58 protein-coding genes and 1 riboswitch (2 of these 59 running past the window's edge) are annotated in these 57,671 nt (G+C 43.4%); of the genes, 47 read left to right on the top strand and 11 right to left on the bottom strand.

The features are described 5' to 3' along the window. The 4 genes from AC0YNT_RS16380 to AC0YNT_RS16365 all read left to right on the top strand — a co-directional run. Positions 1-56: the final stretch of a hypothetical protein gene (locus tag AC0YNT_RS16380; protein ID WP_475805584.1), read on the top strand. 367 nt of this gene lie to the left of the window's left edge; the window shows 56 of its 423 coding nt (coding positions 368-423); its start codon lies off the left edge, out of view; its stop codon occupies positions 54-56. A gap of 277 nt (positions 57-333) precedes the next feature. Then, entirely contained in the window at positions 334-1,155 is an 822-nt protein-coding gene (locus AC0YNT_RS16375) for a hypothetical protein (protein WP_475805583.1), read from the top strand. Positions 1,156-1,293: 138 nt separating this feature from the next. Further along, positions 1,294-1,665 (top strand): DUF402 domain-containing protein, encoded by a 372-nt coding sequence (locus AC0YNT_RS16370; protein ID WP_475805582.1) that lies wholly within the window; start codon positions 1,294-1,296, stop codon positions 1,663-1,665. A gap of 177 nt (positions 1,666-1,842) precedes the next feature. Continuing rightward, complete coding sequence (locus tag AC0YNT_RS16365) at positions 1,843-2,313, top strand: N-acetyltransferase family protein (protein WP_475805581.1); 471 nt, start codon at positions 1,843-1,845, stop codon at positions 2,311-2,313. 317 nt (positions 2,314-2,630) lie between these two features. Here AC0YNT_RS16365 and AC0YNT_RS16360 read toward each other — a convergent pair whose 3' ends face one another. Next, positions 2,631-2,825 carry a hypothetical protein gene (locus AC0YNT_RS16360; protein ID WP_475805580.1) on the bottom strand — a complete coding sequence of 65 codons (195 nt, stop codon included), beginning with the start codon at positions 2,823-2,825 and terminating at the stop codon, positions 2,631-2,633. Positions 2,826-3,090: 265 nt separating this feature from the next. Between AC0YNT_RS16360 and AC0YNT_RS16355 the strand changes: the two genes are divergently transcribed. The 3 genes from AC0YNT_RS16355 (at position 3,091) to AC0YNT_RS16345 (ending at position 5,500) form a co-directional block, all read left to right on the top strand. After that, positions 3,091-3,666 (top strand): GNAT family N-acetyltransferase, encoded by a 576-nt coding sequence (locus AC0YNT_RS16355; RefSeq protein ID WP_475805579.1) that lies wholly within the window; start codon positions 3,091-3,093, stop codon positions 3,664-3,666. Positions 3,667-3,818: 152 nt separating this feature from the next. Beyond that, on the top strand, positions 3,819-4,952 hold the full coding sequence (locus AC0YNT_RS16350; protein ID WP_475805578.1) for a hypothetical protein: 1,134 nt from the start codon (positions 3,819-3,821) through the stop codon (positions 4,950-4,952). 32 nt (positions 4,953-4,984) lie between these two features. Continuing rightward, positions 4,985-5,500 carry a GNAT family N-acetyltransferase gene (locus AC0YNT_RS16345; protein ID WP_475805577.1) on the top strand — a complete coding sequence of 172 codons (516 nt, stop codon included), beginning with the start codon at positions 4,985-4,987 and terminating at the stop codon, positions 5,498-5,500. Between the two features lie 406 nt (positions 5,501-5,906). Here the strand turns inward: AC0YNT_RS16345 and AC0YNT_RS16340 are convergent, their stop codons facing one another. Continuing rightward, positions 5,907-6,359 (bottom strand): hypothetical protein, encoded by a 453-nt coding sequence (locus AC0YNT_RS16340; protein WP_475805576.1) that lies wholly within the window; start codon positions 6,357-6,359, stop codon positions 5,907-5,909. Positions 6,360-6,623: 264 nt separating this feature from the next. Between AC0YNT_RS16340 and AC0YNT_RS16335 the strand changes: the two genes are divergently transcribed. From AC0YNT_RS16335 to AC0YNT_RS16285, 11 genes are all read left to right on the top strand, one after another. Continuing rightward, positions 6,624-6,950 carry a hypothetical protein gene (locus AC0YNT_RS16335; protein WP_475805575.1) on the top strand — a complete coding sequence of 109 codons (327 nt, stop codon included), beginning with the start codon at positions 6,624-6,626 and terminating at the stop codon, positions 6,948-6,950. Between the two features lie 21 nt (positions 6,951-6,971). Next, entirely contained in the window at positions 6,972-7,481 is a 510-nt protein-coding gene (locus tag AC0YNT_RS16330; RefSeq protein WP_475805574.1) for a DinB family protein, read from the top strand. A 41-nt stretch (positions 7,482-7,522) separates the two neighbouring features. Beyond that, positions 7,523-7,777 carry a hypothetical protein gene (locus AC0YNT_RS16325; RefSeq protein WP_475805573.1) on the top strand — a complete coding sequence of 85 codons (255 nt, stop codon included), beginning with the start codon at positions 7,523-7,525 and terminating at the stop codon, positions 7,775-7,777. Positions 7,778-7,877: 100 nt separating this feature from the next. Continuing rightward, a complete protein-coding gene (locus AC0YNT_RS16320) occupies positions 7,878-8,306 on the top strand; it encodes an NUDIX hydrolase (protein WP_475805572.1) in 429 nt (142 codons plus the stop codon). A 117-nt stretch (positions 8,307-8,423) separates the two neighbouring features. After that, entirely contained in the window at positions 8,424-8,921 is a 498-nt protein-coding gene (locus AC0YNT_RS16315; RefSeq protein WP_475805571.1) for an RNA polymerase sigma factor, read from the top strand. Further along, positions 8,908-9,903: an anti sigma factor C-terminal domain-containing protein gene (locus AC0YNT_RS16310; protein ID WP_475805570.1), complete on the top strand. Its 996-nt coding sequence runs from the start codon at positions 8,908-8,910 to the stop codon at positions 9,901-9,903. The genes AC0YNT_RS16315 and AC0YNT_RS16310 overlap by 14 nt, the downstream gene beginning before the upstream one ends. Positions 9,904-10,021: 118 nt before the next feature. After that, entirely contained in the window at positions 10,022-10,486 is a 465-nt protein-coding gene (locus AC0YNT_RS16305; protein WP_475805569.1) for a GNAT family N-acetyltransferase, read from the top strand. 60 nt (positions 10,487-10,546) lie between these two features. After that, entirely contained in the window at positions 10,547-11,506 is a 960-nt protein-coding gene (locus AC0YNT_RS16300) for a copper amine oxidase N-terminal domain-containing protein (protein WP_475805568.1), read from the top strand. 93 nt (positions 11,507-11,599) lie between these two features. After that, on the top strand, positions 11,600-11,959 hold the full coding sequence (locus AC0YNT_RS16295; RefSeq protein ID WP_475805567.1) for an MmcQ/YjbR family DNA-binding protein: 360 nt from the start codon (positions 11,600-11,602) through the stop codon (positions 11,957-11,959). A gap of 239 nt (positions 11,960-12,198) precedes the next feature. After that, complete coding sequence (locus AC0YNT_RS16290; RefSeq protein ID WP_475805566.1) at positions 12,199-13,218, top strand: potassium channel family protein; 1,020 nt, start codon at positions 12,199-12,201, stop codon at positions 13,216-13,218. Between the two features lie 24 nt (positions 13,219-13,242). Continuing rightward, the gene (locus tag AC0YNT_RS16285) at positions 13,243-14,361 is read left to right on the top strand and encodes an NAD(P)/FAD-dependent oxidoreductase (protein WP_475805565.1); all 1,119 of its coding nucleotides are present in this window, start codon (positions 13,243-13,245) and stop codon (positions 14,359-14,361) included. A 35-nt stretch (positions 14,362-14,396) separates the two neighbouring features. Here AC0YNT_RS16285 and AC0YNT_RS16280 read toward each other — a convergent pair whose 3' ends face one another. Further along, positions 14,397-15,176, bottom strand: a complete 780-nt coding sequence (locus AC0YNT_RS16280) for a phytanoyl-CoA dioxygenase family protein (protein ID WP_475805564.1) — start codon at positions 15,174-15,176, stop codon at positions 14,397-14,399. 130 nt (positions 15,177-15,306) lie between these two features. Here AC0YNT_RS16280 and AC0YNT_RS16275 point away from each other — a divergent pair, with 130 nt between their 5' ends. The 4 genes from AC0YNT_RS16275 (at position 15,307) to AC0YNT_RS16260 (ending at position 18,598) form a co-directional block, all read left to right on the top strand. Next, positions 15,307-16,194 (top strand): helix-turn-helix domain-containing protein, encoded by an 888-nt coding sequence (locus AC0YNT_RS16275; RefSeq protein WP_475805563.1) that lies wholly within the window; start codon positions 15,307-15,309, stop codon positions 16,192-16,194. A 109-nt stretch (positions 16,195-16,303) separates the two neighbouring features. Beyond that, positions 16,304-17,281, top strand: coding sequence for a glycoside hydrolase family 43 protein (locus AC0YNT_RS16270; RefSeq protein WP_475805562.1), 978 nt, complete (start codon positions 16,304-16,306; stop codon positions 17,279-17,281). A 208-nt stretch (positions 17,282-17,489) separates the two neighbouring features. Continuing rightward, on the top strand, positions 17,490-17,693 hold the full coding sequence (locus AC0YNT_RS16265; protein ID WP_475805561.1) for a DUF5316 family protein: 204 nt from the start codon (positions 17,490-17,492) through the stop codon (positions 17,691-17,693). Positions 17,694-17,806: 113 nt separating this feature from the next. Beyond that, positions 17,807-18,598, top strand: a complete 792-nt coding sequence (locus AC0YNT_RS16260; protein ID WP_475805560.1) for a class I SAM-dependent methyltransferase — start codon at positions 17,807-17,809, stop codon at positions 18,596-18,598. On the opposite strand, the gene AC0YNT_RS16255 is transcribed toward AC0YNT_RS16260, so the two are convergent. Further along, on the bottom strand, positions 18,595-19,470 hold the full coding sequence (locus AC0YNT_RS16255) for a helix-turn-helix domain-containing protein (RefSeq protein ID WP_475805559.1): 876 nt from the start codon (positions 19,468-19,470) through the stop codon (positions 18,595-18,597). The genes AC0YNT_RS16260 and AC0YNT_RS16255 overlap by 4 nt on opposite strands. 189 nt (positions 19,471-19,659) lie before the next feature. Here AC0YNT_RS16255 and AC0YNT_RS16250 point away from each other — a divergent pair, with 189 nt between their 5' ends. After that, on the top strand, positions 19,660-22,350 hold the full coding sequence (locus AC0YNT_RS16250) for an alpha-L-rhamnosidase (protein WP_475805558.1): 2,691 nt from the start codon (positions 19,660-19,662) through the stop codon (positions 22,348-22,350). Between the two features lie 48 nt (positions 22,351-22,398). On the opposite strand, the gene AC0YNT_RS16245 is transcribed toward AC0YNT_RS16250, so the two are convergent. Next, positions 22,399-23,823 (bottom strand): catalase, encoded by a 1,425-nt coding sequence (locus tag AC0YNT_RS16245; protein WP_475805557.1) that lies wholly within the window; start codon positions 23,821-23,823, stop codon positions 22,399-22,401. A 145-nt stretch (positions 23,824-23,968) separates the two neighbouring features. Between AC0YNT_RS16245 and AC0YNT_RS16240 the strand changes: the two genes are divergently transcribed. From AC0YNT_RS16240 to dgoD, 5 genes are all read left to right on the top strand, one after another. After that, positions 23,969-25,177 carry a glycosyltransferase family 4 protein gene (locus AC0YNT_RS16240; protein ID WP_475805556.1) on the top strand — a complete coding sequence of 403 codons (1,209 nt, stop codon included), beginning with the start codon at positions 23,969-23,971 and terminating at the stop codon, positions 25,175-25,177. A gap of 56 nt (positions 25,178-25,233) precedes the next feature. Beyond that, a complete protein-coding gene (locus AC0YNT_RS16235) occupies positions 25,234-26,139 on the top strand; it encodes a LysR family transcriptional regulator (RefSeq protein ID WP_475805555.1) in 906 nt (301 codons plus the stop codon). 161 nt (positions 26,140-26,300) lie between these two features. After that, on the top strand, positions 26,301-27,500 hold the full coding sequence (locus AC0YNT_RS16230) for a M20 family metallopeptidase (protein WP_475805554.1): 1,200 nt from the start codon (positions 26,301-26,303) through the stop codon (positions 27,498-27,500). Positions 27,501-27,504: 4 nt separating this feature from the next. After that, entirely contained in the window at positions 27,505-28,914 is a 1,410-nt protein-coding gene (locus AC0YNT_RS16225; RefSeq protein ID WP_475805553.1) for a YfcC family protein, read from the top strand. Positions 28,915-29,073: 159 nt separating this feature from the next. Further along, the gene (dgoD, locus tag AC0YNT_RS16220) at positions 29,074-30,222 is read left to right on the top strand and encodes a galactonate dehydratase (protein WP_475805552.1); all 1,149 of its coding nucleotides are present in this window, start codon (positions 29,074-29,076) and stop codon (positions 30,220-30,222) included. A 74-nt stretch (positions 30,223-30,296) separates the two neighbouring features. Here the strand turns inward: dgoD and AC0YNT_RS16215 are convergent, their stop codons facing one another. The 3 genes from AC0YNT_RS16215 to AC0YNT_RS16205 are packed head-to-tail and all read right to left on the bottom strand — an operon-like array spanning position 30,297 to position 32,162. Then, the gene (locus AC0YNT_RS16215; RefSeq protein WP_475805551.1) at positions 30,297-30,662 is read right to left on the bottom strand and encodes a GntR family transcriptional regulator; all 366 of its coding nucleotides are present in this window, start codon (positions 30,660-30,662) and stop codon (positions 30,297-30,299) included. Beyond that, positions 30,662-31,315 carry an ABC-2 transporter permease gene (locus AC0YNT_RS16210; protein WP_475805550.1) on the bottom strand — a complete coding sequence of 218 codons (654 nt, stop codon included), beginning with the start codon at positions 31,313-31,315 and terminating at the stop codon, positions 30,662-30,664. The genes AC0YNT_RS16215 and AC0YNT_RS16210 overlap by 1 nt, the downstream gene beginning before the upstream one ends. Beyond that, the gene (locus AC0YNT_RS16205) at positions 31,308-32,162 is read right to left on the bottom strand and encodes an ABC transporter ATP-binding protein (RefSeq protein ID WP_475805549.1); all 855 of its coding nucleotides are present in this window, start codon (positions 32,160-32,162) and stop codon (positions 31,308-31,310) included. Before AC0YNT_RS16205 ends, AC0YNT_RS16210 begins: the two co-directional genes overlap by 8 nt. Positions 32,163-32,386: 224 nt before the next feature. Here AC0YNT_RS16205 and AC0YNT_RS16200 point away from each other — a divergent pair, with 224 nt between their 5' ends. From AC0YNT_RS16200 to AC0YNT_RS16125, 16 genes are all read left to right on the top strand, one after another. Beyond that, complete coding sequence (locus tag AC0YNT_RS16200) at positions 32,387-32,608, top strand: hypothetical protein (RefSeq protein WP_475805548.1); 222 nt, start codon at positions 32,387-32,389, stop codon at positions 32,606-32,608. Beyond that, positions 32,608-33,369 (top strand): (S)-benzoin forming benzil reductase, encoded by a 762-nt coding sequence (locus tag AC0YNT_RS16195; RefSeq protein ID WP_475805547.1) that lies wholly within the window; start codon positions 32,608-32,610, stop codon positions 33,367-33,369. The genes AC0YNT_RS16200 and AC0YNT_RS16195 overlap by 1 nt, the downstream gene beginning before the upstream one ends. Before the next feature lie 61 nt (positions 33,370-33,430). Beyond that, positions 33,431-33,510, top strand: a riboswitch (ZMP/ZTP riboswitch). 59 nt (positions 33,511-33,569) lie between these two features. Further along, positions 33,570-34,415, top strand: a complete 846-nt coding sequence (locus AC0YNT_RS16190; protein ID WP_475805546.1) for a bifunctional 5,10-methylenetetrahydrofolate dehydrogenase/5,10-methenyltetrahydrofolate cyclohydrolase — start codon at positions 33,570-33,572, stop codon at positions 34,413-34,415. Positions 34,416-34,741: 326 nt separating this feature from the next. Then, the gene (locus AC0YNT_RS16185; protein WP_475805545.1) at positions 34,742-35,467 is read left to right on the top strand and encodes a hypothetical protein; all 726 of its coding nucleotides are present in this window, start codon (positions 34,742-34,744) and stop codon (positions 35,465-35,467) included. A 32-nt stretch (positions 35,468-35,499) separates the two neighbouring features. Further along, a complete protein-coding gene (locus AC0YNT_RS16180; RefSeq protein ID WP_475805544.1) occupies positions 35,500-35,961 on the top strand; it encodes a DinB family protein in 462 nt (153 codons plus the stop codon). A gap of 232 nt (positions 35,962-36,193) precedes the next feature. Next, positions 36,194-37,294: a BMP family ABC transporter substrate-binding protein gene (locus AC0YNT_RS16175; protein ID WP_475805543.1), complete on the top strand. Its 1,101-nt coding sequence runs from the start codon at positions 36,194-36,196 to the stop codon at positions 37,292-37,294. Between the two features lie 61 nt (positions 37,295-37,355). Next, positions 37,356-38,333: an aromatic ring-hydroxylating dioxygenase subunit alpha gene (locus AC0YNT_RS16170; protein ID WP_475805542.1), complete on the top strand. Its 978-nt coding sequence runs from the start codon at positions 37,356-37,358 to the stop codon at positions 38,331-38,333. 122 nt (positions 38,334-38,455) lie between these two features. Next, entirely contained in the window at positions 38,456-39,466 is a 1,011-nt protein-coding gene (locus tag AC0YNT_RS16165) for an ROK family protein (protein ID WP_475805541.1), read from the top strand. A 75-nt stretch (positions 39,467-39,541) separates the two neighbouring features. Next, on the top strand, positions 39,542-40,744 hold the full coding sequence (locus AC0YNT_RS16160; protein WP_475805720.1) for an MFS transporter: 1,203 nt from the start codon (positions 39,542-39,544) through the stop codon (positions 40,742-40,744). A gap of 187 nt (positions 40,745-40,931) precedes the next feature. After that, positions 40,932-42,194: a metal-dependent hydrolase gene (locus tag AC0YNT_RS16155; protein WP_475805540.1), complete on the top strand. Its 1,263-nt coding sequence runs from the start codon at positions 40,932-40,934 to the stop codon at positions 42,192-42,194. 145 nt (positions 42,195-42,339) lie between these two features. Further along, positions 42,340-42,903: a hypothetical protein gene (locus tag AC0YNT_RS16150; protein ID WP_475805539.1), complete on the top strand. Its 564-nt coding sequence runs from the start codon at positions 42,340-42,342 to the stop codon at positions 42,901-42,903. Positions 42,904-43,101: 198 nt separating this feature from the next. Further along, complete coding sequence (locus tag AC0YNT_RS16145; RefSeq protein WP_475805538.1) at positions 43,102-44,550, top strand: SWIM zinc finger family protein; 1,449 nt, start codon at positions 43,102-43,104, stop codon at positions 44,548-44,550. 13 nt (positions 44,551-44,563) lie between these two features. Continuing rightward, positions 44,564-46,375, top strand: coding sequence for a hypothetical protein (locus AC0YNT_RS16140; RefSeq protein ID WP_475805537.1), 1,812 nt, complete (start codon positions 44,564-44,566; stop codon positions 46,373-46,375). Then, entirely contained in the window at positions 46,351-47,445 is a 1,095-nt protein-coding gene (locus AC0YNT_RS16135; protein WP_475805536.1) for an ATP-binding protein, read from the top strand. The genes AC0YNT_RS16140 and AC0YNT_RS16135 overlap by 25 nt, the downstream gene beginning before the upstream one ends. After that, complete coding sequence (locus tag AC0YNT_RS16130) at positions 47,403-49,745, top strand: DUF5682 family protein (RefSeq protein WP_475805535.1); 2,343 nt, start codon at positions 47,403-47,405, stop codon at positions 49,743-49,745. Before AC0YNT_RS16135 ends, AC0YNT_RS16130 begins: the two co-directional genes overlap by 43 nt. Before the next feature lie 3 nt (positions 49,746-49,748). Then, positions 49,749-50,984, top strand: coding sequence for a VWA domain-containing protein (locus tag AC0YNT_RS16125; RefSeq protein WP_475805534.1), 1,236 nt, complete (start codon positions 49,749-49,751; stop codon positions 50,982-50,984). An 88-nt stretch (positions 50,985-51,072) separates the two neighbouring features. On the opposite strand, the gene spoVB is transcribed toward AC0YNT_RS16125, so the two are convergent. Further along, positions 51,073-52,620, bottom strand: coding sequence for a stage V sporulation protein B (gene spoVB / locus AC0YNT_RS16120; protein WP_475805533.1), 1,548 nt, complete (start codon positions 52,618-52,620; stop codon positions 51,073-51,075). A gap of 166 nt (positions 52,621-52,786) precedes the next feature. Between spoVB and AC0YNT_RS16115 the strand changes: the two genes are divergently transcribed. Continuing rightward, a complete protein-coding gene (locus AC0YNT_RS16115; protein ID WP_475805532.1) occupies positions 52,787-54,139 on the top strand; it encodes a PepSY domain-containing protein in 1,353 nt (450 codons plus the stop codon). 65 nt (positions 54,140-54,204) lie between these two features. Here AC0YNT_RS16115 and AC0YNT_RS16110 read toward each other — a convergent pair whose 3' ends face one another. Further along, positions 54,205-55,122: an AraC family transcriptional regulator gene (locus AC0YNT_RS16110; protein WP_475805531.1), complete on the bottom strand. Its 918-nt coding sequence runs from the start codon at positions 55,120-55,122 to the stop codon at positions 54,205-54,207. 174 nt (positions 55,123-55,296) lie between these two features. Here AC0YNT_RS16110 and AC0YNT_RS16105 point away from each other — a divergent pair, with 174 nt between their 5' ends. Together AC0YNT_RS16105 and AC0YNT_RS16100 are read left to right on the top strand one after the other, a co-directional pair. Next, a complete protein-coding gene (locus tag AC0YNT_RS16105; protein WP_475805530.1) occupies positions 55,297-56,487 on the top strand; it encodes a sugar efflux transporter in 1,191 nt (396 codons plus the stop codon). Positions 56,488-56,566: 79 nt separating this feature from the next. Continuing rightward, entirely contained in the window at positions 56,567-57,547 is a 981-nt protein-coding gene (locus AC0YNT_RS16100; RefSeq protein WP_475805529.1) for an aldo/keto reductase, read from the top strand. A 49-nt stretch (positions 57,548-57,596) separates the two neighbouring features. On the opposite strand, the gene AC0YNT_RS16095 is transcribed toward AC0YNT_RS16100, so the two are convergent. Beyond that, positions 57,597-57,671: the 3' end of a glycoside hydrolase gene (locus tag AC0YNT_RS16095; protein WP_475805528.1), read on the bottom strand. 2,280 nt of this gene lie beyond the right edge of the window; the window shows 75 of its 2,355 coding nt (coding positions 2,281-2,355); its start codon lies beyond the right edge, outside the window; the stop codon is at positions 57,597-57,599.

Genomic DNA, 57,671 nt, shown 5'->3' with positions numbered 1-57,671 from the left:
TTCAAATCCTAGATCGCTTAACTGAACCTGAATGGAAAGATAAGTATTTACTGTAATCGCTTTTGCTTTCGTAATAGTAATCTTAATAATAATTTGGAGAATTAAAGGAAGGTTCAAGAAGATCCATTAAGCTAAAGAGGAACGATAGCTCCCAATACAACTACGACAGAAGCTGCCGGCATTATCGGCAGCTTTATCACGTTAACGGGCAGATTAATGCAACATTTGTTCATTCTTAGCGTTATAATATTTGTTATTATTTTACAAGTGTCTAGGGCAACTATGTTTCCAGTTTAAAACTCTAGAAATTTGGGATATAGGGGAGTGGTAAAATTGATTCGCTTGGGCTTCATTGTGGGTCTGCTGATGTTGATATTAACTGCCTGTATGAATCAAAGAAGCGATGGCTTGGAAACAAATACTCATGATGTCACTGAAGGAAGAAACAATACAGTGACGTCAACAGGAATAGAACAAAACGTCGTACAAGAATTGCAAACTCCCTTTTCGACCCATGAGAATATCAGCACTGATGAAGAGAATGCGACAAAAGCAGCCCAGCTGCTCCTAGAAATTATTAAAGAAAAAGATGCAGATAAATTATTGCATTTACTCAATTCCTCCGCATCTTCTCCACTAGATCTTGAAGAAGTAAATACAATAATTGAAGGTTTCGATTTAAATTTTGACCTAGATACATTATCTGTACAAATCAATGATACTGGACTTGCAATGTATCCTGAAGGTGGGCAGTATGAATTCGTTTTGGTGGATAAGAATTTTAAGGAGTATTATGATAAAAATTCGTTAGTTATTCTTTATCAAAACGGAGGTATTGTCTACAGCAATCCTTATTTACGGTATTTTCCTTATGCAGAGAAAATGGTCCTTAAATATATTAACCTTATTAATAAAGAGAATACAATCGAATTGGCTGGTTTTCTAAACCCCGACGATCTTGTTGTCCCAGATTGGGTAGCTGATGAGGTAATACGAAATTATAAGAATTTATTTGATTCGGGTAACATGTCAGTCCGTTATACAAATCATTTTACTTTCGTGATAGAGAACAGCGAGGGTAAAGAGCATGAAATAGAAGTGATTTATGGAGATGGATTAATGAGTATAAGAGATAATTTTATACCTGATTTCTAAATTAGCTGGTGAAGTTACGTTCTTCAATCAACGGGAGGTTAGATCACTAGGTCGTTGCCGGATAAGTGAAAAAGGGGAATGTAAATATTTGACGAATATATTTTAATCTTACAAGTGATAAACGAGAGGGATTTAAAAGTGAAGAGAAAATATGGTGATCTATCTCATTGGAGAGGAATACTACAGAAAACTTACAGACATATGCATATCGATGAAGTGGATTTTACTGGACATGTAACACTTGTTGTTTTTATTAATGATCTGACAAAAGAGGGAGTACCTTTTTTTGTTGACCTTTTCCTCGATGTTGTAGTGTTACCTAACAAAGAGATATTTGTGCTGGATGAAGATGAATTATTAAATGCATTAAATAACGAAAAAATAACTAATGACGATTATCGATTGGCAAAAGCGGAGCTAGATAAATTACTTACAACTTTAACAGCTGATAACAATGATTTACTAAAGCGATGGGATGCTGATTTTAAAACATTACATGCTGTAATTTAAATTCCTGTTTTTGTGACTGATTTCATTGTTTTATTGAACTGACTGGGAACGATAGTTCTTCAACAATCGAAGGAGCAGTATTCCCGTGGCAGCTGCTCCATTTTTCATTAAGCGTTACAGGGAAATTGAGCGAATGTATGTAATTTGTTATCAAAGAAAACGAGGTGGGGACAGCTTTTGAACATAAGGCATATTGAACCAGAGGACTGCAAAACAATTTTAGCGGTAGCCTCAAATTGGTGGGGTAGCAATTATTCGAGTGACATGTTTTCAAAATGGTATATCCATCACTTTCGGGATACTTGCCATTTAGCTGAAGAAAACGGGAAAATGATAGGATTTATTATTGGATTCTTGTCACAATCTGAATCAGATGAGTCTTATATTCGAATTGTAATGGTTGATCCAGCATTGCGAGGGAAAGGTGTTGGACGAGCGCTATACGAAGAGTTTTTTAAGAGCGTCGAATTGCTGGGGAGAAATGTAATTCGATGTGTTACAGCTCCTAGAAAGAAGGATTCTATAGCATTCCATACGCGTATGGGATTTGTAATTGAACCACAGAAACAAGAAATTGACGGTTTGCCAGTAAGTCTTGATTATGATGGTCGCAATGGTATCAGGGTAGTCTTTAAGAAGGTGCTATGATCCTTAGTTGATAACAACCAAATGGCAACTAGTCGAGATCCCTGTGGGATTAATTATTCTCATTACAGACTTGATAATAATTAATTGATAGCATTGGAGCCAAGAACTGAGTATAACAATGTATTCGCACTTAAGACAAAGTTTATTACGCTAAGGGGAACGTTAGTTCAGCCAAAAAGGAGCAGTTTGTCAAACCGGCAACTGCTCCTTTTTATTAGCAATATAGCGGAACAAATAGTATACCAAGTTTTTATGGGTATTTATTGACGCATTGGTAAAATGAAAGACTGCCCCATAGGAGCAGCCTCTAATTTGAGTTATTTTTTAATTAATTTCATAATTTCCAATGCTTTATTATAAACAAATCTTTCCCATCTTGATAGTAAACTATTTCCATTCTCGCCGTTTGCGAGTTGAGCAGCGTGACGTTTGTGAAACTCTGCTACTCGTTGATTATGCTTGTTATGAGCTGTGTTAAAACGTTGGTGGCGAAGGTTTGTTTTTGCGTTCATTGTTTATCCCTTCTTCCATTTTTTTAAATTATACCATACTGGATAATTCATCTACAACAAGGAGGTCGTTGCGCTAACGGGAAAATTGAGGGCGTTGGATTATGTTAACTTCAATTAAAATCAAATTATCCATTGTATCTTAGCTGGATAACAGATTATGCTAATAGATAAAATGCGTGGAAAGTGAGGAGTGGGTATGCCATATTTCGAACTATAGTTTTTTGATGAATAATATTTAACATTTACATACAAGAGGAGAAACAATATGCAAACCGAATTATCTACGATGCGCTTGGAAACAGAGCGTTTAATCATTCGCCCTTATATTGAAAGTGATTTGATGGAATCATTTGAGCTGATGCAAAATCCAGAATTGTTCACTTATATGAATATGGGAGTTTTATCGCTCGAAGAATATAAAGGACTATTCACGTGGCTGATCGACAGTTACAACACGCCCGTCACTATGCCATTTAAATACTCATTTGCTATTCGTAGCAAAGCAACAGACGCGTTCATCGGCTGGTGTGGTGTTGGTGTACTCGATTTTAGTGCGCCTGATAAAGAACTGTATTATTTGATTGGCCGGGACTATTGGGGGAATGGTTATGCAACTGAAGCGGCTACCGCGTTGGCATCCTATGCCTTCGAAGTCATTGGATTAGACAGATTGTACGCTAAGGCCAATTCTCAGAATACTGCATCATTAGGAGTCTTTAAAAAACTAGGCTTTATCTTTGATCGCGAACTAATGGGTTTAACAGGTGATTACGAGGAGTGTAACGGTGAGTTATTGCATATTCTTACAAAAGAACAATTAGTACTGTTGAATAAGTTGTAAAAGTAACTTTATATTCGCTTCTCTACAAAGCTGCCAGCATGATCGGTGGCTTTTTTACGTTAATGGAAGTTTGATGAAATTGTCAGGAAGGAATCAGTGGCTTTTTCACGTATTCTAAATAGGTGCTTATTTCCAAGAATTGAGGTCAAATAATGATGATAACCCCAAACATAGGAGAAGAATTTTACATTGATCCTGCTTACTTGCAATCACTTTTACAGCGAATTCTACCTTCTACAAGTTTACAGATTATATCCTGGACTTGCAGCCCACTAGGAAAAAACAAGAGGGAGAGTGCAGTTTATAGGGTATCCTGTACAATTCTAGACAACGATAGAGAGCAAAATTATGCACTTATACTCAAAATATTAAAACCCGATCCTATACGAGATCAAGTTGATCACTACTACTACTGGAAACGAGAAGCTTTGGTTTATCGTTCAGGGATACTCAGTCAATTACCACTTGGTACTAAAGCCCCTATTTGCCATCTTGTAGAAGAACATCTCGATGGAAGTGTCTGGATGTGGCTCGAGGATATAGCAATCGAATCTATTCAAAGGGACTGGTCATTCGCGCACATGTGTAACATATCCTACTTACTCGGAAAATACAATGGAGCTTACATGACTGGTACACCTCTTCCTACTGAGTCTTTTTTATGCCAAACTTGGTTGCGTTCTTGGGTAGATGTTTGTATTTCTTATGCTAAATCTATCGAGGAGCAAAAACTGATTTGGGATTCTTTTCTGGAGGATTTTAATGGTAATAGCTCTATATGGGGGCTTTATCTAAACAATAGAAGACGAGTAAGTAGCTTACTGGATTCTATAGAAGTATTGCCCCGTGTTTTTGCCCATCAAGACGCGCACTGGGATAACATTTTTATAGAGCAATTGAATGGTAACGATTCGTTAATAGCGATCGATTGGCAGTTTGCAAGTATCTCTGGTGTAGGAGAAGAGCTCGGTCGAATGTTTGGATATGCGCTAATAAAGAATAAAATTCCAATTGAAATGGTAGAAGAGTATAAGGAAGAGTTAATTTTAAATTATATTCAAGGACTTAGAGATCAAGGGTGGGAGGGGAATCTCAAACTTGCTCGATTCGGGTTTACTGCTAGTGCATCACTTAGGTTTATCATGGTTATTGATAAGTTAATCAGTAACGTAGAAGAAGATGGTGAAAGAAGCCAGAAAGATAAATTAAGACATTTATTGTTAGTCGCTCAAGCTCTGCTTAATTTGGCAGAAGAGTCTTGGAAACTTAGAAGTGAAATAAGTTAATGGTAAAATTAACTGAGCAGAGGAGAAGTCAAATGAGAATTGAAATAGTGCTGGTTCCGTATGAAGATAAAACAGTTCTTTACAATCTTATTCAGCTATACCGTTATGACAGTAGTGAGTTTGATGGACATGTCCTAAATAATCACGGTTCATATTTATACAAATACTTCGACCATCAGTGGACAGACGAGTACCGGCGTCCGTTTATAGTAGAGGTTGATGGGGAGATTGCTGGCTTTGTTTTAGTAAGCCTAGATGTGCCTAAGGAATATATGAAATTGAGTACAGCAGAAAAAACAAACGTAATTAGTGAGTTTTTTATTATGAGAAAGTACCGGCGTAATGGGGTAGGCAGTCATGTTGCGAATTTACTCTTTGTACGGTTCACTGGTGCTTGGGAAGTAAGGCAGACAGCAGCAAACCAGCCTGCTTATACCTTTTGGAAGCATGTAATTTCTAAATATAAAAACAATGTATATCAAGAGAAATTTCTGCAAAATGAGAAATGGAATGGTCCTGTCTTCGTTTTTGAGTCAGGTACTGTCTGAATTAATGGGGGATATAATGATTGATTTCCTATACCACAATTATGAAGAATCTACTGGAGCTTTTCGAAATTTATCTGATTTAGAACCCGAATAAGCTGAATTAGTTTCCCCTGGCTTTTAGAATGGTATGAAAAAAGTAGAGAACTTCGTTTCCCTATTACTAATTTCAATCCGGATACAATCAGTTTTACTTATGGGGACTTGTTTCCAACGATGCGATACCAAGATGGGAAGATATACAGAAACCAGGTCTATACCTAAAACGAGATAGAAGCACTAATAAAAGAGTTCGGACTACCACAAGAATGGAATCAATTAGGTAATAATGGACCTGAAAGTCAATAGTTCCAAATCAAACACGACAGCGGCCGACAAGTAATCGGTTGCTGTCGTGTTTGGTAATAATTTATAGAGCGTTTTTTGTATTCGCTAATTTAACCGACAACTCACCAGTCAGGGCTGCACTATTCTTAGTTGAGATTGCAACGTAGAAAATTCCAGTTGACCATGATTTATCTGCGGTGACATATCTTTGAGTACCAGGTGCCACTTTAAATAACATCTTCTGAGTTCCTGTAAGACTGCCTCGAGTAACTCGGACTGTCATGGCCGACTTCGTTTTATTTTTAACTCGGACTTTGACCCAACCGTAGTTTACTGGGATAGTGAAAAATTGCTCTACTCCATCTTTAAGGGCATTATTGAAAATCACGTCTTGTGTATTATTAGTATTTATTTCAACTTGAGTCCTCTTGCTTGGAGTAGAACTTGATAAAGGAGAAGCTTTGTCGGTAGTCAATGCACACGATACGCTAACCAATAAAGTAGCAGCTGTTACTGCAGATGTTGTAAATTTCATTATTCTGTTCACTTTTTAAAATAATCCTTTCTATAAAACATGATTAGACACTTTCGTTTTCCATACTTTTCCGAATTGAAATATATCACATGCGACAGATTTTTCAAACCCATCGATAGTCCCTTACCTCAAAAAGTGATCCCATAATAAGATTATGCAGTGTCAACATTAAACTAAATTGGTTATTAAATGAAACTTTTCACTTAGTATTGTAGTCTAATAAATCGGGAACTTTGACCGGCTGCTTTTTTAGGAGGTTTGTTAGTGAAAAGGTGGAGAATATGGCTTTCAGTAGTTTCACTCGTTCTTGTGGTCGCTTTATTTTATGTTCTAAATACTAGAGTTTGGGTAGATATGTACGAAATTAGAGGTGACACAATAGTATTTGAGAAAAATCATTATGTATATGAGAATTCCGACTCAGATAAACTCGGCAAGACAATCGGTATTGCTTTTTTTGAAGGAAGAAAAAGGGGAATAACCGATTACATTTGGCCAGAATGGGTGTATGGGTATAAAGGCGATAAAGATCATAAGCGTATCTTTGTAAGAGGGTTAATGGATTTAGGAGATACTTATATTAAGCAGTAAATACTACTAGGAGGGTCTCGTATGGAAATAGCTTTAGAGCTTATTGAAAGCATGTTAGTTAAGTTTAGGTCAGAAAAGAAGTGGACCCTTCAAGCGATTGAACAATTATCTGAGGAGGACATTACTTCGAGTCCGACATCGGAAAGTAACAGTATTGCTAACTTAATTGCTCATATTAGAGGTGCTGTACATTCACGAATTGAAACTATTCTCTTAGATATTCCCGACACAAGAGATAGAGACAAGGAATTTGAAAAAGGATTAAAGATGTCTAAAGAGCAAGCAATGATAGATACTAGAGATTCGTTTGACATCCTTATACAATATCTTGAACATCTGAAATCCTCACCAAAGCTATTAATGTCACAACCATTCCTAAACCGGCCACCTCTTACATATAGCCAGGTAAATAACGAGACGACTGCATTGAATCTAATGATGGCCATGTTTAGGGAGGTCCATTACCATACGGGACAAATGATTTACGCTGCCAAAATAAGAAAAGGTCAGCTGATTTGGAATTATGAATAACAAATACTAAACGGAACACTTACGAGGGGATAGTATAAAAAATGAACAACAATAGCAAAAGAATTCCATTAGTGTTGATTATTATAGGAGCTTTACTGATAGGATATATTTTAGGAGTCACTGTTAATAAATCTAACTCAACTAATGAAGAGCAATATCGCTACCAATTAATTAATGCTAACGATAGTAATCTAATTTTCTTCGACCAGAAAACAGGCGAGTATTGGAGAAAGTTCATTCCAATTAATGAAGGCCCTACTGAATGGGAAAAAGAGAAATCACCAATAGAGAAATAATCTTTCATGCTGCCATTGTATTTGGTAGACAAAATAATAAGACTCAACAACACGATAAGGAAAATGATAAATAATCCCATTATTTTCAAGGAGTAATTCAATGAGTACACCAAAACATATCGTTTCTGCAGCAGCAATTGTTGTGAATGAAAAGAATGAATTATTACTTATAAAGGGACCAAGGAGAGGCTGGGAGATGCCTGGTGGTCAAGTAGAAGAAGGGGAATCCTTAAGTCAGGCTGCAATAAGAGAAACAAAAGAAGAGTCCGGGATAGACATTGAAATTATCAAATTCTGCGGGATATTCCAAAACGTAGAAAATTCAATCTGTAACACCTTATTCCTAGCGAAGCCAATAGGTGGAGAATTAATCCAATCCTCTGAAGAAAGTTTGGAGACGGGATACTTTCCTATTAATGAAGCACTAAATAAAGTGCAATGGAAAGATTTTAGACAAAGAATAGAGTACTGTTTAAGACCTGAAATCCAACCTTTTTGTATTGAGTTTCATGATGAGAAAAATATTTGAATAGAGTTTTATATCAAAGGAGCAGATTGCTGTGCAGCTGCTTCTTATTTTTTTGTGTTCGAAAACTGTATACATATTGCTCACCAAGACGTTGTATAGCTTGGAGGGAGGTTAGAAGTGGACGAGCAGATGTTACAGCTACTGCAGGAAAAAATGAAGCATATTCAGAGGTACTTGATACGCCTGGGGGCAAGCCATGCAGACGCTGAAGATATTGTCCAGGATACGGTATATAAAGGACTTCTTTATCTGGATTCCATTGTACCTGATAAATTTTCTGCATGGTTGTATCGGGTCGCGCTTAATCGGTATTACGACTTGCTTCGGAAGAAAAAACGAATACAGTGGTCTATCGATGAGGACGTTGTGGGAGGCAGTGAGATCCCAGAAGAGATCTTGCTGCGAAACGAGCAAAGAGAAGAGATTGAGCACGTGATGGAATCGTTATCTCCTATTTTCAAGCAGTTAATCATTTTGAAATACGAGCTGGACTTTAGTTATCGTGAAATCTCAGATCTATTAGGGATTCGCGAGGAAACGGTGAAGACTTATCTATATCGGGCACGCAAGCAATTTCAGAGAAACTATGGAGGACGATACGATGAACGATCATGAAGGGATTTTTGAAAATAGAGAAAAACTGTCGGCACTAATAAAAAAAGCACGGCGTAGAACAATTTCGAGAAACGCGGGTATCTCATTGGGCATTACTCTAATTATTCTCGTAGGGGGTTGGTTTGCCAATCAGCAGTTGCAGAATAGAAGCTCGGAAAAAGCACAGCGCGACATTGAGATGCTAAAGGAAATCAGCGGTCCCAATCAATATTTATTTAGCTCCACAATTAACTATGGATTTTTGCATGGTACGCTCGAATACCGGATTTACAAAATGATAGAAGGGATTCCAGTTATTTGGGATGAGGAGAATTACAAGTTTAGTTCGTGGGGAAGTTTTTCTCGCTCTAGCAACAATTCTGCTCTGTCTATATCGGATCCAGGCATGCAAGCGGAAGGTTTTCATTACTTACGTGGTTTCAATCCTTACAATGGAGAACGAGAAATGGAGTTCTACCTTCCAAATGTGAAGTATGCAAATTATATGAATGAAATTACTAACCTTACTGATATAGATGGGAAAAAGCTGGTTGAGATGGGTATATCCTTTGACACTAATTACACCGTGGAGCAGATCAAAGCAATGCTGCCGCAAAATGTGCATGCGGTTTGGTACTGGGTGGATACTTATTCAGATATGAAACGATATCTTGCCCATAAAATGCCCGATGGTACTTCTGTAGATCCTTTTCCAGATTCAGAGCGCAGTGTTTATGGTTTCGGAGTTGGTTCGGAGGATAGTGATGTCTCGGAAAAAAAATTCCTTGATAGGCTGGAAGTTGGGCTGCATGCAAATAGGAAGTATAAGCAGGAATATGAACGTATTTATAATTATTTACGTAAGGATAAGGAAAAGCCCAATATAAGTGACGTGCGTATAATTGGCGTCGTTGTGACAGGAACGGCTGACAGCCTAAAGGCGCTCCAGGGACAAAAGTATGTAAAAGCAGCTATGCTTGGTGCCGTAGTTGATAAGTACTGAAACCAACTTTTATGATACAACTGTGTTGAAGCATTCAGAAGTAAATAGAGTTTAGCGTAACTTTTCAACTGATTACGCGTCATTAATCTAAATGGTAAGCAGTTCAGAGGGGGATCGTATGACACTCATTCGTTTGGCCACGTATAAAGATGTACCGCAGCTTGTTCAAATGCGCTGGGACTTCTCGGAAGGGGAATGTACAGATAATAAAGTTACATATGAGGAGTTTAACCAGGTTTGTAGTGAGTTTTTGGTAAAAGCAATCAAAAGCGGAGATTGGTATATTTGGGTTGCAGAAATTAATGAACGTATCGTCTCGCATATGTATCTGCAATTAATACATAAAGTCCCGCGACCAGGGAAATCCCAAGATCCTTATTACGGATACGTTACCAATGTTTATACATGCCCTAATTATAGAAACCAAGGTATCGGATCAAAGATACATCACGCTATGGAAAAATGGTCAAAAGAGAATGAGGTTGAGTTTCTTATTCTATGGCCAAGTAGCGATAGCGTGAATTTTTATGCGAGAAATGGCTTTTCTCGTTGTGAAGAAGCTATGGAAAAGCACTGGAATTAGCAGGGAAAGTTTGCAACAATCAACGTTGTAGTAATCACAACATAAAGGAAGTTAAATAAAATGAAAAAGTTCATCATTGCGTGCGCTGTAGTTGGTATGATTTGTTTCAATTCGACTGCTCTAGCAGCACAAAATATCAGTATTAAAGTAAAGAATAAGTTAGTACAAACTGACAGTGCACCTGTTATCGTTCAGGGCAGGGTGTTGGTTCCTCTTCGTACGGTTTCAGAATCGCTTGGAGCCTCAGTCGAGTGGAGGCAGCAACAGAAGATGGCTATCGTGTCCAAGTGGTCAAAGAAGGCTTCGTTGACTGTTGGGAAAAAGACAGCTTGGGTTGAGAATAGTGCCGCTAGTGAGATGAACGGTTATTTTCCGTTAGATGTTACGGTCAGAATCATTCATAATCGCGTTTATGTACCTTTGCGGTTTATTTCACAGCAGCTTGGTTATGAGGTAAGCTACCAAAACAATACCGTATCCATCGAATCACCGTATGCAGGTAAGTACAATGAGAATTACTACGCTCAGATCCTCTCGGGTGACTTAGGGAGAAGCAGAAACATTTTGATAGGTAATATGGGTGCATATGGATTACGCAATTATGAACATACCCCAATAAAAACAGTTCAACCTGCTTCCAGCATGGCATTCCTGTTTCCAGAAGGAGAGGCGCTACGATTTTTCTTGATCGAAAATAACCAAACGATTACTTATTTTGAGTATAAGGATGATTTTTTTGTGGCCACTTGGCAGGCTCACGTCGAACAAATAGAAGGTAATGCCATTGAACAATTATTTGCGGATAAACTTAAGGATCGCACAGGAGCGACACCTAAAATCAACAAGCCTTTTCTCTACCACTACATAGAACCTTACGGGAATGGGGTCCATCGGTCAGGGCGCATCGATATCGATGGAATGTATACCGAAACGGGATACAAAAATGAGAGCGAATCATTTGGGACGATTTCGAATGTGCTTCCAAACGAGGTTCGAAATGAAGTCATAGCAATAAATTGAAAATTGATACGGTAGCCGGGCAGAAGTTCGGCTACCGTTTTTACTGAAAATACGTAAAGTAATATATAGTCATCGATAAGGAGGAGATCCAAATTGAAGAATACAATCATTGAATACTGTTTAAAGAAGAAAGGCGCAACTAAGGAATATCCTTTTGGATTCGACCCAATAGTGATCAAGGTCGCAGGGAAAATGTTCGCCCTTATTTTTGAAGACAAAGGTCAAAATTTTTACATAAACTTGAAGTGCGACCCATTGATTGCGGATAATTTGAGAGAGCAGCATGATTATGTTAGTCCAGGATACCACATGAACAAAAAGCACTGGAATACAATTACAATCGGATCAACCTTGCTAGAGTCAGATGTCTTTGCTATGATTGACCATTCTTATGATTTAGTTGTTCAAAAACTTCCTAAGCGTTTAAAAGAATCACTATTGGAAATGAAATAATTTAATAATTTATGAACACGTTAAACAGTAGACAGGCAGACATATAAAGGGATATATCCCCAGTTGGTAGAATTAATATATCTTCTCCAGCATGCGCGCAAAGAAACTTATAAATTAGGATACAACAACCTGTATCTTTGTACTGATCTGGAAGGTTATTATGAAAAGTTTGGCTGGACTCACATAACGAGCGGCTACCTATTTAATGGTCGTTAATTGAATTAAAGGAGGACTATTTCTTGCCTTTTTTTATGAGGACAATGCTGAAGGTCTTGCGAGTACCAAATACGACAATCCTAATTGTTGTATTCGCATTCGTGTTCGGCAGCGCCACCATCGCTTATGCACTTGAACCATCCACTTTTCATAACTGGTTTAATGCCCTTTACTGGGTGATGACGACTATGGCGACCGTTGGCTACGGAGATTTCTTTGCAAAGACCTATATTGGTAAAGCATTCACGATATTTATTTATGTGTTTGGCATTGGTCTTCTCAGCTTGATTATTGGTAAAGTCATAGATATGTTTGCAACTATCTACAAACATTGGGAGGCAGGAAAATTGAACTTTCATGGGAAAGATCACATCATTATTATTAACTGGAGTAAAAAAGCCCAGTACGCTATCGAGGAAATCCTGTCCTTCTCTCCATCATCGCATATCGTCATAATAGATGAATCGGATAAGCATCCCATTCTGGACCGTCATGAGATTCACTTTATAAGCGGCGATCCGTCCTCGGAAGAGATCCTTGAGAAAGCAATGATTAGGGAAGCGAAGGCTGTCATTATTTTCGCAGATACTCGTATTGATGAGCCTGCGCTTACTGACGGCAAGACACTGTTAATTGCATCTAGCATTGAACGTCTCCACCCGAACGTTCACACGACAGTTGAGATTACTCAGGATAAGAATACGAAAAACTTCCGCCATGTAAAAGTGAATGATTTTGTACTGTCGTATGATGCCGTATCTCGTCTTGCTGTTCGAGCTGCTTTACAGCAAGGGAGTTCAGAGATTATTAACCAACTGATCAGCCGAGAAGTTGGCGATGATATATATGAGATTCCGGTGAAGCGGGAATGGAAAACTTACAAAGATGCTTTTCTAGGGACATTGGAATACGGGGCAACTCTTCTTTCAGACAAAGGTGATCTTGGGATCAACCGCAAATTGAACGAACCGATTCCGCAAGATGCCAGATTATTCGTCGTGTCCGATAAAGCAACCTACCTTAAACTAAAAAGCAGCAAATAGAGACGTAGAAAAGAGTGAACATAATTGAAAGTCATCGTTATTGGAGCAGGGATTCTTGGTGCATCTACTGCCTACCATCTCGCTAAAACAGGAGCAGAAGTGCTGCTAATCGATCGAAAAGATAAAGGACAAGCTACGGATGCTGCTGCCGGCATTATTTGTCCTTGGATATCTCAACGGCGGAATCAGGCTTGGTATCGGCTTGCGAAAGCAGGCTCTCGTTATTATCCCGAGTTGATCGAAGCTCTTGAGAAAGAAGGGGAAACCGATACGGGCTATGCCCGGGTTGGAGCCCTTAGTATTCATACGGACACAGAGAAAATTAATAAGATGGTGGAACGGGCCTCGAATCGATTACAGGATGCACCGGAAATCGGTGAAATTACGAAGCTTGATGAGAACCATACCCATGAACGGTTTCCATTGCTTGCGGATGGCTACTCATCCGTTCATATTAGCGGAGCCGCACGTGTAGACGGTCGAGCGCTTCGGGATGCACTAATTCGTTCGGCACAAAGGCATGGAGCAGTTTTGATTCATGGGGATGCTGAGCTTGAGGTTAAGTCTAACCATATAACAGGAGTTACGGTTGATGAAGACCTCTACGAAGCAGATAAGGTGATTGTCTGTGCGGGGGCATGGGCAGGGCACTTGTTCCAGCCGCTTGGTATAGATCTCAAAGTCACCTATCAGAAAGCGCAGATCATGCATGTTCAGGTTCAAGACAACTATGAAGATACAGGCAGTTGGCCTGTTATTATTCCTCCTACTGATCAGTACTTGCTTGCATTTGATCATCAGAAGATCGTTATTGGAGCCACTCACGAAAACGATGTTGAGGGATATGATACAAGAATTACTGCAGGCGGGATGCAGGAAGTTTTGAATAAAGGAATCACATTAGCACCTGATCTGGCTAATAGTACTTTCCAAGAAGTACGAGTAGGCTTCCGGCCGTTTACGCCGGGCTTCCTTCCGGTTATAGGTACAGTTCCTGGTTGGGATAATCTTATTACAGCGAACGGGCTTGGTGCCTCCGGATTAACAACTGGTCCGTTTATCGGCAGCCAGCTAGCGAAGTTAGCTGCAGAATTGGAATTAGATATGGATATGAGCGATTACGATGTGCGAAATGCACTATGAGAAAAGGCAGCCACGATGGCTGCCTTTTATTATTCTTATTTTGCTGCAAGCGTATGGTTCGCATGGTATTCCCGGTATTGAGGGTTCTCGCCGCATACCATAAGGCCTTGACCCCAGTTAACATGAACATCTGCTGTTGGAATGTCCATCGGATCACGGTATTGGTACAGCACATTCCGGCGGTTACGGGTACTGCGGTTGACGTCAGAGCCATGGACCGTCAAGTAGTTGAAGAATAAAACATCCCCAGCTTTGGCAGGGCAGGGAGTTGCCATCGATAGAGGGTATTCCTTATGATCTAGGTAATATCGGCCTACATGCGGCATGATGTCGTTCTTATGAGTGCCCGGAATCACGCAGAGACAACCGTTCTCCATATCGGAATCATCCAGATGAACACTTGCTGCCAACATGGAGTGACTAGCATGAGGGAAGTAAGGTGCATCTTGATGCAGCGGGAATGCAGCACCGTTTTCAGGTGGTTTTACGAGCATCTTGCTATGGTGCAGTTGAACGTTAGGACCAATCAGTTGGGAGAGAACAGACGCCATATTTGGATGAATAGCTGCACGAGTGAAGGAAGCATCTTGATAATGGACATCATGGAAGCCTTTCAGGACAAGCTTCTTCATTTGCTCAGGAGGAAGGTAGTCACCTTGCCAAGTTGCGTTAGAATCAAACTTCGTTTGTGCGGCACGATGAAGGATGCCATCGATTGCCGTTCTCATTTGCTCAACTTCATTTTGGGAGAACACACCTCTTACAAGCAAATACCCATTTGTTTTGTAAAATTCCACATCAGCCTGATTAATCACTTTTTTCCAGCTCCTTGTATTGAAGTATATGGTAGCGATTACTTATACTCGAATTATAGGAAATTCAAACGAAACTGTATTTACTGAAAAGAGACGTTGTTTTAAGAATTTACGCCAAGGTGGTGTTTTTATGAATACGGAAGGCTTTGAAGCGGGAAGTGCATTTCTTAGTGAGATGTTGACGAAATGTCAATCGAGTAACCTATCGTTTCGGATCTATTATTGGGGTTGGAGAGATCCTCATTACAATAACAATGTTCATAAGCATTCCTTTTACGAGGTTTGTTACGTCGTATCGGGAGAAGGCGAATACCAGGATGAGGATACCGTTTATCAGCTTCGTTCAGGTTCGTTGTTTGTGTCTAGACCCGGCGTCTGGCATCAGATTCGAAGCACGACGGGCCTTGGGCTGATCTATGTGGCGTACGAATTGGAGAAAGAGCAGTGCCGGGAAGAAGACTTCGCGTTGTACAGTGCTAATTTGGATACAGGACCAGTCTGCATGGAAGTGGATAACAGCGTAATTCATTATTGGCTGGGCCTTTATAAACATGCTGATTCTCGGCCTTATGGAGAACTCCAAGAATTGCATACTGTGGCTGGTATACTGCTGGCTGGTCTTCTACGGCCGTTTGTCAAAGACGATAGTAATAGAAGTCAAAACGTTGCCAAGCCAAGTAGCGAGACCCGTTCCGCAATTTTACGTCTGTCCAAACAATATATAAGAGACAACCTGTCGAGTCCGCTGAAAATTGAGGAAGTTGCCGAATATATGAACCTCTCCACGCGTCAGATGTCCCGGCTCTTTCAACTCGATGGTGGAGACACATTTCTCACTTATTTGCGCAATGAGAGGCTGAAGCATGCGGAGATGATGCTGAAGACATCCATCTTTTCGTTGAAAGAAATCGCAGCTTATTCAGGGTTTCAATCTGTCCATTATTTTACGAACGTGTTCACCGAGCAGAAGGGGTTGCCCCCAGGGGAGTACAGGAAGCAGTTCTTGGATGTGAAGTAAGACTGGGAGAACAAGCCTAATATTTAGTTTCATGAAAGAGGATTAAGGGCAGAGACAAAGAAATCTACTGAAGGTTAAGCATAAAATACTATGAGAAGGGATTGTTCTAATGAACGTGTATAATTCCGCTTCTGATGTTGCCAATCCGCAAGTAGGTCATTTTCTAACCGATATTCCAGCTCATGATCCGTTTATTGTAACGGACCAAGCAACACAAACCTATTATTTGTATACGGGCGGTGGCCCAAGAATACATGGCGTGAACCGATATGGTGTTTTAACTTATAAGAGCAAAGACTTGGATAATTGGGAAGGACCTTATGTTGTCTTTACTATCCCTGACGGCATTTGGGCTAATCCGCAGCATGGCGCTTGGGCACCTGAAGTTCATGCTTATAATGGACGATATTATCTATTTGTTACGCTTCATAATAACGATAGAGCGCTCGAAGGTGAAGGACATGGCGGTTATCGCCTCCAGTGGCGAGGTTCCGTCATTGCCGTATCCGACTCCTTAGAAGGACCATTCGAGATTATAAAGCAAGAAGCGCCAGTACCTCCGGAACAGCATATGACATTGGACGGCTCTTTGTATGTAGATGAAGAAGGAGTACCTTGGATGGTCTATTGCCATGAATGGGTACAGACAGCAGATGGCACGATCGAGGCAGTAAAATTAACGAATGATCTAACCGATCGGGCTTCTGATCCAATTCATCTCTTTGATGGTTCTGCAGCGCCATGGGATAACGGAGATCATCCGGCTGACGGCTCTCAATCCATCTATGTCACGGACGGCTGTCAGTTATATCGAACCAAGAATAATCGATTAGTCATGTTATGGTCTACATACGACAAAGGGAGCTACGTCCAGACAATCGCACGTTCTACGAGTGGTAAGCTGGAAGGACCATGGGAGCAGCTTGAACCTCTTGTTTTTGACGACAGTGGGCATGGCATGTTGTTCCAAACCTTCGAAGGCGAGTGGAAGCTAATCTTGCATTCTCCGTTCCGGATGCCAGCATCACGCTGCAAAATATATGATATCGTCGATGACGGGGATTCGTTCAGAATCAAGCAGGATTAAGTATATTTGTGATAACGCTGTCATGAGATTAGCTAGCCCTGAGATCATTAGATCTCAGGGCTTTTACTTTAACAATGAGAATAAAGTTGGAGGTATAATTATTTTAAAATGTTAAAATTAGTGTGGAATAAGCAGAATGAGACGGATTGAAGAAGTCCTAGTTGAAATTAGGGACAAACAATAAGGGTAAGGAGGTTCAATACAAAACATGATGTGGTTCATTTACATAGGTTGTGCTTTTATTTTTATTAGTGGATTAATGGTTGGAGCATGGACAACGGCTGATCAGCAAAGGGCGAATTTCAATACAGAGGTGCCGTCTGAGAGAAAAATAAAGAGAAAGATTGCAACGATTTCTGCTGGTTTAGGAGTAATCTGCTTTGCAATAGCAGCTGCTATATATGTATTGTAAGTCGCGTAAACCGCGGCTTTTTATTTTTATTCTTGATAAAAAGATACTCGTCCGATATAATTCACAAAATACCCAATTGTGGTAGAAATATCAAAAGAAGGAGTGGTCGCTAGATGAACAACGTATCCGATTATTACGAGTTGATCGACGAGGATGCTAGATTCTCCAGAAACTCACGAAAGATTGAATTTTACACAACCAATCATGTCATGGAGAGTATGCTGCCGGGACGTTCAACGATATTGGATGTTGGTGCAGGCACTGGTGCCTACTCTTTCCATTATGCAGAGCGTGGTCATGAGGTTGTTGCCGTGGATCTTACTCCGAAGCATATCCAATATATGACGCAGAAGAGTCAGGACACAGGTGTTCCTATACAAGCACATTTAGCTAATGCTACGGATTTAAGTAAGTTCGATAACTCCCTATTTGATGTTGTATTCTGCTTTGGACCGATGTATCATCTGACGAGTGAAAATGACCGCAATAGCTGCATTAGCGAATGTCTCAGGGTTCTAAAGCCAGGTGGGATTCTTGCTATCGCTTATATTAACAAGTTTCCTGTCCTGCCAATGTTGGCTACAAGAGATAAGAAGTTTATTAGAGACAGCGTAATTCATAAGGTTATAAATGAAGGAGTAATTCAAGTTGGGGACGAGGATTGTTTTTGGACAGATGCCTATTTCACCTCGCCACCAGAGATTGAAGCGTTCATGCTAGATTACGATGTTTCACTCGTTGATCATGTAGGTACTGATGGAATCAGTCATACGATACAAGACTACGTAGATGGATTGAGTGATGTAGAGTTTCATTCCTGGATGAATTATCATTATCTGACATGCAGAGAGAGCAGTATTCTTGGTATGAGTACTCATGGCTTAATCATCTGTAGAAAAAATTAGTCCCCACGTATAGAATCACGATATTGCCGGGGGGTAACCCCGGTTTTTTTCTTGAAAAGCCGGTAGAAAAACTTCATGTCAGCATATCCAACCGCGGAAGAAATCTCCTCCACCTGACTTTGACTGCCTGCAAGCAATCGGCATGCAGCATCCATTCGGATCCCTTGAACATATTCGATAAAGCTCATACCTGTCTGATGACGAAATAGGCGGCTGAATTGCCGCTCACTAAGCCTCGCTTGGGCAGCCAGCTCGGTAAGTCTAAGTTCAGAAGCATAATTACGGTCAATATAAGTAATTGCTTCATCAACGCTTATCCACTGCGGCCGTTCGCTTATCGGTGATTCGATCTGCAGCTTGTGCCTATACAAGCCAGTTAATATACGCATGACGAGAGTGGTGAGAACAACTAAGTAACCTGGAGGTCTGGCCGCGAATTCTTGGTAGAGCTCACGAAACATCGCATGATATTCGCCTGTAGGATCTTTTATGGAAAACCAGGTTAGCCTCTCATCTGCAAAACAATTAAAAATCTCTGCAGCATAGGGGAACCCGTTGTGCAACTCGGTCAAATACGCAGCTGGAAGTAAGCAGTTATAGACGATAAGAGGCCGGTCCTTTTTTGGCGTCTTGGGCCGAAACACATGACTTTGCCCAACGGGGATGAAAAACAAAGTGCCATGCTCGACGGGGACGGTTTCACCGGCAATATAGTGAACGCCAGCTCCTTCGCTGACATACGTTATTTCGACAAATTCATGTGAATGCTCATCCATATCGAAGCTTTCATAAGCGCGGTTTACATAGAGTGGTACACCGGGTTCGAAAAAGGAATCCGCAGACATGACATAAGTGCTTCGTTTGATGCTCATCGGTATACCCCCTTCTATAACCTCACATAAATATCTGTATCTATCGTACGAAACCGTTTGCAATATGTCTAGATCAACCTATAAAAATGTCCGGATCGTCCCCTGAATGTCTTTCTCATTTGCCATACAATCTAGGTAAGATGCCAACGATCGTTCGGCATATATGAGAAGCTGGAAGGGGCATTCAATATGACATTATTACAAGTAACACACTTGCGGTGCGAGTACCAAAACAATCCAATTGGCTTAGGTATCACTACACCAAGACTCAGTTGGCAGCTTCAATCGGATGATGTTCATGTGATTCAGCTTGCTTATCAGATTCAAGTGTCATGTAGTCTTGAGGGATTAGATGAAACAAAGCTTGTATGGGATACCGGTCGGATCGAATCAGATCAATCAGTGCTGGTGGAATATGGCGGTCAGCCGCTTCAGGCAAGAGGACGTTACCACTATCAGGTTAAAGTATGGGACAACAAAGGACGCGAATCGGATTGGAGCGAAGCAGCATGCTGGGAAATGGGCTTGTTAAGTTCTGCGGATTGGACTGCAGCATGGATTACACCAGATAGCAATGCTATCGATTCGCAAGCCGAGCCTATTTTCCTCTTACGAACAACCTTCAATACTCGCGAAAGCATTAGTCGGGCGACGATCTACGCGACATCGCTCGGATTATATGAATTGGAATTAAACGGACAGCGAGTAGGCGATTGGCAGTTCACTCCGGGCTGGACGAGCTACAAAAATAGACTCCAAGTACAGGCTTATGATGTGACACAACAGCTCCTTGCCGGAGAGAGTAATGCAATAGGAGCAGCGCTTGCAAACGGATGGTATAAGGGCGATTTGGCATGGAATAATCAAAAGAGTATTTATGGCGATACACGTGCCTTACTGCTTCAGCTGCATATTGATTATGCAGATGGGACTACAGAAGTTATCAGAAGTGACAGCTCATGGCGTGCTTCGACGGGGCCAATCTTAATGTCCGAGTTGTATCATGGCGAGACGTATGATGCCCGTTTGGAAATAACAGATTGGGCAACTGCCGCATTCAATGATCAGGACTGGAGTAGTGTAAGCGAATTGCCTCATTCGAAGGACATTCTTATTATGCAGGAGAATGAACCGGTTCGTATAACGGAGAAGTTGAAGCCAATCGAACTTATCAAGACGCCTTCAGGCGAAACTGTAATGGATATGGGTCAAAATATGGTTGGACGCCTGCATTTCCAAGTGGATCTTCCAGCCGGTACAACTCTCACGTTCCAACATGCGGAAGTTCTGGACCGCGAAGGCAACTTCTACATCGGTAACTTGCGCAAAGCAAAGCAGACCGTCCACTATGTATGTAAGGGGGGAGGAGAAGCATACGAGCCACATTTCTCCTTCCAAGGCTTCCGCTACGTGAAGCTCGAAGGCTGGCCTGAAGATGTTACACTGGACCTCAATTTGTTCACTGGCCACGTGATTCATTCCGATATGGAACCATCAGGTACCTTTGAATGCTCGAATCCTCTGCTGAACAAGCTGCAGCAAAATATTACTTGGGGACAAAAAGGCAACTTCCTTGATGTGCCAACGGACTGTCCACAGCGGGACGAACGGCTTGGATGGACCGGCGACGCTCAAGTGTTTATTCGAACAGCTGCGTTTAACTACGATGTTGCACCATTTTTCGCCAAATGGCTTCGAGATCTGAAGGCTGATCAACGCAGTGACGGAGGAGTGCCATTCGTTATTCCACATGTACTGGATGAGGGTTCCTATTCCTCTGCAGCATGGGGTGATGCAGCCGTTATCTGTCCTTGGGTCGTGTACTTGAGTTACGGGGATAAACGGGTGCTGGAGGAGCAGTATGACAGCATGAAAGCATGGGTCGAGTACATGCGCCAGCAAGGGGAAAATGAGCATTTGTGGAATACGGGCTTCCACTTTGGTGATTGGCTTGGCCTTGATGCCAAGGAAGGCGATTATGTAGGCGCTACTCCTCGTGATTTGATCGCAACGTGCTTCTATGCTTACTCCACCAAGCTATTCGTAAGAACAGCAGAGGTACTTGGCCGCACAGAAGACGCGATGTCGTATCGCGAGTTGTATGAACAGATCATCACGGCATTCGAGCAGGAGTTTGTAACTGCTAATGGACGGCTTGCGGCTCACACCCAAACCGCACATGTGCTGCCGCTGATGTTTGATCTTGTGAAAGGACCAGTACGTGAACGGATGGCAAAAACGCTCGCCGAGTATGTGACAGAGCAGAAGTTCCACTTGACGACTGGCTTTGTAGGTACTCCGTATTTGTGTCATGTTCTGTCGGAGAACGGTTATCATGACGTGGCTGTTAAGCTCGTACAGCAAGAGGATTATCCATCTTGGCTGTATTCGATTCATCAAGGAGCAACAACCATTTGGGAGCATTGGGATGGAATCAAAGCTGATGGCACTTTCTGGAGCGACGACATGAACTCGTACAATCATTATGCTTATGGCTCCATAGGCGAGTGGCTGTATAGAGTTGTTGCTGGACTTGATCTGGATGAAGCTCAGCCAGGTTACAAACATATTGTTTTCCGTCCACGTACGGACTCGGGACTTTCCTATGCCAAAGCATCGTATAAGTCAGCGTACGGCTTGATCCGCAGTGAATGGGGCACCGGTGAAGAGGGAGCGGCGACATATGAATTCGAGGTTCCAGCCAATACAACAGCAGAAGTAAATTTGCTTGGAGTATCTCTTGCTGGGATTTCAATTAATGGCTCCACTATCGGTCAAACGCCAGGTGTGCTTGCTTCACAAGAACAGGATGGAAAGCTTGTGCTTACGCTTGGATCTGGGATTTATAACGTTCAAGCTGCGGCAAAAGTTACCGTTTAAAACACAAAATCCGTTCCCTCATCGGGAACGGATTTTTTTATCGCAGGCCTATGCCTTCTTAGAATGAATATGATGGGCGACTCGTGCAGCCAATTCAGTCGACGCATTGTTTAGATAAGTAAGTACAATGTTTTGTGTTTCCTGAGATACTGCAGCAAGGTCAATGGCAAGATTTTCGACCAAATGATCTTTCTGCACAGGCTGCAGTCTATCATAGAACTCACCGGCCTGCGAGAAGTTATCCGGCTTCGGAATTTCGGAGCGCACCAGATGGCCTTCTACGTATCTGCCGTTACCACTAGTCTGCATGGAGTCGGGAGTCCAATTCGCCTGATGGTTGATTGGCACTTTACGGAAGTCTGAACCAATCCGATGACGCTGAGAATCCGTATAAATATTGGCACGTCCTTGAAGCATTTTATCATCGGATAACTCTGCTCCCTCCAGTAAGTTCGAAGGGGAGAACGCGAGCTTCTCAACTTGTTCCATGTAATTGTCTGGATTTTTGTTTAAGACCATACGGCCAACCGGCAGCAGCGGGAATTGATCTTCATCCCAAATCTTCGTGTCATCAAGCGGGTCATATGGAAGACTCGCCTCATCTGCAGGATCCATAAGCTGGACATAAAGTCCATACTCGACGGTTTTTCCAGCAGCGAGCGTATCGTATAGATCTTGACCGGCATAATCCGGGTTCTGACAACTGAGCTCATTCGACTCATGGCGATCAATGTACTGGACGCCGGCATAAGGAATCCAGTGGTATTTGACATACGTACGAACACCCTGCGCATTCCTCCACACATACGTATTAACACTATGACCTGGAATGTGGCGAAGGCTCTTAACGGTTCCAGCATCGGAATACAGCCAAAGCACAAAATTGGTTGATTCAGGCGCTCGTGCGATAAAGCTCCAGAAACGTTCGGGATCGATCAAATTGTTGATTGGAGAAGGCTCGAATGCCCTAATCGACTCTGGAAAGCGCATAGGATCTCTGACTAGGAACACAGGAATGTGATTAAAGACCATATCAAATACGCCTTCATCCGTGTAAAACTTGGTGGCGAATCCGCGCACATTGCGGGACGTATCTGGAGTACCTCTATTGCTTACCGCAAGTGAGAATCTTACTGTTACAGGAACCTGACACCCAGGCTGTTGTAAAAAACAGAGCTTCGTATGAGCAGCCATCGAATGCACAGTTTCGAAATAACCAAATGCCCCGTAGCCTTTGACATGCACAGGTCTTTCCAAAATTTTAGTATGTATAAAGGTTTCCATGGTCTCATGTAAAACACTATCCTGTTCGAGAATCGGACCTCGTGCGCCAACGGTTTGTGAATGAAGAGTGGCTGGTTGGTCAATTGCTTCCCATTGCGATGGTGACAGTCCATGAGAAGGCTCCTGTTTACTTGGCTTCTTGTCAGGCATAGGGGCATTATTTTCAGAAAAACCTTGATTATTATCCATCGAATAACCTCCGAATTAGAATTTATCCACCTTTATGTTTATTCTGTCAGCTGGAGTAAAATGCTTGAGAGGGACTTGCATTCAATGGGTATATCCAAATATTAAGGAACATACGATCTAATTGAATGTAATGGGGGGATTTTTTGTGAGGGAGAAAAAAACCTTTTATTTGCTGGCACCATGCTTCACTGATGCACTCTTAACGAAGGATGTAGGCATTATTCCATATATCATGCAGAAGTATTATGGATATAAAGCGGTTTATGTCACCTATAGAAACAGCGATGGATACATGGACTGGCCTTCCCTTGGCATGTTCGAAGAGGAGGTTGAATTTGATTATCTCGAGCCAGCATTCGCTTATCATCCGGATCGCGCCATTGAGACGATATTTGGCGCCAACGTACATGATTGCAGTAATGACTTGGTTCAATACATAGAGGATCATGCAGCACATATCGATGTTTTATTTTTATTTGGGTTTTATCCCTTTTATTATGAGGCGGTTGATCGTTTCAAGAAGCTTAATCCTGCCGGAAAGGTTTACTTAAAGCTGGATGCCAATATTCATTGGATTAATCGGACCCCATTAAATGATTATTTTGTGCATTTCCTTCTTAATTGCAATTTAATCAGTACCGAATCCATGATCGAATACATCAGACAGAAATGGTCTGTTCCTATTTGCTATATTCCGAATGGTTATTATTCGTTTGGCCCAGAAACCGAAACCATTATTTCATTTGAGAGTAAAGAGGATCTAATCCTCACTGTTGGTCGAATAGGAAATCATGCTAAGGCTACAGATCAATTATTAGAGGCCTTTAAAATGGCTATTCCGTGTATTCCTGATAGTTGGAAACTTGCTCTGGTAGGGAATGTGGATGAGTCATTTCGACCTTATTTGAATGATTTTCTACAAGTCAATCCTGAGCTTGAGGGCAGGATCATTCAAACTGGATTTATTAAAGATAAAGACCTTCTTCAAAATTGGTACCGCAGAGCGAAAATTTTCGCGCTTCCTTCGTTATATGAAGGATCTGCCCATGTCGTCTCTGAGGCAAAAACCTTTGGTTGTTATCTCATTACATCAGATATAGAGTCGAGCCGGGAAGCCATAACCAAGCACGAACGAAGATTTGATCTCTTGGATGAATCGTTCAAAATCGTAAATCGTCATTTGGACTATGGATCGGTTCATGCAGTTGGCGATTATATGGAGTTGGCACATCGAATGATCGAAGCGTGCAACAATCAGGAACGGCTTAAAGACGTATGTTACAGCACTCAGCAAGATGCCAGGGAGCACTTCGACTGGGTGAAGTTATGTGGTGAAATAAATACTTTATTATGAACACGTGGTAAGATAGGTAGAAATATTGCGGGCTATACAAAGGAGTATGTTTAATCTTGGATGATAAGGACGCGGCTATCTTGCAGTATGTGGCCGAAGAGCAAAGCTTGACCAAGGCAGCAGAGAGGCTGTATATGACGCAGCCGGCGTTATCTTACCGCATTCAACAAATGGAGCGGGAGTTTGGTGTTCCGATCATCGTGAAGCACACGAAAGGAACGTACTTGACGCCGGAGGGCGAGGCGCTTGCATCTTATGCCAGGAAAATGCGGGATGAGCTTAACGCGATGAAAGATTATCTTATCAATATGCGAAGTAATGTGAAAGGAACGCTGCGACTTGGCGTTGCCAGCTATTATGGACTTTATAAGCTGCCGCCATTGCTCCGGAAATTCAGAGATCTGTATCCTGAGGTGCAATTCAGTGTGACATGTGCGCTCAGCTCCGAAATTATCGAACTGTTGTCCGAGCAGGAGATCCACGTCGGTATCGTCCGAGGGGATTATCATTGGCTGGAAGCGCAACATCTGCTGCATGATGAGCCGATCTGCCTCATATCCCGAGAGCCGATTCAATTGAAGGAGCTGCCTAGGCTGCCTCAAATTCATTACAGTGCACCTAAGGCGAAAGCCATCCGCCAAGCGGCGACAACATTTGATCATACGATTCAAGGCTGGTGGCATGAGCATTACAGCACACCTCCCATGATCGCGATGCAAGTGGACGCTCATGAGACTTGTAAGGAAATGGTGAAGCAAGGTCTCGGATATTCGATTATTCCCGGGGTCTTCGTAACACCGGAGGATGAACTATATACATTGGAGCTTAAGTTGAAAAATGGGGAAGCAATCCGCCGGAATACATGGATGCTGTACCGGGAACATTCCCGTGAGCTTGCAATCGTGGATCGATTCGTGGCGTTTATGAAGACGGAACAACCAGGAAGTCCTGCAGAAGCCTAATGAAGGGCTTCTTTTTTTGTTTGAAAATCATACACGGGCCATAAAAAATCTTAAGGAGCACCCCAAAAAACAATTAATTGTACTTATCGGGACTATTTCCTTATTATTTGATACATATTGATGCATAAATATACGGGTTGAAACGAATAGGTGGGATAATCATGAACAAGCAACAAGACAAAGAAATGAAACTTAAAATCGCGCAAGCAGTTGACGCACGTGACGGACAATTGCGAGAGCTTTCACTAAACATACATGCAAATCCGGAGCTTAGCTTTCACGAACATAAAGCACAACAATGGCTGACCGAGCCGCTGATTGAAGCCGGTTTTACGGTAGAGAAGGGGATCTCTGGATTAGAAACCTCCTTCCGTGCAACCTGGGAAGGAACGGCTGGCGGACCAACAATCGCGCTGCTTGCCGAATACGATGCACTTCCGGGACTAGGTCATGGATGCGGGCATAGCCTCATTGGTACAGCGGCAGTTGGAGCGGCTTTGGCACTGAAGGATACTTATCCTGAGCTGCCAGGCAAAATCATCGTTCTGGGTACGCCTGCTGAAGAAGAGGGTGGCGGCAAAATCATCATGTGCAATGATGGCGTCTTTGACGAGATCGACGCGGCTATGATGGTCCATCCTCAAAACAAAACGATGGTGCTTCGAGGGGCTTTGGCATGTGTAGATGCCACGTTTACGTTCCACGGAAGACAAGCCCATGCTTCTTCTTCGCCTGAAAAAGGAATCAGTGCACTCGATGCACTTGTTAATGCTTATGTAGCGATCAATTCACTGCGGCAGTTTATGAAGGAAGATGTGCGGATCCACGGCATTATTACAAAAGGCGGAGACGCGCCAAATGTAGTGCCGGAGCTAACAGAAGCGGTGTTTATTTTGAGAGCATCTACCGTAGATGAGCTTGAGGTCGTTAGAGAAAAGGTATATCGTGCGGTACGTTGTGCGGCAGAAGTCGTAGGCGCAACCGTTGATATAAACGAAGGGTTGATCTATGCCGAGCGGAACAACAATAAAGAGTTAGCTGGTCTATTCGCCCGTAATCTGGAAGAGGAGCTTGGTCTTGAGGTCTGTGATCCGCCGCAAAAAGGCGGGGTTGGATCGTCTGACATTGGCAATGTCAGTCAAGTTACGGCAGTCATCCATCCGTACATCAGACTTGGAGACGCGACTACTCATACGCCTGAATTCGCAGCATTGGCAGGTTCAGAGGAAGGTATGACTCAGTTGAATTATGCGGCCAAAGCTCTGGCTATGACCGTTTATGACCTTTGTGCTGACCGCGATGCGATGAAGCTCGTGCGAGATGAATTCGAAGAGTGGAAGAAACAAAAAAATGGGGGATAAGGCAATGAACGACTCGACTAAATCAACATCCCGCAAGTGGTTTAAGATGCCTCATACGTATGTTATTCTTATTTTCCTTGTTCTAGTGGCAGCAGCTCTGACTTATGTTGTCCCTGCAGGCGAATTTGATCGGGTAGAGGATGCTGCGACTGGTAAAACGTTAGTTGTACCTAATTCTTATCATGAGGTAGATTCCAATCCCGTTGGTATCTTCAGTATTCCAAAGTTAATTGTGCACGGACTGATTGACTCCGCGGACGTTGTGTTTTTCATCCTCATTATCGGGGGAACATTTGAGATTATCTCTTCCACGGGGACAATCGAAGCGATCACAGGCAGGGTAGCTCGAAACTTCTCTAATAAAGGCAGATGGGTCATCCCGATCTTTATTATGCTGTTCTCTGTCGCTGGGTTCACGATGGGCATGTCGACGGAAGTAATGGTATTCGTACCAATCGGGATCGCGGTAGCAAGGGCGCTTGGATTCGATGCATTGACAGGTACGGCAATGGTTTCACTGGGTGCCTCATGTGGTTTTACAGCCGGCATACTGAATCCGTTCAACGTAGGACTTGCCCAATCCATTGCTGAGGTTCCTATGTTCTCCGGGGCATGGTTGAGAGTCATATTGCTCATCTGCCTTATCGCGGTTACAAGCTTGTATATCGTTCGTTATGCTGGCAAGGTGCGCGCGAATCCTGAGAAAAGTCTTGTTATCGATCTCGAACGTGAAGTGGAATCGAAGGAACTCGATTTGACTAAGCTGCCACGCATGCAGTTGAAGCATTATTTGACGATTATCGTCATCATTGCAGGCTTTGCAACACTTGTCTGGGGTGTATCCAAGAAAGACTGGTGGATGGAAGAGCTGGCCGCGTTATTCTTGACGATGGGCATCGTGAGTGGCTTTTGTGCCGGTTATGGGCCAAGCCGAGTTGCTACGGAATTCGTTAAGGGAGCCAAAGCGATTACTTACGGAGCGTTGATTATTGGCTTTGCACGCGGAATCATGGTCGTTCTGGATCAAGGGAACGTCATCGATTCCATTGTAAATGGCTTATCCGTCTTGGTTGGCGAGCTTCCAGGACCGGTGCAAGTGCTTGGTATGTACCTGTTCCAGAACGTCATGAACATCTTTATTACATCAGGTACAGGTATGGCAGTAACAACGATGCCAATCATGGTACCGCTGGCAGATATTATTGGCGTTACACGTCAAACAACGGTACTAGCCTTCCAATTAGGCGATGGCTTCTCGAATATGATTTTGCCGACTTCCTCGGCACTGATGGGCAGTCTGGCAGTATCCGGCATTCCGTATCAGAAGTGGGTCAAGTTTTTCTGGCCGCTCATGCTGATGTGGATTGTGATCGGAGCTGTTCTGATGGTTGTAGCTCATATGATTAATTATTAGCTCAATCTTTCTAATAAAACGTGCTGTCCAGCTGGATGGCGCGTTTTTTGATTGTGGCAGGTTCCGTGGACATGATATGCTTTTCTAGGAGTCTATTGATTTTATGATGAAATAAGATGCTGTGCATGATTAGAACAATTCATTTTCCTGGAGGCTATTATGAAAATTCAAAGCTATGAACTGTTCCAAGTACCGCCGCGTTGGCTGTTTCTGAAAATTCAAACGGATGAAGGATTAGTAGGTTGGGGCGAGCCTATCGTTGAAGGACGTGCAGAAACGGTAAAGGCTTGTGTTCATGAATTAATGGAATATCTGATTGGCAAAGATCCACTGCGAATTGAAGATCATTGGTCAATGATGTATCGATCGGGGTTTTATCGGGGCGGCGCCATTATTATGAGTGCCATTGCTGGCATTGACCAGGCACTCTGGGATATTAAAGGGAAGTTTTATAATGCACCTGTTTATCAGCTGTTAGGCGGAGCTTGCCGGGATACTATGCGAGTTTACTCCTGGATTGGGGGAGACCGGCCGACCGAAGTGGCGGAAGAAGCGAGAAAAGTTGTAGCAGCTGGATTTACCGCAGTCAAGATGAATGGGACGGAAGAGCTGCAGTATATTGATTCATATGACAAAATTGACGCAGCTGTCGCTAGGATTGCAGCTGTTCGGGAAGCATGCGGTTCCTCGATCGGAATTGGCATCGATTTCCACGGACGTGTACATAAGCCAATGGCCAAGATTCTTGCCAAGGAGCTGGAGCCGTTCCGTCCGATGTTCATCGAAGAACCAGTTCTATCCGAGAACAACGAAGCCTTGAAGGAGCTTGCTAAGCATACCTCGATTCCTATTGCTACCGGTGAAAGAATGTTCTCGCGCTGGGATTTCAAGCAGCTTCTTAGCGATGGGGCAGTCGATATTATTCAGCCTGACTTATCACATGCTGGCGGCATTACCGAGTGTAAGAAAATAGCGTCAATGGCAGAAGCTTACGATGTTGCGCTAGCACCTCATTGTCCATTAGGCCCGATTGCCCTTGCAGCCTGCCTGCAGGTTGATGCGACAGCACATAATGCGTTCATTCAAGAGCAAAGCCTCGGTATTCATTACAATGAAACCAGTGATCTACTGGATTATATAACTGATTCATCTGTATTCGACTATAAAGACGGTCATGTTGCAATCCCTCAGGGTCCAGGTTTAGGGATTGAAATTAACGAAGAGTATGTGAGAAAAATGGCTGCTGTCGGACATAACTGGAGAAACCCCGTTTGGCGTCACAAAGACGGCAGTATTGCGGAATGGTAATTGAATAGCAGATGGAAATGGAGGAGGCCCCAAACTTATGTTTGGGGCCTCTTCTTTGCATGTGAAATAGGGAGTTAATAAATCTTCTTCAACAGCTCTACGACTTCATCAATCGTTAGGCCAAAAGATTTGTAGTAGGAAGCATCACTAACCATCTGCTTTAAGACCGTTTCGTTACGTATTTGCAATATCTCATCGGGTGAGAATTCAGCTACAAAACAGCCTTTCCCCGTGATGGTATTGATTAAGCCACATCTTTCGAGTTCTTCCCAAGCTTTCTTTACGGTAATAATACTTACTCTGAGCTCTTGGGCGGCTTGTCGAATGGGGGGGAGACAATAGCCGCTTTCTAACTCGCCTTTTAGAATTTGAGCACTGATTTGTTCGAAAAGCTGCTGATAGATCGGTTTATCAGACGAATTCGAAATAGCTACATTCATTATATCTCCACTTTCGGGAATCGTTTAATCGCAATTCGATAAGCTATTAAGGTGAAAGCAACAAATATGGCTATTCCAACAATCAGGATGGATGACTGAAGTGCCATATTGTCCAGACCATCACCGTAAAAAACATCGTGCAAAAATGGACTCTGGATCCCTAACCATTGTGCAACTCCGGCAAATAGCATAGCGGCTGTAACTGCCACATATGTCGCCTCACCATATTTATAAGCTGTTTTATAATACTTGGATATAAAGATAATGTTGAAGATCGCAAGCATAACAAAACATAATCCCCAAAACCCCATATGTGGTGCAAAGAAATAGTAGGTTATATGGGAGTATAATTGGTTACTAATTATACCAAAGATCATTGCAATGATGATATGCAATAATTCAAGAATGACGATAACGGACACCTTGGCTTTTACAATGTCAGTTTTGGTAACAGGCAGCATGGAGGTAAACATCAAATCGTTCTGCGTTCGAAACCCGCCAAACATATTTGGAATCGTGATCCAGCAAAAATACAGAAGGACTAAAAAATAGATCCAACCGGGAATGAACATTAAAGCGCCTGTCAAAAAAGGCATGATAATATACATAGGAAGTACGCCTAATTTAAACTCTTTCATCAATAAATTATACATACATATCCTCCTTTTTCGCGAAATAAATCATAATTTCCTCGAGACTTGGCAGGGCGGTATTCATTTCGGAAGAAGGATCAAAGTCTTTGGAGTGAATTAAGCCTGTAAAGCCAAAGGAATTTTGCTTGTAGGAAATCAAATGGTCTTTCACTTGATCCAGCTGACTTTCTTTCCCGTTTACCAGGCGATAGGATTCAATAAATTCATTTTTCTCCGCACTTTTTACAATCTGGCCATTTGCGATAAAGGTAATATAATCCGCGCATTTCTCCAAGTCAGACGTAATGTGAGTAGAGAATAGAATGCTGACCTCACCATCAACAACGAGCTCTTGGAAAATCTCCAACAATTGATCTCTTGCGACCGGATCAAGTCCACTTGTTGGTTCATCAAGGACGAGAAGCTTAGCACCATGAGATAAGGCTAGGGCTAAGTTGTACTTCACTTTCATACCTGTCGACAATTCAGCAATTTTTTTATTCTCATCTAATTTGAATCTTCTCAGGTAGTTGTAGTAGGTTTCATCATTCCAGTTCTTATAGAACTTCTTAATCACATCGGTCAATGTTTTAATTTTGCTGCGAGTATAAAAATTGATATCGCCAAATGCGTATCCGATTTCTTGTTTTAGTTCGATTTCATGTTCGGCAATATTCTTGCCCAATATTAGAACCTCTCCGCTATCGATATGAAGCATATTTAAGATCGATTTGATTGTCGTTGTTTTACCTGCGCCATTGGCACCGATAAAACCCATGATAAAACCCTGTTCCAGTTGGAACGAAACATTTTTTAGCTGGAAATTTGGATAAGCTTTATTTAAATTTTGAATGTCTAATGCCAGCATAACGTACCTCCTCAATTAATTGTGTATGTTGTGTATGCACAATATATCACATGGGGTTTTTGTGGTCAATGCCTCAAACCAAATATTTACAATAAAATGGAAACTTTATTAACTTCAAGTACGTCTAACTGATTAAATACAGATTGAATAGAAAATTGTATACGATGAGGCTTAAAAAATGATGTTACGAAATGACATCGTTTCATACTAGGGGGTTAGAAAACTTGAATAAAAAAGTGAAGGGGCAGCCTGTCGAGGAAAAAACAGCCGCTACGGTAACTTCATTTAATGATGTGACCGATCACTATCAGAAAATAATGGGTGTTCCTGCCCAAAGAACAGATTTAAACAGTATGCCTAAGGTTCTGCGTTGGTTTGCGTATTTCTTCTATGCAGTCTTAATCCTTGGTGCACTGTTATTCCTCATATCTTGGTTGATGCAATAATGAAAGGAGCAACGATGAAACACTTCATTATAACAGGGACTTCTAGAGGAATTGGGGAAGCCATCGCTTATCAACTGCAATCATCAGGTCATTTTCTACATTGTGTCTCTCGAGAGAGGAATACAACTCTAATAAGCAACAGCGAGAATATGGCTTATTATGAGTTCGATCTAGGGCAAACGGATGCGATTGAAACCTTAATGGAGAGGATATTCAGTCAAATTGATCTGTCCCAAGTAGAAGGGCTTTATCTCATAAATAACGCTTCTATGATCGCGCCAGTGGCCCCAATAGATGCAGCAGATATCAGTGAAATAACACGTAATATACAGGTGAATCTGATCGCCCCAATCCTTCTAACATCCTTTTTTATTAAACATACAAGGGAACTGTCCGTAGAGAAGAGGGTTCTTAATATCTCTTCTGCATCTGCAAAAAATCTTCATCCAGGGATGAGTTTGTACTCTGCGGCTAAGGCTGGATTAGATGTTTTCACCCAATGTGTAGCACTTGAACAAAATAACTCAAATGCTCCAGTTAAGATTGTGTCCATCTGGCCAGGTATGATTGACACCAGCTTGCAAAGTGAAGCTAGAAGCATGGATCGAGCTATGCTCCCGACAGTAGAGTTGTTTAAGCAGGTCATGGAATCAGGAATGCTAACTACACCTGAGGAAACGGCGAAACAGATCATTGCATTTTTGTTTAAAGAAGATATAGAGCATGGAGAAGTTGTCGACATCTACGATTATTCAAAATGACATAAGAATTACAGCTAGCTATTGAACTACGGAATAGTTTCTGGCAAAATGAAATCAAACGTTCAGTATGTGTAACTGGCGAGACGTGGAGTACCACGGTGGAGCACATACTTCATATGGCCGTTCGCCTGGGCAGAGGTAAGGAGATTTCTCCTTGCCTCTTTCTGTTTTTCTATAACAAGTGGAGAGGATGACAGCTAATGAAATCAAGTCCATTATTGCTTGACGGAAACCGAGTTGCCACAGATATTAAGAACCAATTAGTAGGCCGTGTATCCAAGCTCAATGAGAGAGATATCGTCCCATGTCTGGCAACGATTCTTGTTGGAGAAGATCCTGCCTCAGCAACGTATGTCCGAATGAAAGGTAATGCATGCTCACGGGTCGGTATCCGATCTATTCGGATCGAACTTCCTGAAGAAACAACTACTGAACAATTGATACAAGCGATTATGCAGTTAAATGATGATCAATCCGTTCATGGTTTACTTTTGCAGCATCCGGTCCCACATCACATCGACGAGCGAGCTTCCTTTGAAGCTATTTCCATAGATAAAGATGTAGACGGAGTGACGATGCAAGGCTTTGCTCAAAATGCGTTTGGCATCGCGGCATTCCCTTCCTGTACACCAGCAGCAATTATGGAAATCCTGGCGTACTACGAGCTGCCTGTGGCTGGCAAGCATGCCGTCGTAATCGGCCGAAGCCCGATTTTAGGAAAACCAGTCTCAGCTATGCTGTTGAACAAAGATGCGACAGTAACAACATGCCATTCCAAAACGAACAATTTGGAACAACATGTCCGAACTGCTGATATTGTTGTCGCCGCCGTAGGTAAGCCTAAATTTGTTCAAGGCGATTGGATTAAGCCCGGTGCTGTCGTACTGGATGCCGGTTATAATCCAGGCAATGTGGGGGATGTTGACTTTGAGGCATGCACTCCTCATGTATCTGCTATCACTCCAGTTCCTGCTGGAGTAGGGCCAGTGACTATTGCGATGTTGTTGAAGCATACTGTTGAGGCTGCGGAAAGAAGCAAACGGTAATAAACTCCAATAGGGCTATACCTTTAGTCATTAAAATGACGATGGTATAGCTCTTTTTTTTCGAATATCACCTGGACGGAGCAGCGATAAGACCCTCGCAGGGTCTTATGATCACTAAATTCACATAACTACTACTACGTAAGACCCTCGTGGGGTCTTATTGGACCTTCGAGATTATTAGTTTCGCATAATGAGCACAGTATAAGACCCCAGCAGGATCTTACGCCCTTTAGAACTTATTCAATTGTCATTTCATTCTATTTAGTAATTAAATAATATGGTAGAATTTCCTAATAAACGATTGTCTTGAAAGGAGCTTACTAACAATGCGGCTAACAATGGGTATGATCATCATTTTACTCGTCATATCTGGGTGTACTAATGAAAGTAATCAAATAGTGACTAACAATAAACCGGGAACTTCTGATGAGAACAAAGTGACTGAAGACACTACTAAAGCGAAAGAAAACAAAATAACGTTAACCCCTGTTGATTTATTTGCAGGAGATGCTGCGATTTTCAAGCCATTCCTTGGTTCGATGTCAGTGGCTTTCAAATTGTCTTATGAAGGAAGCCAGCCAAACGTATGGTTGGATCTGGACGTTTGGGAGAATGGAAAGAAGGCAGCGACGAAGGGTTCAATTGGTCAACTATTTTACAGTTCAGAGGAAAATCCGAGCAGTGGTGAAGTCGAAGTTATTATGTCGGTTGATACAGTTCCAATCGAGGGGAATGATGAAATAAGACTAATTAAAGTGAATGTTGTTCATGATAAAGGAAATTCAAGTCTTGCAACAACAACGATTCCTTGGAATAGCAAGCTGACTATGCAGGGACTGCTTCAGCATAATGAGAAGACGTCGTTTGCAGCCGATGAACCTGTGTATGCCTTTGGTGTGCAGGCTTCGAGCGGTAACAACATGTCCACAGCAGAGCTTACTTCCGAATCATTAAGAAGACGGAATGGGCACTTGTATTTACTTTGCGTTATCAAAACGATTGATGGCTCTTATCGATTTCTCCCCATAATGCCAGGTTTGGTTGGGTGTTAAGATAAGAGAAAAGGTAAAGGGAGTGATTGTTGGTGACGAATGTTGTTGCGCATCTTGAAAAGCTGATCAAGGCAATACCAGATAAGCTAAAAGCATGGCCTGAAGAAAGGATGGTAACCCCACATGCCATTGGAAAATGGTCAAACCTTCAAATTCTTGGTCATCTCTGTGATTCGGCTATAAATAATCTGACAAGAATGATTCAAGCTCAGTACACTTCAGAGCCCTTGGCCATAACCCCGTACAACCAAGATAAATGGGTAGAAGCTCAGCGGTATGCGGATGCATCTGTAGATGAGATCATCACCTTTTGGGCAAGTTTAAATAGTGCTCTGTTACGAGTCATTACGGCAATGTCAGAGGATCTGATTAGAGCTAAACAAATAAGGCTTACAAGTGGAGAACAGCATACTTTGGAATGGCTCATTAACGATTATTTGGAGCATATGAAGCATCACCTTCATCAAATCTCCCCCGAGCTATTGGAAGACTAGAAAAACAATATAGAGTAATGAAGCTGTAGGCCATTCGCCGCAGCTTTTTTAATTTCCGACAGTTAATCTGACATGCAATTTCAGTTAATGTGCATCATGCACAAATGAATCTCTTCTTTTTAGTGACTACTCTATATTTAATGTCAGTAATATTGACGTAGAACTAACAATGACCTATATTTTCTCTAAGCTTTTCGAAAGATAGGGTTCGGCAAATAGGGGAGGGTCTCGTATGAAGAAGCTCATGATGGTTGTTGCGGCAGCTCTGCTTGTCTTCACTGCTGCATGCTCAAAGGAAACAACGAACACCAATTCAGCAGAAACGGGAGCAGCAGAATCGAAAAAGCCGCGCGTTGCATTCGTCTACCTAGGTGTACCAGGTGATGGGGGCTGGACTTACGAGCATGATCAAGGACGTAAGATGATGGAAAAAGAGCTTGGCATTACCGCAACTACAGTGGAGAATGTTCCTGAAGGAGCAGACGCTGAACGCGTATTTGAAGAACTTGCCGAGAATAATGATATTATTTTTGGCACTAGCTTTGGTTATATGGATGCCATGTATGCTGTGGCACAGAAGCATCCCGATGTGAAGTTCCTTCACGCGAGTGGATATAAGACTTTGGATAATCTCGGCACTTATCTGGGCAAGGAATATGAAAGTGCTTATCTCGTTGGCATGGCAGCAGGCAAAATGACGAAAAACAATCATCTGGGCTATGTTGGTGCTTATCCGATTCCAGAAGTTATCTATACGATTAACGCATTTACTCTAGGTGTACAAAGTGTTAATCCAGAAGCGAAGGTAGATGTAGTATGGAGCAATACATGGTTTGACCCAACGGCTGAACGTCAAGCAGCAACAAGCTTGCTGGATAAAGGTGTAGACGTGCTTGCTGCTTATCAAGATTCGCCAGCCAGCATTCAAGCTGCTGCCGAACGCGGCGTATGGGGTATCGGGAATGATTCGGATATGAGCAAGTATGCACCAGACAATTACATTTCGAATCCGAAGTGGAATTGGGGTCCTTATTATGTACAGACGGTGAAGGCGATCATGGATGGCACTTGGAAGACGGAAAGTTATTTTGGTTCTATGAAGGACGGCATTACAGACATCGCGCCATTTGGTAAAAACGTTCCGCAGGATGTACAAGATTTGGTTCAAGCGAAGAAAACAGAAATCTTGGATGGCAAATTTGATGTCTTTAACGGACCAATTGCCGATCAGACCGGTGCGGAAAAAGTAGCAAAAGGCAAAGCGATGACAGTTGATGAGATTTTGAACATGAACTGGTTCGTAAAAGGGATTGAAGGCACGATTCCTCAGTAAAGCAATCATTCAATTTCATCTAAGTGAAATCAATAACGATAAGGGAAGAGTGGTGACTGGCATGATACTTAATGATCCTGTACTACTTCATGAATGGCATCCGGTTGCTATCGCAGCCGATATTACAGATATCCCTAAACAGGTTGTTGTAATTGGGGAAAAGGTTGTCTTATTCCGCACCAAACAAGGGATTCGGGCGATGAAAGATCTTTGTATCCATCGCGGTGTTCCGTTGTCGCTTGGGCGAGTGGAGAATGATGAGATCGTCTGCGCCTATCACGGCTGGCGTTATGATGGCGATGGCCGGTGTGTCTGTATTCCATCCCTGCCTGCTTCCCAAGCGATACCACTAAAAGCGAAAACACATACCTACTTATGCCAAGAGCAGCACGGATTTGTGTGGGTGTGTCTCGGTGAACCAAGGGAGGAATTCCCGCCGCTAAAAGGAAAAGTGGATGAGAAGCTGCTGCCAATCTGGATGGGGCCTTATCCGGTAACGGCGTCAGCGCCTCGCGTGGTCGAGAATTTCCTGGATGTCTCCCACTTGATGTTTGTACATGAAGGATTGCTGGGTGACAGTGCATTTGCCGAAATTAATGACTACAGCGTGAGCGATGTAGATGGAGTGCTTATCACAGACGAAATTGTTGTGTATCAGCCGGACCCGGATGGCCGTGGTGTAGGCGTCGACAATCGGTATATTTATGAGATTTACACCCCATGCTGCGTGAAGCTGGTTAAACGTAGTGAAGGCTCGGATGAAATATTCCATCTGTTCTTGATCGTGCTGCCGGAGACGGGGAAGACTTGTACGGCGTTTATGCTGCAGCTTCGCAATTACGCACCTGATGTACCGGATCAAGTCTTTATCGACTTCCAGAACACTTTACTTGAACAGGATAAGCGAATTGTTGAGGAGCAAAAGCCAGAGCTGCTGCCACTTGATCTGCAGGCGGAGCTGCATCTCAAATGTGATCGCGTCAGCATCGCCTACAGGCGCAGACTGAAAGAGCTTGGTGTTACAATTGGAACAGAGTAAATAGTAAGCAAACGAAAAGCCGCGGCCACGCGGCTTTTTTCATGTTGACTTATGGCTAATGGAACCGTATACTCCACTTATTAAAATAGTTTTAAAAAGTGTCGTAATAAAGGAGTCGGAACATGTCTTCTCACACACATAACACGGTTCATATCAAAAAAATGAATGTTGAGCTCGTTAAGAATGTTTTAAAAGCACAAGGAGTTGGAACCAAAGCTTCGATTGCCAATCTAACTAAGCTTAGCGTAGCCACATGCGGCACGATTCTGAATGAGCTTCTAGCTATAGGCGAAGTGATTGAATTGGACTCAGATAAGCCAAATGGAGGGAGGCCAGCGAAGCAATATAGGTATAATGAGGATTTCGGCTGCGTGATCTGTCTGCTTGTCAAAACAGAAGGAGGTATACACTCCATCAGCAGCAGCATCGTGAATCTGATCGGTGACACGGTCCATGAATCCACCGTTGAACTTCCGCCTATTGACGTGAAGACGATCGACCGCTTCATTGAGACCATGATCAGTGGCAATGAGAATGTTCAGGCCATTGGAATTGGAATACCTGGTGTTGTCCATCAAGGTGTTATCGGCGTATGTGATGTTCCGGATCTAGCCGGACAGGAGCTAGGGCCATATTTGGAAGATAAATATGAGATCCCTATTACAATAGAAAACGATATGAATATGACGGTATATGGCTTCTATCATCTTCAAGATTTTGAAGAGGAAAAAACGTTTGCTGTTGTTACCTTTCCTCGGAACCATTTTCCTGGTGCAGGCTTTATCGTAGATGGACGGATTATTACCGGTAATACAACGTTTGCCGGCGAGGTCTCCTTTTTGCCATTTGGTATGACTCGAGAAGAGCAGTTGCAACAACTGCATACGGATGAGGGCTTTATCCAGCTGGCTGTTCAGACATTAACCTCGATCATTGCCATCATTAATCCGGTTTCCATTGCGATTACCGGCGATTTGCCTCGTGAATCACAGCTGGAAAAGCTCTATAAGGGCTGCTTAAAGAGTATTCCGGAGGAGCATATGCCACAGCTTATGCTGCAGAACAACATACACAAGGAATATATGAAAGGTATGGTGACAGCAACCTTAGAAAGCTTGTCCTACCGACTGTAGGATGATTAAAGAAGATAACGAGTTGGGAGCACACTTAAAGTGGAAAATACAAAAAGCAAGATCAACAAGATTTACATGATGCAGCTGGCCACCATCTTTATTGGGTTTATTATTTTTGGATTCTCGGAAAATATTAAAGGACCGGCCATCCCACGTATTCAGTATGACTTTATGCTAGATGAATCACAGCTTGGCACCTTATTATCCTTGAATGCCCTAGGCTATTTAATTGCGTGTTCCTTTACCGCGTATCTAACTAGAATATGGGGAATTAAGTGGGTGACGGTTACTGCATTTGCTTCAATGGCGGGTTCGGGAGTTCTTATTTTCTTCTCCCATTATTACACGATGTTTTCCGCTTCCTATTTCTTTATGTATATCGGGAACGGGATGCTGGAGATCGGTTTAGCCATTCTAAGTGCAAGAATCTTTGTGAGAAATACAGGAACGATGATGAATATGACGCATGGCTTTTATGGCCTTAGTTCCACCATTGCCCCGCTTATTGCAACTGGTCTGATGAAGGTTACGATCGGTGGGCATACCCTCGATTGGCGTGGCATGTATCTCGTTATGCTGTTATTGTCTGTGATCCCTATAGTCTTTGCCTTACTCAGTAAGTTTCCTGGTGATGATTTTTCACATGAAGAACGAATCCCGCTAAATACATTGCTGAAAGACAAAGTGTTGTGGTTAATGATTCTTGTTCTAACATTTGGTGTTGTATCCGAATTAGCAGTTGGAGGGTGGCTGGTCAACTTCCTGGAGAAAGCTTATGACTGGGATACCGTTAATGCTTCGGGGATGTTATCCATATTCTTCTTATGCTTTGCGATTGCGCGACTTGTGCTTGGTCCGCTGACTGATAAAATCGGATTCGTATTATCGCTAATCATATTCTCCGCATTCTCTGCAATCTGTACCTTTGCGGCAATTGCTGGAGGCGAGCGAACAGCGTTCCTCTTTGCTGCATCCGGTATTGGGATTGCTATGATATATCCGACCGTAATGGCGTTCATCGCCAAGCGATATCCGAAAGAAAGCGACACAGCTATCACCTTCACGGTTACTTTAATGGGACTCGGCAGCGTAATTGGTAACTATCTCATCGGAGGAGTTATTGAAGTTGTGAAACATATGGTTGGTGAAGATACCGAGATCGGTCTGCTTCGTGGACTTCAAGCGGGTTATGGCTTTATCGGTCTATGCGCGGCGTTATGTGCAGTATCTGGACTTATCCTCTATATTTATTTATCCAAACGAAAAGAAATCATCTAACCGAAAAAAGCCGCTAACCAGGCCGACAAGCTGGATAGTGGCTTTATTATTTTAATAAATCTGAGCCTTCTTGCGGTATTCCCGCGGTGAAAATCCTTCCCAGTGACGCAAGCAGTACTCCGCAACATTTCGACAATCTTCCTCGTTTACATATAAAGGAATATACTCGTGATAATGGGGGAGAACATTGGAATTATTGTTACATAGTCTAATTCATCTAACAGCTGGTGCAAGCGCAGTATATGTGCTTTGCTGGAAAGTGCCGGAATCTTTCTTAAAGCGATGTTGGCTGCTGCTCATTGGCGGGGTTGCAGGATTATTTCCTGATTTTACGAAGTTTTTCGGAGATATTTTCTTTCACTCTGTAATACTGATGCCTCTAGCTGGTCTGCTCTTTGCCGTTATCTATCGGATTTTTCAGAGAGAGAGTTCACTCATGCAGCTATGGCTGATCTTTTCTATTTGCGTGAGTACCCATCTCTTTATAGATTACATAGGCAATGGAGTAGCGTTCCTGTATCCGATCATTGAGCATGAATATGAGTTCAGTATCGTTCAGCGTGATGATGTTATCGTCCTGTTCCCACTGATTCTTGCCCTGATTATTGGTGTTTGGTTTCGAAATGGGAAGAGGATGGTATGGGCTGGGGTTATCATTTCTGTTCTCTACATTGGTGCTTTAGCCGGATTTAAAATGAGGCTGGAGAATGCCTTGGAGCAAAGGTATCAAATGGAGCATGTGCAGTCGTTGACCACGTATCCAAATGAGTTTAAGAGAGAATGGAGATTCATGCTTACTACGGATCAAACGGGTGTTTTTGGTCATTCGAACTTATTCGCTACGGATATTCAGATTGATGATGAGAATACATTTCCATCAGTGGATACTGCGTTGCCTGTCGAGCCCATCAAGGTTACAGGAGCAATGACGATATCGCGGAATGATATACATGAATGGCAGCATAAGCCGTATTTTCTAGACGTAGAGATGTTGAGCGGAACCTATTCGGAGGATTGGTCTCTTGGACCATTGATGGGGACAAGCTTAACTGGAGAATTTCAGATTGTTTTACGAGACGATAGTGGCAATACAATTACTGAAGCAAGACTAAATGATTTTTTCACAGAAGCCTTGCTATTTAATTCAAAATTTGAGCTTGCATTCGATGATTACAACGGAGATGGGAATTTAGATTTTACTATCGGTCAATACGGGACCAGCAACGGGAATTATTATAAGCTGTTTACCTTGACAGCAAACAATGAGATTAAAGAGCTAAAGGTTCGCGGTATGAACGAAATGTTCATAGGGGCAAGCGATTCGAGATACTCGACCCATTTGGAAAAGGTGGATGCAACCACATTTAAGAAATCTTATTACGATAATGCAATTGGCAAAAATGTTGAGGATCTGTTTCGTTGGGATGGACAGGAATTTGTGAAAAAGTAATAAAAAAAGGAGCCTAATGGGCTCCTTTTTTTATTCGAACACAAATTTATATCCCTAATAATATTTATATTGTATTATATTGGGATACTTAGTATGATTATTAATGGGTCTTCGGGCCTATAATTAATTAGAGGGGTTGACTATTTTGCCTGGTGAAATGGATTCTGACATTTCAAATACCATATTTCAGCTAGCTTGTAGCGAAGAAAAACATATTTATCAAAGTAGGTTACAAGAATTATTAATAACAAAAAGAAAACGTTTTTCCGCTGAAGCAGATTATATGGGGAACCTCATGAAAAGTATCGCTTTTCTAGCTGAATCTCAAAACACGGTATTTGATTTGATCTATCACATTATTGGTAATAAGGTTTATACCCTTTCACCATCACAGCATATGAGTCTATTGGAAGAGGCACAGTCCCATATTAAACAGAACTTGATTGAGTTGAAGGGAATCTATTCGGCTCTAATCAATCAACAAATGACTAATCGTGAGAATATTGCTGTGCTTGAGATGAAATATGTTCTTAATAAATTCTCTTACGATATGGCAAGTGATTTATTAATTTCCCTTTGTAACCCTGAAAATAAGTCTAACTTTTTACCCCTTTATCAATATCCAGCTGCAGAGATGATTACGAATCTCCGAAGTGAAATTGATTTCTATAGCAGAATGTATAATGAAAACATGAATTTTGGAAGTTAAAATATAAGTATCAAATTACATAGCTATTTGGAGCCCCATATTTTTAAGTGGGCTCTTTTTTTGTTGCCTTTAAGCAGACGAATTATCGAACATGTTTGAATCACCTTCCTCATACAATAATTGTTGATTTCCTCTAACAGGAGATAACTCTTATTTTGTTGAAATTAATATAACTCCTTACAGACAGAGAGGTAGATTATGACGTCATTATCGGAAGCTTACATTGATAGTTTGGCTCCTAATGCAGGAGCAATGAAGAATGGCCGGGATCTGGTCAAAAAGAACAGCTTCCCTGTACTTCGCATTACGGCGGACGGAACTTTGCTGTTTGGGGAATGCAAGGGCAGCGGCAAGGAGCCGTACCGCTGTTCAGTTGATTTTGTTCAACCAGATAGTCCCCTGTCACGCTGTTCTTGTCCAAGCAGGCAATTCCCTTGCAAACACACGCTTGGCTTGATGTACGCCTATGCGCTTGGCAAGCCATTCGAGCAGGCGGAGATTCCACCGGATATCGCTGAGAAGCGGGAAAAGGCGGAGAAACGAGAAGAGAAGAAGAAAGAGGCCGAAACTGCTGAAGCAAATGGAGCAGCTCCTGTTAAACGAAAGGTTAATAAGTCGGCCTTAACGAAGAAAATGAATGCTCAGCTGGAAGGTCTAAGTCTATTAGAGAAGCTGATCCTTCAAACGGTGCAGGCTGGACTTGGAGGCTTAAATAAAAAGTCTGTTCAGCTTATCGAGGAACAAGCGAAGGAACTGGGCAATTATTATATTCCAGGTGTGCAAGCCGAGTTGAAAGGGCTGCTCTTGCTTTTGGAAGAGGAAGGTAACCGGGAAGCTGTCTATTCACAGGCGATTGAGCAGTTGATCCGTCTTCATTCTCTGGTGAAAAAGGGTAGAAGCTATTTGGAGCAGCGAATTGCTAATCCGGATTTGCCGATGGATACCGAGACAACGCTTGAGGAGCTTCTTGGACACGCTTGGCAGCTAGCTGAGCTCAAAGAATATGGCTGCACTAGACAGTCGTCAGAGCTGTTACAGCTTTCGTTCTTATCCTATACCGATCAGGCAAAAGGAGAATATGTGGATGCCGGATGGTGGATTAATCTGCAGGATGGTACCATCCATGCGACCCGCAATCTGCGTCCTTTCCGGGCGGCGAAGGCGATTAAAGAGGAAGACACCGTCCATGCGGTTGTTCAAACCGAGGAACTCTTTCAATATCCAGGCGAAGTAAATGCTAGAGTTCGCTGGGAAAAAGGTACGTTCCGCGATGCAAGCGGCCTGGATTATAAAGCAGCGAAAGCATTCGCGACAGCTTCGTTCCCGGATGTGGTCAAACAGGTGAAGAATGTAATCAAAAATCCACTCGCTGACCGGAATCCCGTTATGCTCATCGCTTTTCACTCCCTAGTGAAAGTGGGAGACAGCTTTGTATTTAAGGATGTGCAGGGCAAACCGCTTCCTATAAACACAGAAATGATAGAAACACCTGCTAAAGTGGAGACGATCTTACCGCTGCTTCAAGCAGATGATTTGCAGGACCAAGCTGCTCTTGTAATGTTCCGCCATGATGTGGACAGCGGTCGACTGACAGCGCAGCCAATGAGTATCATCACAGATAGCCGAATTATTCGGCTGTTGTATTAGAGGGAGGCCCAGCATGAGCGTAAATGTATTACTAGACTTGCAGCAGGAGGTCCGCCGGTTGTTCGTTGCCGGAAGTGCCTTGGCAGAAGGGGATTTGCGGCTGTCGAAGCTTCTCCCACCCTTGCGAAAAGCCGGAGAAGCAGCGCCGGTCTTTAATCGTTTGGCTGATTCAGCAGAAGGTCTCTTAACGGCACCTCGCATAGAAAGTGCTTCAAAGCTTCTGGAGCTTGCAACACTTCTTAGCGCCATTTTATATACGCAGGGAAAAACAGATGTTTCTGGTGAGCAGCAGCCTTTGAAGGGTCTTGGTCTTGGTTTAACGACAGACATTACCTACCGAAGATTACATCCGCTGCTCGAAGCTTTAACGACCAAAGGCTCCGGCAGGCTGGAGCAGCTCAGGCAAGCTTATGAAGACAGGAGCTACCTCGACCTGCGAGCGCTGCCTGCAATTTGCCGTGCACTTGATGACGTGTATGCGGAAATTCCTGATTTTTTGCAGCAAAAGCTAATTCCCGAATTTGGCTCGGCAGCCGTACCCGTTCTAAGAAACCAGCTTGATCTGCAAGGTGGAAAGGGAGATGCGAGACGTCTGCAGCTTCTTCACAGCAGCTTGGGGGAAGAGTCGCTCGAGCTCGTTCTGGAAGCAGGTTCTTCAGGATCGCCAGACCTTAAAGTGGCAGCAATTGGACTGCTGAGTGGATATGACGGGCAAGAACCATTTCTGCTCGAGCAAAGCCGTGAGAAAAGAAAGGAAGTCCGCGAGGCTGCCTATTTTGCTTTATCCCAATTGGACTCTCTGCCAAGTCAGGACCGGTTATTCGAGGCTGTAACGTCCAAGGATGCTGAACTGGTTGTTGATCCAATACGAAAGTGCAAGGCACTTGATCTTCATAAACGGATAATTGATCACGCCGATATACAGTTTGACCGTTATTTGAATAGTGAGGGCAAGGACAAGAGTAATGCGCTTCAGCAGCTGCATATTAATCTCCGTTGCTTGAACGGGAATGGTCATGCACTCTCGAATGAGGCTTTCCCTTTACTTGGCAAGCTTCTAGCGACAGACGAATTTATTACAGCGGAATCCGAGGCAGTGCAAGAGTTAGCTGCAGAGCTGCTTCTAGAGTTGAATGCAGAGCCTGCTGATCGGTTTACAATTGGTCTGCACTCAGCTTATAAAGGAAAATTTATCGGTTACAGCTTCCGCGCTGCATATAGGCAATTGTCAAAGGCTGAGCTTTACGATCGTTATGCTGATGCGATCAAGGGGCGGTCAGCTTCGGCAAAGCTCCTTCAGGCTGCCTTGCAGGAAGTGGCACACGGTCAACTAGCGGATGAAGATTATGATAGTGCGGCGGCTGTACCTGTTGATGCTTGGGATCCTCGGTGGGCGAAAACGTTAGCCGCGCAGGATCTGACCGAGCTTGTATGCATGTTCACTCATAAAGAGGATCGTGAGGTAACGACTTATCTGTTGTCTAAGTTGAAAGACGGCTCACGGGTGAATGATTATCGAACGCAAAATGTACTGCTCACCTTATTCCGAATCGGTTATAAAGAGGCAAGTGAGTTGTTCATGAGTATCTTGGAAAATAAGTCTTCACGCAGCTTTTATTACATCGATTGGCGGATGAAGCTGCTCTTCTCATCGATGCCCAAAAGCTATATACCGCGCCTGCGCGCATTCACAGAAGTGCTCACTTATGCAGCAGTTAAAAATGAATTGCTGGAAATCGTTGAGGCGATGGAAGCATTGCCTGACGAACCGGCAGGGGAGAGTGGAAAAGGAGTATGGGCATGGATCAAAAACAAAATGTATTAAGATTGCCTGCAGAACAGTTGTATTCACACGAGCTTGAAGCACTAAAAGCAGCTGATAAGGATAATGTCAAACCAACTGGCTGGCAGTTATCGCCTAAAGCAGTGTTTACATTTATCACTGGAGGAGAGGCAGGTAAGACGGTCATTACTCCAAAATATATCGGGAACAAACGACTGGTGGAGATGGCTATTGCCACTTTACTCACAGATCGTGCTCTACTCTTGATTGGGGAACCAGGTACAGCAAAATCTTGGCTGTCTGAGAATCTAACCGCAGCTATTCACGGTGATTCGTCCAAGGTTGTCCAGGGTACTGCTGGCACAAGCGAAGAGCATGTCCGTTATTCCTGGAACTATGCACTTCTCTTAGCGCAGGGGCCTTCCGATCAAGCGCTGATTCGCAGTCCAATTCTTCGTGCCATGGAGGGCGGCGGTATTGCGCGATTCGAGGAAATCTCGCGTTGCGCTTCCGAGGTGCAGGATGCGCTGATCTCCATTTTGTCCGAGAAGACGATCTCAATCCCAGAGCTGGGACGCGAAGTGCCGGCTGAGCGCGGATTCTCGATTATAGCTACGGCCAATACACGTGACCGTGGAGTTAATGAAATGTCTGCTGCATTAAAACGCCGGTTCAACATTCTTGTGCTTCCGGCTCCATCAAGCCTCGATACGGAGATTGATATTGTTCGCCGCCGTGTCAGCGAAATATCTGCCAGCTATGAACTTCGTTCTTCACAGCCGGATGACGAGTCAATTCGCAAGGTTGTTACGATTTTCCGTGAGCTGCGGAATGGTTTGACGCTGGATGGCAAAGAGAAGGTCAAATCACCAAGCGGCGTCATATCCACGGCCGAAGCCATCTCCCTCCTGACAGGCAGTATGGCACTTGCCGGAAGCTTTGGCACGGGTGAACTATCTGATGATGATATTGCGGCTGGCCTGCAGGGAGCGATCGTTAAGGATGATACGAAGGACCAGCAGGTGTGGAAGGAATATCTCGACAATATTATGAAAAAACGGGGGGCGTCATGGCGAAGCCTATACAACGCTTGCACGGAGATGAACGGTTGAGTGATGGACCCCATTATTTTGGCGTAAGGCATTTGTCTCCTGCCGGTTCTTATCATCTTCTCGCCCTCCTTCAGGAGGTAAAGCCCACAGCCGTATTAATTGAAGGTCCTAGTGACGCAGGTATATTGGCAGAACAGCTGACAGCTCGAGGTGTTGTTCCGCCGGTTGCGATGCTTGCTTATACCGATCGGCTGCCCGTTCGCACGCTATTGTATCCGTTTGCCGAATATTCACCGGAATATCAGGCGCTGCAATGGGCCAGATGGAATGATTGCCAAGCGGAGTTTATCGATTTGCCGACTGAAGTCTCGCTTGCGCTCGCTGACGTGAAATATGACTGGAAACCTGTCAATGATGAGAGCAGCCAGGAGCAGCCAGAACGGTCTGTCGACCTATACTCTCGGATAGCCGAGTTATCCGGGGAACCGGACTATGAAGCTTATTGGGAGAGGCATTTCGAGCATCATTTACAGCCGGATACGTATCGCAGCGATATTAGGCATTATGCAGAAGAGATGAGAGCCTTAACGGAAGGCGATGAGCAGCGACTGACGCCTAATGCTTATGCATATAACGAAATACGCGAAGCTTACATGCGGAGAAAAATCCAGGAGACAATTACCGCCGGGCATAAGCCTGACCGGATTGTTGTCGTGAGCGGTGCTCATCACACATCAGCGCTTTCCCTAGCGCTTCCTGCGATGACAGATGCTGAGCTGAAGAAGCTGCCACGTGTACCTGCTAAAATGACACTAATGCCTTATTCCTATTATAAATTGTCATCGCACTCTGGTTATGGAGCCGGCAATCAGGCTCCTGCTTATTTCACTTTGCTGTGGCAATGCATGAAGCAAGGGAAGATGGATGAATTGCCAGCCCTATACTTGTCCTCGGTTGCTGCTCAAATGCGTGAGCAGGGAACCTGGCGTTCAACCGCATCTGTCATTGAAGCCGTTAGACTAGCCGATGCGCTCGCTTCCATGCATGATGGTCTACAGCCAACATGGAAGGATCTGCGGGATGCGGCAACGGTACTCTTTGGATTTGGAGAATTTTCGGTCGTTGCAGAGTCACTTGCTAGAGTGGATATCGGTACCACGATCGGAAGTCTCCCTGAAGGAGTCAGTCAAACCCCTGTTCAGGATGATTTGAACCGTGAGCTTAAAAGGCTCAAGCTGGAAAAGTATAAGACGCTAGTTGCAGCAGGATTGGAACTCGATCTTCGGGAGAACAGGCGAGTGAAATCCGAAGAAGCCGCTTATCTGGATTTGAATCGTTCTGTATTTCTACATCGTTTGGAGGCGCTGGGCATTCGGTTCGCCCGTAAGCAGCGTGTCAGCCAGACTGATGCTACTTGGGCAGAGCATTGGGTACTGCAATGGTCACCGGAAGCTGAGATTGAGACCGTAGAGTCGACCTTAAAAGGGGAAACCGTGGAGCTTGCAGCCGCTTATGTCATTCATGAGGAGCTGCTCGCATGCAGCAATATCGCGGACGCGGCCAAGCTGATCCGCAAGTCCTGCGAATGTGGTCTTCCGCAAGTAATGGGGCAGGCAACCAGCTCCCTTCAAGCTCTAGCAGTTGATGCTGGCAGCTTCGAGCAGATTGCGGAAACCGTTCATGAGTTGTCCGTTCTGTTACAATACGGTTCGATCCGGAGAATCGAGACGGAAACACTGGTACCTATCATGCAGCAATTGTTTTTGCGTGGAACCCTTATGCTGCAGGATGCCGCAGGCTGTAACGACGATGCCGCGGCTGGAATGCTTACGGCCATTCATGCGATGGATGCCGCGGCTGGCGAGCATCACCAGGAGTTGGATGGTCAGTTATGGATGACTAAGCTGAAGGAACTCGCGGAGCGCGACGACCGCAATGCGAAGCTGTCAGGCTACGCTTTCTCGATTGTTCTGGAGCGGAATGAAGCTGGCGAAGAAGACTGCGCAAGGGAAGTGTCGCGGCGGCTGTCGCCCGGCATTCCGGCAGATATCGGCTCTGGCTGGTTTGAAGGAATGTCCATGCGAAACCGATATGCCCTGTTATCCAGAGACTACTTATGGCGGCAGCTTGACGCTTATGTTCAATCGCTCGAAGCGGAGCCGTTCAAACGGTCGCTCGTTTTTCTCCGCCGGGCATTCGGCGGGTTCGAGCCTCGGGAGAAAGCGGCGATTGCGGAACTGTTAGGTGATCTATGGGGCACTGGCGCTGAGGATACTGGCTCAGCGCTGCAGCAACCGCTTAACGAAGAAGAGAAGGAGCAGCTGGATGAACTTAATGACTTCGACTTTGGAGATTTATAGCCTATGACGACAAGCGATCAGGATCAGATCAGACGTTGGAGACTTATATTGGGAGCAGCTGCTGAGCAAAATTTACAAGGTGCTGGTGGTCCAGCAAGTGGATTTCAGTTAAGCGATGAGGACCTGCTGATGGATGAAGCGCTGGCAGCTATTTATGATGGAACGCCGGATGGCGGCACAGGCGCAGATCTTGGAGGAAATGGTGCTGGAAGTCGATCAAAAGCACGCTCAGCTGGACTTGGATCATCGTCACCAAAACTAGCCAAGTGGCTTGGCGATGTAAGAACCTTTTTCCCACCGGATATTGTATCCGTCATTCAAGCAGACGCAGTGGAACGGAAAGGGTTAACCCAGCTGTTATTTGAGCCGGAGCTGCTGTCTCAGGTGAAGCCTGATATTGGAATGGTTGCCACCTTGATGACGCTGCGCGGACAAATTCCAGAGCGTACAAAAGAGACGGCAAGAGCGCTCGTTCGTGAAGTGGTTGATGACATTATGAAACGGCTTGAGCAAGATCTTACCCGGGCCGTGATAGGCGCACTCAACCGCAGACAGCACTCGCCACTTCCTTCAATAAGTGGTCTGGACTTCCGCACAACGATCCGCAAAAACTTGAAGCATTACGACCGAGAGCGTCAACTGATGATTCCGGAGAAGGTATACTTCTTCGACCGTGCCCGTAAGAGTAAGGAATGGACGGTTATCCTGGATATTGATCAGAGCGGATCCATGGCTAACTCCGTTATATACGCTTCACTAGTTGGCTCGATCTTTGCAAGTATGCCATCACTGGATACGAGAGTTGTCGCGTTCGATACGGAAGTTGTGGATTTGAGCGAACAGTGTGCAGACGATCCGGTTGATATGTTGTTTGGTATTCAGCTTGGCGGCGGAACGGACATCAACAAATCTCTTATCTATTGCGAGCCATTTATTACGGAGCCGAAGAAATCCATCTTTATCCTCGTCTCTGACCTCTATGAAGGCGGCAACCGGACAGAGATGATTCGTCGTTTAAGAGAAATGCACGAGTCAGGGGTTAAGACGATTTGTCTGCTGGCTCTGTCAGATGACGGTGTCCCGTCCTATGACGAATCCGTGGCGAAGAAGCTTGCCCAATACGGCATTCCTTGCTTTGGCTGTACGCCAGACAGATTGCCCGAACTGATCGAAGGCGCGCTAAAAGGGATGGATCTGCAGCAGTTTGCTCAGCGGATGGGGGAGAAGGGGAAAGGCTAGTAAAATAGTTAGTAATAAAAGAGGGACTGCCCACCAATAGTCGATGACTAGTGGAGCAGTCCCCTTTTTTTAACGAATCGTCATAATCTCATGGCAGCGGAATAACCCGCCGGAAGCTTTTCCAATTAATTGTATTAGTCAGCATGAGGGTGAAGAAATAGAACAGCATGGATGCGACAATTGAGGCGACAGTACTCCAAACCATCGTCCAGCCTTGATAGGTAAAGTAATGCATAGTCCATCGTCCGCAGAGTGCCATCATGACCATACATAATCCAACCTTGATGTAAGGATCTACCCGCCAATAAAAACCGATCGAGCTTGATATCGAGAAGAAATTAAGCATCATCTGCAGGACCATGCCAATCCCGATGCCAAATGCGACACCTACGATTCCGAATTGGCTGCCAAATACAAAGATCGAGACTGCCTTAAAGGCAGTGGAAATAACAAAATTCCAGAGCGCAGCATTGGTGCGGCCAAGTCCAAGCAGAATCGCATGCAGCGGTGCATCAAAGTAATGAAAGAAAAACATCGGAGCTAATATTTGAAGCAGCAGACCGGCATCTGGAGCATTGTAAATGATCGTGGTCAACGGAGTAGCCCATTGGAATAAGATAACGGTAGCCGGAGCGCCTACTAAAAGCCCAACAATCATAGCTTGATTCATGCGTTCATGGATTAGTAAACTGTTCTTACTGACTGCAGCTTCGCTGATGGCAGGTACGAGTGCTGTGGACAATGAATTCGTAATAAAGCTAGGCATAAATAGAAGCGGAAAAGCGTACCCGGCCAGCAGGCCAAACTGCTTCGTTGCTAAGGCCGTACTGATGCCGGCAAGAGCTAGGCTGGTTGTAATAAGTAACGGTTGAAAAGCGCTGTATATCGAGTGAATCGCACCTTGACCAGCCGTTGGTAAACCGAGATGAAGCAGCTCGGATAGTGTACTTCTTCCATGCTTAATGTGGCTTTTCCACGTTTCGCCAGCTTCTTTTTTCTCGCCATAAAGCTTGTAACTAGCCGCGAGGAAGAGAAGGCTGATCATTTCACTAACGACAGAGGCGGCCATAGCGCCTGCAGCTGCATAGGCTACGCCGTAAGGCAGGAGCAGGTGGACTAATGCCAGAACGCACGCGATTTGCACCGTATGTTCTAGAACATCGGATGCGGCGATTGCCTTCATCTGCTGCATGCCGCGGAAGTAGCCTTTGAGTACCGCCGAGACGGCAACAATTGGCGCTATTGGGGTAATGGCAAGCATCGCATAATAAGCCCGCTGATCACTCAGTAAGATGGAGGCGATCCATTCAGAGCCAAGCAGTGAGAATGTTGTGAGCGTTACGCTTAATACGGAAGTAATGGCGAGTGATATATGCAGAATCCGTCTGATTTTCGCGCGGTCGCCTTGTTCATTCGCCTCGGCCACTAATTTGGAAATCGCCACAGGCAGTCCAAGTTCTGTTATGGTAATAACTAACGGAACAAGCGGATGTGCCATCATTAACAGACCAATGCCTTCCGCACCAAGAGCACGGGCAATGTACATTCCGCTAATAAAACCGAGAATCCGGTTAATGAAAGCGGCAGCCGACAGAACTAACGTACCTTTTACAAATGAAGATTTGGGTTGTGCCATGCGATCCTCCTGAGAAACAATCGAATACTTAAGTGTATTCATCGATTGGAAAAGCATGCGAACAAGCTGATTGGTTAGCTTTACTAGCATAATTTAGTAGATGACATCTATACGGAGGTAACGTTTAATAGGAGGGACTGCTTATTAGAAATGGGGACTACTAAACTTGAATCAGGCTAGAATTTACAAAGTTATTTCAATTATATTGGCAATCGGTTTGATAGGAATCATGGTGCATGGACATTCGTTACATAAAAAATTGAACGTATACGAGAAAGAAAAACTCCAAGATACACGGACATGGTTACATATGCAAATGATGTATACAGAAGTGTTGGATCGTGAACTGGCCAATGTTCTAGCCTCCAATTCTTCTTCCTATTACAAGAAATATTTGAAATCTGCTTATGACACAGCTTCTTATATGACAAAATCGTCCTGGTCTAATCCACCTTCAGTTGTATTTAGTGATTTTCAGTTTAATTATGCGGAGTCATTTTGGAGAGAAGCAGCGAGTTATTTAGGGTACTTAGCAGATGATGAAGCAGATACACTATCTGAGGTTCAGCGTCAGAACTTGCTGGAAATGCGGAACTACACACTCAAAACAATTCCGGTGATGCATCAAATGTTCAAGGATGTGTTATTTGCTCCGCATGTAACGGAAGTTCCTTCTGAGGAGCTGAGTCAACTCCTAACCTCTTTAGCAACAGAACTAAAACCTTACCTCACATTCGGTAATAAGGAACCTTTGTTTAATGAGTACCTTTACAGATTACATCCTTATCAGCCTCGTGATCAGACTCCAGTGTTTCATTCAGACAAACGATTCTCTAAATCTCAATTGCAAGCTAAAGTAACCTCATTTATGGATTTGCTTTGGATAGATACAGGTGATAATAAGGTTACGTCCAGTGGAGGAAGCTCTGCACCCGACTTTGGAGACAGCCTTAAGTTCTGGTCTGGCAACGGTAAAAAAATGTTCTATGAGGTTGAAGTTAGTGTTGCAGGCGGGCATATCTTACGTATTTATCCAGCTGAAGACGAGCCTAAGAAGCTTGAAGATGGCAAGCTTACTTCGAGCGAGGCCATGCAGTTGGCCCAATCTCTCGTCACTGGCTGGGGAGAGGCTCCACTAGTTGTCGATCATACTTCAACAAAAGGATCTGTCCTATATGTAACCTTTGTTCCTCAAGTTGGAGGGGTTCATAATACGGACGCACACCTGGATGTTTCCATTGATATGGCAAAAGGGATCTTGAACTATTTTGATTCGAGCATCTATTATTTGAATAAAGATCGAATTGCCAAATCGGAAGCAACAGTGACACCAGAGGAAGCGTTAAAACAAGTTAATGATCAAATGGAAGTTACAGGTGATCCAACATTGATGAAACGTAATGGGAAATTGGTGTACTCTATTGCTGTAAAAGGTTATGAGAAGGTTACAAAGGTCTATATTAACGCAAATACCGGAAAACAAGTTGATATTGAGTATGAAAGTGAATGGTCGAATTAAATAGATCGCAAAAAACCTGCATGCCCTTAATGGCATGCAGGTTTTTTGCCCTTACGCTTAGCTATCTAAGCGTGAATCCTTTGATCTAATATCGCTTTCAACCGTTTGATATCTTCCCTTGGTGGAAAGCCAAACATACGGGAATATTCACGGCTGAACTGGGACGCACTTTCATAGCCGACTCGGAACGCCACTTCAGCAGCATCTGCTAATTCGGTTAATAACAGGTGCCGGGCTTCCTGTAGACGCAGCCTTTTCTGAAATTGTATGGGACTCATCGCTGTGATCTCTTTGAAATGTCTATGAAAAGTAGAGACACTCATGCTTGCTGCGTCTGCAAGTTCTTCAATTCGTAAGGTCTGATCAAAGTGTTGAATGATTTGCTCGATGGCGTCTTTGATTCGATAGGTGCTGCTGCCTTCCATGGCAATTTGTGCCAGCGCAACTCCATTTGGCCCTTGCAGCAGTTTATATAAAATTTCTTTGGTGTAGATCGGTCCGAGGTAAGCAATATCCTCTGGTTGTTCCAGCAATCGAACGAGTCGAAGGACGGCATCGAGTAAAGAGGACTCAATCTGGCCGACGAACATAGCACGGGAAGCATTATCTTTTGAGGTGATTTGAAGATCGGAGTCATTCATTACCTCTAAGATTTGATTTTGCGTGAAGTCTAATCTCAAGCTCAGATACGGCGCTTCGGGGGATGATTCGACAATCTGGCCAATTACCGGCAAGTTCATAGAGGTAATCAGGTAGTCGGCAGGACCATACTCGTATCGTTCCTGTCCCAGTAATAACTCTTTCTTCCCTTGCGCCAAGAAACAGAAGGCAGGCTTGTATATTCTATGGAGCTGCTCCGTTACAGTCGAACGTTGAACAAAATAAAGGGACGGAACAGCTGTCTCGTAAACGCCGTCCTGATCGGAAAAACTTCTGATTCGCTGGGCAATTTCATTTCGCTTTTGCTCGATGGTTTCAGACATACATTCACTCCGTTCCACAACTTCATTACTCGTTACATTATAAAGCAACATTCACCTAATGAGAAAGTGCTGTGAGAGGATTAGGCAATCATATGGGAAGATAGGGATATTGTTCTCTATTTCATTTGGTGCATAATAGGAGAAGCTCAAAAAAATCGAAAGAGGGCACATCACTTGTACATCCGTATTAAAAACCTGTTTGCGATCAAAGGCTACCGTTTATTTGTCCTATGTATGCTGCTATTAGGGACCGGAATATCGATAACATCACCGTATCTATCCCTTTACGGTACAGAAGTATTGGGGATGAGCACAGGAGCCTTTGGTGTATTTATGGCGGTTAGTTCCTTAAGTGGTGTTATAGTCAATTCACTGATTGCAAGGCGCTCGGAAAGAGGAATGGATCGAAAAAGAATTATAATTCTAGCTACAGTCTCTTCCGCATTAGCTTACATTTCGTACTTATTGTTCCATAATTATTTTGTTCTCATCATCATCGTTACTTTATTTAATGGGGTGGGGGCTTCTACCATTCCGCAGCTGTACGCCAGCGCGCATGAAGCGGCATCAGACAGCAAATCGGATGATAAGACGTTCGCTATCTCTACCATGCGTTCGTTGTTTTCACTCGGATTCCTAATTGGACCATTAGGCGGGGCAATTCTGCTGGGAGCTCTGGATTACAAGGGGCTTTTCTGGGGGACAGCTATTATCTACTTGATTATTGCATCACTTGTACTCCTGTTTCTGCAAAAACGAGTATATAGTAATACGAAGAAAATCAAATTAAAAAACGTCTCCTTTTTTAATAACAAAGGGATTAGGACGCCTGTTATTGCTTTTATTTTTCTGTTTGCTATTAATGCCATTAACAGTATCAATACGCCATTATTTATTGTGAATGAATTGAAGGGATCACATACGGAAGTTGGGCTAGTGGCGAGTATTTGTGCCGGCCTGGAGATCCCTATTATGATTGTACTTGGGGCTTTGAATCGCAAAATATCGAACAAAGTGCTGATGATCAGCGGCTGCATAATAGCAGTTTTATATTATGTGATTCTAAGTGTATCGAGTCAATCTTGGCAGTTGATAGCGGCACAGCTCCTGCAGGCGACGTTTGTTGCCATTGTTATGGGTAATGGGCTCAGTTATTTTACAAGTATGCTGCCTGATTGTCCAGGGCTCGCAACCACGTTTTATGCTAACAGCTCCACCATCGGACGATTAGTGGGGAGTCTAGGAGGCGGCTTCCTTGCTCAGTTTATCGGGTTTCGTTATGTAAACTTGGTATGTCTCGCAATTGCTGTCCTGACCTTCTTTATCTTTTGGAAAATAAGACGCCAGGAAGTACTCGTCCAATAAAAGGACTTGACCTGGAGTTAACTCCAAGTGAGATAATATAAAACGATGAACCAATATCAATCAGAAAGCAGGGATACATATGGAATATGTGAAATTAGGAAATACGGGGTTAGATGTTTCCAGACTATGTCTTGGATGTATGAGCTTTGGTGATGTCGATAGATGGAATCATCCGTGGATTCTTGATGAAGAGAATAGCCGTCCTATTATTAAAAAGGCTTTGGACCTGGGAATCAATTTCTTTGATACAGCGAATATTTATTCTACTGGAGCAAGTGAAGAAATTGTTGGTCGAGCGCTCAAGGATTACGCTAATCGGGATGAAGTCGTCATCGCTACAAAAGTTTTCTTCCGTATGCAAGAAGGACCTAATGGTGCCGGGCTTTCCCGCAAAGCCATTATGACTGAAATTGACAATAGTCTTAAACGTCTTGGAACAGATTATGTAGATCTGTATCAGATTCATCGTTGGGATTACAATACACCGATTGAAGAGACGATGGAAGCTCTGCATGATGTCGTTAAAGCAGGTAAAGCAAGATACATCGGGGCTTCTGCCATGTATGCTTGGCAATTCCAGAAGGCACTGCATGTCGCTGAGCAGAACGGCTGGACGCGCTTTGTTGCGATGCAGAATCACCTCAACCTCATGTATCGTGAAGAAGAGAGGGAGATGATGCCGCTTTGTAAAGAAGAAAAAATCGGTGTCATTCCATACAGCCCGCTCGCATCTGGACGATTGGTCCGTGAATGGGATACGGTTACGCATCGATCACAAACCGACGCAGCGCAAAAAATGAAGTATGACTCATCTGCTGACGTGGATCGGTTGGTAGCAGATCGTGTTGCTGTAATCGCAGAGAAGCGTGGCATTCCTCGTGTACAAGTTGCTCTTGCTTGGCTGTTGCAAAAGGAACCAGTGACGTCTCCGATTATTGGCGTAACGAGCAATGCACAGCTTGAGGAGATAATTGGCTCAATTGAGGTTACGTTAACACCGGATGAGATTAAATTCCTCGAGGAGCTGTATGTTTCTCATCGCGTAGTAGGCGCATTGTAAGAATAAAATAAAAAGCTGGTTCCTTATCGGAGCCAGCTTTTTTGTGTGATTAATTGGTTGCCAGTAATTTTGCATTAGCTTCTGCATCAAACAGGGTGCTTTTCCCATCCTCGATAATGATCGC

Source organism: Paenibacillus sp. J22R56 (genome assembly GCF_056269375.1).
Note: the sequence above shows the minus strand (reverse complement) of the source record. Positions and strands in the feature narration are given on the sequence as shown.

What these genes read in the sequence shown, in the direction of transcription:
- AC0YNT_RS16360 (WP_475805580.1), bottom strand. Translation starts at nt 2,825, where the DNA reads ATGAACGCAAAAACAAACCTTCGCCACCAACGTTTTAACACAGCTCAT.
- AC0YNT_RS16355 (WP_475805579.1), top strand. Translation starts at nt 3,091, where the DNA reads ATGCAAACCGAATTATCTACGATGCGCTTGGAAACAGAGCGTTTAATC.
- AC0YNT_RS16350 (WP_475805578.1), top strand. Translation starts at nt 3,819, where the DNA reads ATGATGATAACCCCAAACATAGGAGAAGAATTTTACATTGATCCTGCT.
- AC0YNT_RS16345 (WP_475805577.1), top strand. Translation starts at nt 4,985, where the DNA reads ATGAGAATTGAAATAGTGCTGGTTCCGTATGAAGATAAAACAGTTCTT.
- AC0YNT_RS16340 (WP_475805576.1), bottom strand. Translation starts at nt 6,359, where the DNA reads ATGAAATTTACAACATCTGCAGTAACAGCTGCTACTTTATTGGTTAGC.
- AC0YNT_RS16330 (WP_475805574.1), top strand. Translation starts at nt 6,972, where the DNA reads ATGGAAATAGCTTTAGAGCTTATTGAAAGCATGTTAGTTAAGTTTAGG.
- AC0YNT_RS16325 (WP_475805573.1), top strand. Translation starts at nt 7,523, where the DNA reads ATGAACAACAATAGCAAAAGAATTCCATTAGTGTTGATTATTATAGGA.
- AC0YNT_RS16320 (WP_475805572.1), top strand. Translation starts at nt 7,878, where the DNA reads ATGAGTACACCAAAACATATCGTTTCTGCAGCAGCAATTGTTGTGAAT.
- AC0YNT_RS16310 (WP_475805570.1), top strand. Translation starts at nt 8,908, where the DNA reads ATGAACGATCATGAAGGGATTTTTGAAAATAGAGAAAAACTGTCGGCA.
- AC0YNT_RS16305 (WP_475805569.1), top strand. Translation starts at nt 10,022, where the DNA reads ATGACACTCATTCGTTTGGCCACGTATAAAGATGTACCGCAGCTTGTT.
- AC0YNT_RS16300 (WP_475805568.1), top strand. Translation starts at nt 10,547, where the DNA reads ATGAAAAAGTTCATCATTGCGTGCGCTGTAGTTGGTATGATTTGTTTC.
- AC0YNT_RS16275 (WP_475805563.1), top strand. Translation starts at nt 15,307, where the DNA reads ATGAATACGGAAGGCTTTGAAGCGGGAAGTGCATTTCTTAGTGAGATG.
- AC0YNT_RS16270 (WP_475805562.1), top strand. Translation starts at nt 16,304, where the DNA reads ATGAACGTGTATAATTCCGCTTCTGATGTTGCCAATCCGCAAGTAGGT.
- AC0YNT_RS16265 (WP_475805561.1), top strand. Translation starts at nt 17,490, where the DNA reads ATGATGTGGTTCATTTACATAGGTTGTGCTTTTATTTTTATTAGTGGA.
- AC0YNT_RS16260 (WP_475805560.1), top strand. Translation starts at nt 17,807, where the DNA reads ATGAACAACGTATCCGATTATTACGAGTTGATCGACGAGGATGCTAGA.
- AC0YNT_RS16255 (WP_475805559.1), bottom strand. Translation starts at nt 19,470, where the DNA reads ATGAGCATCAAACGAAGCACTTATGTCATGTCTGCGGATTCCTTTTTC.
- AC0YNT_RS16250 (WP_475805558.1), top strand. Translation starts at nt 19,660, where the DNA reads ATGACATTATTACAAGTAACACACTTGCGGTGCGAGTACCAAAACAAT.
- AC0YNT_RS16245 (WP_475805557.1), bottom strand. Translation starts at nt 23,823, where the DNA reads ATGGATAATAATCAAGGTTTTTCTGAAAATAATGCCCCTATGCCTGAC.
- AC0YNT_RS16230 (WP_475805554.1), top strand. Translation starts at nt 26,301, where the DNA reads ATGAACAAGCAACAAGACAAAGAAATGAAACTTAAAATCGCGCAAGCA.
- AC0YNT_RS16225 (WP_475805553.1), top strand. Translation starts at nt 27,505, where the DNA reads ATGAACGACTCGACTAAATCAACATCCCGCAAGTGGTTTAAGATGCCT.
- dgoD (WP_475805552.1), top strand. Translation starts at nt 29,074, where the DNA reads ATGAAAATTCAAAGCTATGAACTGTTCCAAGTACCGCCGCGTTGGCTG.
- AC0YNT_RS16215 (WP_475805551.1), bottom strand. Translation starts at nt 30,662, where the DNA reads ATGAATGTAGCTATTTCGAATTCGTCTGATAAACCGATCTATCAGCAG.
- AC0YNT_RS16210 (WP_475805550.1), bottom strand. Translation starts at nt 31,315, where the DNA reads ATGTATAATTTATTGATGAAAGAGTTTAAATTAGGCGTACTTCCTATG.
- AC0YNT_RS16205 (WP_475805549.1), bottom strand. Translation starts at nt 32,162, where the DNA reads ATGCTGGCATTAGACATTCAAAATTTAAATAAAGCTTATCCAAATTTC.
- AC0YNT_RS16195 (WP_475805547.1), top strand. Translation starts at nt 32,608, where the DNA reads ATGAAAGGAGCAACGATGAAACACTTCATTATAACAGGGACTTCTAGA.
- AC0YNT_RS16190 (WP_475805546.1), top strand. Translation starts at nt 33,570, where the DNA reads ATGAAATCAAGTCCATTATTGCTTGACGGAAACCGAGTTGCCACAGAT.
- AC0YNT_RS16185 (WP_475805545.1), top strand. Translation starts at nt 34,742, where the DNA reads ATGCGGCTAACAATGGGTATGATCATCATTTTACTCGTCATATCTGGG.
- AC0YNT_RS16175 (WP_475805543.1), top strand. Translation starts at nt 36,194, where the DNA reads ATGAAGAAGCTCATGATGGTTGTTGCGGCAGCTCTGCTTGTCTTCACT.
- AC0YNT_RS16170 (WP_475805542.1), top strand. Translation starts at nt 37,356, where the DNA reads ATGATACTTAATGATCCTGTACTACTTCATGAATGGCATCCGGTTGCT.
- AC0YNT_RS16165 (WP_475805541.1), top strand. Translation starts at nt 38,456, where the DNA reads ATGTCTTCTCACACACATAACACGGTTCATATCAAAAAAATGAATGTT.
- AC0YNT_RS16160 (WP_475805720.1), top strand. Translation starts at nt 39,542, where the DNA reads ATGATGCAGCTGGCCACCATCTTTATTGGGTTTATTATTTTTGGATTC.
- AC0YNT_RS16145 (WP_475805538.1), top strand. Translation starts at nt 43,102, where the DNA reads ATGACGTCATTATCGGAAGCTTACATTGATAGTTTGGCTCCTAATGCA.
- AC0YNT_RS16140 (WP_475805537.1), top strand. Translation starts at nt 44,564, where the DNA reads ATGAGCGTAAATGTATTACTAGACTTGCAGCAGGAGGTCCGCCGGTTG.
- AC0YNT_RS16135 (WP_475805536.1), top strand. Translation starts at nt 46,351, where the DNA reads ATGGATCAAAAACAAAATGTATTAAGATTGCCTGCAGAACAGTTGTAT.
- AC0YNT_RS16130 (WP_475805535.1), top strand. Translation starts at nt 47,403, where the DNA reads ATGGCGAAGCCTATACAACGCTTGCACGGAGATGAACGGTTGAGTGAT.
- AC0YNT_RS16125 (WP_475805534.1), top strand. Translation starts at nt 49,749, where the DNA reads ATGACGACAAGCGATCAGGATCAGATCAGACGTTGGAGACTTATATTG.
- spoVB (WP_475805533.1), bottom strand. Translation starts at nt 52,620, where the DNA reads ATGGCACAACCCAAATCTTCATTTGTAAAAGGTACGTTAGTTCTGTCG.
- AC0YNT_RS16110 (WP_475805531.1), bottom strand. Translation starts at nt 55,122, where the DNA reads ATGTCTGAAACCATCGAGCAAAAGCGAAATGAAATTGCCCAGCGAATC.
- AC0YNT_RS16100 (WP_475805529.1), top strand. Translation starts at nt 56,567, where the DNA reads ATGGAATATGTGAAATTAGGAAATACGGGGTTAGATGTTTCCAGACTA.